The sequence below is a fragment of the Enterobacter sp. BWH52 genome (genome assembly GCF_001037565.1).
GTDB classification, from domain to species: domain Bacteria; phylum Pseudomonadota; class Gammaproteobacteria; order Enterobacterales; family Enterobacteriaceae; genus Enterobacter; species Enterobacter hormaechei_C.
This window is the reverse complement of record NZ_KQ089858.1, coordinates 1-57671: the sequence shown is the minus strand read 5'-3', so window position 1 is coordinate 57671 and position 57671 is coordinate 1. Positions and strand designations below refer to the sequence as shown.

At 56.6% G+C, this 57671-nt stretch carries 49 protein-coding genes, 2 tRNA genes and 1 rRNA gene (1 of these 52 running past the window's edge); 28 read left to right on the top strand and 24 right to left on the bottom strand.

The genetic code is table 11. The features are described from left to right. The 3 genes in view from SK47_RS22615 to xylR are tightly spaced (at most 33 nt apart) and all read left to right on the top strand, a layout consistent with a single transcriptional unit that may run on beyond the window. Nucleotides 1–1499: the 3' portion of a xylose ABC transporter ATP-binding protein gene (locus SK47_RS22615; RefSeq protein WP_015572746.1), read on the top strand. The gene continues 43 nt to the left of window position 1, outside the view; only the last 1499 of its 1542 coding nucleotides appear in the window; the start codon falls outside the window, past its left edge; the stop codon is at nucleotides 1497–1499. Further along, the gene (gene xylH, locus SK47_RS22610) at nucleotides 1477–2658 is read left to right on the top strand and encodes a xylose ABC transporter permease XylH (protein WP_003860151.1); all 1182 of its coding nucleotides are present in this window, start codon (nucleotides 1477–1479) and stop codon (nucleotides 2656–2658) included. Before SK47_RS22615 ends, xylH begins: the two co-directional genes overlap by 23 nt. A gap of 33 nt (nucleotides 2659–2691) precedes the next feature. Further along, nucleotides 2692–3870 (top strand): D-xylose utilization transcriptional activator XylR, encoded by a 1179-nt coding sequence (xylR, locus tag SK47_RS22605; RefSeq protein WP_003860152.1) that lies wholly within the window; start codon nucleotides 2692–2694, stop codon nucleotides 3868–3870. Between the two features lie 35 nt (nucleotides 3871–3905). On the opposite strand, the gene SK47_RS22600 is transcribed toward xylR, so the two are convergent. Then, nucleotides 3906–4730, bottom strand: a complete 825-nt coding sequence (locus tag SK47_RS22600; protein WP_022652025.1) for a protein bax — start codon at nucleotides 4728–4730, stop codon at nucleotides 3906–3908. Between the two features lie 314 nt (nucleotides 4731–5044). On the opposite strand from SK47_RS22600, the gene SK47_RS22595 reads away from it, so the two are divergent. Next, on the top strand, nucleotides 5045–7075 hold the full coding sequence (locus SK47_RS22595) for an alpha-amylase (RefSeq protein ID WP_048245201.1): 2031 nt from the start codon (nucleotides 5045–5047) through the stop codon (nucleotides 7073–7075). Between the two features lie 190 nt (nucleotides 7076–7265). Next, the gene (gene avtA, locus SK47_RS22590) at nucleotides 7266–8519 is read left to right on the top strand and encodes a valine--pyruvate transaminase (RefSeq protein WP_015572749.1); all 1254 of its coding nucleotides are present in this window, start codon (nucleotides 7266–7268) and stop codon (nucleotides 8517–8519) included. A gap of 7 nt (nucleotides 8520–8526) precedes the next feature. On the opposite strand, the gene SK47_RS22585 is transcribed toward avtA, so the two are convergent. Beyond that, nucleotides 8527–8982, bottom strand: coding sequence for a 4Fe-4S dicluster domain-containing protein (locus SK47_RS22585; RefSeq protein WP_048245199.1), 456 nt, complete (start codon nucleotides 8980–8982; stop codon nucleotides 8527–8529). Nucleotides 8983–8985: 3 nt separating this feature from the next. Then, nucleotides 8986–9804 (bottom strand): IclR family transcriptional regulator YiaJ, encoded by an 819-nt coding sequence (gene yiaJ, locus SK47_RS22580; RefSeq protein ID WP_015572751.1) that lies wholly within the window; start codon nucleotides 9802–9804, stop codon nucleotides 8986–8988. A 224-nt stretch (nucleotides 9805–10028) separates the two neighbouring features. Here yiaJ and yiaK point away from each other — a divergent pair, with 224 nt between their 5' ends. From yiaK to araD, 8 genes are all read left to right on the top strand, one after another. Next, nucleotides 10029–11027: a 3-dehydro-L-gulonate 2-dehydrogenase gene (gene yiaK, locus SK47_RS22575; protein ID WP_022652028.1), complete on the top strand. Its 999-nt coding sequence runs from the start codon at nucleotides 10029–10031 to the stop codon at nucleotides 11025–11027. Between the two features lie 10 nt (nucleotides 11028–11037). After that, nucleotides 11038–11505: a YhcH/YjgK/YiaL family protein gene (locus SK47_RS22570; RefSeq protein ID WP_015572753.1), complete on the top strand. Its 468-nt coding sequence runs from the start codon at nucleotides 11038–11040 to the stop codon at nucleotides 11503–11505. 26 nt (nucleotides 11506–11531) lie between these two features. Continuing rightward, entirely contained in the window at nucleotides 11532–12458 is a 927-nt protein-coding gene (locus SK47_RS22565) for a DUF4862 family protein (RefSeq protein ID WP_048245197.1), read from the top strand. 45 nt (nucleotides 12459–12503) lie between these two features. Next, nucleotides 12504–13823, top strand: coding sequence for an MFS transporter (locus SK47_RS22560; protein ID WP_022652031.1), 1320 nt, complete (start codon nucleotides 12504–12506; stop codon nucleotides 13821–13823). 92 nt (nucleotides 13824–13915) lie between these two features. Beyond that, on the top strand, nucleotides 13916–15421 hold the full coding sequence (locus tag SK47_RS22555) for an FGGY-family carbohydrate kinase (RefSeq protein ID WP_045895504.1): 1506 nt from the start codon (nucleotides 13916–13918) through the stop codon (nucleotides 15419–15421). After that, a complete protein-coding gene (ulaD, locus tag SK47_RS22550; protein ID WP_048245195.1) occupies nucleotides 15418–16071 on the top strand; it encodes a 3-keto-L-gulonate-6-phosphate decarboxylase UlaD in 654 nt (217 codons plus the stop codon). The genes SK47_RS22555 and ulaD overlap by 4 nt, the downstream gene beginning before the upstream one ends. A 2-nt stretch (nucleotides 16072–16073) precedes the next feature. Beyond that, nucleotides 16074–16934 carry an L-ribulose-5-phosphate 3-epimerase gene (locus SK47_RS22545; protein ID WP_017693794.1) on the top strand — a complete coding sequence of 287 codons (861 nt, stop codon included), beginning with the start codon at nucleotides 16074–16076 and terminating at the stop codon, nucleotides 16932–16934. Then, nucleotides 16928–17623, top strand: coding sequence for an L-ribulose-5-phosphate 4-epimerase (gene araD, locus SK47_RS22540; RefSeq protein ID WP_048245193.1), 696 nt, complete (start codon nucleotides 16928–16930; stop codon nucleotides 17621–17623). The genes SK47_RS22545 and araD overlap by 7 nt, the downstream gene beginning before the upstream one ends. On the opposite strand, the gene SK47_RS22535 is transcribed toward araD, so the two are convergent. After that, nucleotides 17624–18442: an AraC family transcriptional regulator gene (locus SK47_RS22535; RefSeq protein ID WP_022652035.1), complete on the bottom strand. Its 819-nt coding sequence runs from the start codon at nucleotides 18440–18442 to the stop codon at nucleotides 17624–17626. Between the two features lie 226 nt (nucleotides 18443–18668). On the opposite strand from SK47_RS22535, the gene SK47_RS22530 reads away from it, so the two are divergent. Together SK47_RS22530 and SK47_RS22525 are read left to right on the top strand one after the other, a co-directional pair. Next, nucleotides 18669–20069, top strand: a complete 1401-nt coding sequence (locus tag SK47_RS22530) for an MFS transporter (protein WP_045331993.1) — start codon at nucleotides 18669–18671, stop codon at nucleotides 20067–20069. 10 nt (nucleotides 20070–20079) lie between these two features. Next, nucleotides 20080–22029, top strand: a complete 1950-nt coding sequence (locus SK47_RS22525; RefSeq protein WP_048245191.1) for a glycoside hydrolase family 127 protein — start codon at nucleotides 20080–20082, stop codon at nucleotides 22027–22029. A 137-nt stretch (nucleotides 22030–22166) separates the two neighbouring features. On the opposite strand, the gene aldB is transcribed toward SK47_RS22525, so the two are convergent. After that, nucleotides 22167–23705, bottom strand: a complete 1539-nt coding sequence (aldB, locus tag SK47_RS22520) for an aldehyde dehydrogenase AldB (RefSeq protein WP_006808612.1) — start codon at nucleotides 23703–23705, stop codon at nucleotides 22167–22169. A gap of 166 nt (nucleotides 23706–23871) precedes the next feature. Between aldB and SK47_RS22515 the strand changes: the two genes are divergently transcribed. Next, nucleotides 23872–24756, top strand: coding sequence for an ROK family protein (locus SK47_RS22515; RefSeq protein ID WP_015572761.1), 885 nt, complete (start codon nucleotides 23872–23874; stop codon nucleotides 24754–24756). 3 nt (nucleotides 24757–24759) lie between these two features. On the opposite strand, the gene selB is transcribed toward SK47_RS22515, so the two are convergent. From selB to SK47_RS22500, 3 genes are all read right to left on the bottom strand, one after another. Next, nucleotides 24760–26598, bottom strand: a complete 1839-nt coding sequence (gene selB / locus SK47_RS22510; RefSeq protein ID WP_048245189.1) for a selenocysteine-specific translation elongation factor — start codon at nucleotides 26596–26598, stop codon at nucleotides 24760–24762. After that, nucleotides 26595–27980, bottom strand: a complete 1386-nt coding sequence (selA, locus tag SK47_RS22505; RefSeq protein ID WP_022652040.1) for an L-seryl-tRNA(Sec) selenium transferase — start codon at nucleotides 27978–27980, stop codon at nucleotides 26595–26597. The genes selB and selA overlap by 4 nt, the downstream gene beginning before the upstream one ends. A gap of 103 nt (nucleotides 27981–28083) precedes the next feature. Further along, nucleotides 28084–28692 carry a glutathione S-transferase gene (locus SK47_RS22500; RefSeq protein WP_048245188.1) on the bottom strand — a complete coding sequence of 203 codons (609 nt, stop codon included), beginning with the start codon at nucleotides 28690–28692 and terminating at the stop codon, nucleotides 28084–28086. Nucleotides 28693–29128: 436 nt separating this feature from the next. Here SK47_RS22500 and SK47_RS22495 point away from each other — a divergent pair, with 436 nt between their 5' ends. From SK47_RS22495 to SK47_RS22480, 4 genes are all read left to right on the top strand, one after another. Further along, nucleotides 29129–31036 carry a PTS mannitol transporter subunit IICBA gene (locus SK47_RS22495; protein ID WP_023315019.1) on the top strand — a complete coding sequence of 636 codons (1908 nt, stop codon included), beginning with the start codon at nucleotides 29129–29131 and terminating at the stop codon, nucleotides 31034–31036. Between the two features lie 100 nt (nucleotides 31037–31136). Next, on the top strand, nucleotides 31137–32285 hold the full coding sequence (gene mtlD, locus SK47_RS22490) for a mannitol-1-phosphate 5-dehydrogenase (RefSeq protein WP_048245186.1): 1149 nt from the start codon (nucleotides 31137–31139) through the stop codon (nucleotides 32283–32285). Continuing rightward, a complete protein-coding gene (mtlR, locus tag SK47_RS22485; RefSeq protein ID WP_015572766.1) occupies nucleotides 32282–32872 on the top strand; it encodes a mannitol operon repressor MtlR in 591 nt (196 codons plus the stop codon). The genes mtlD and mtlR overlap by 4 nt, the downstream gene beginning before the upstream one ends. 58 nt (nucleotides 32873–32930) lie before the next feature. Further along, nucleotides 32931–33293 carry a YibL family ribosome-associated protein gene (locus tag SK47_RS22480; protein ID WP_048245184.1) on the top strand — a complete coding sequence of 121 codons (363 nt, stop codon included), beginning with the start codon at nucleotides 32931–32933 and terminating at the stop codon, nucleotides 33291–33293. Between the two features lie 32 nt (nucleotides 33294–33325). Here the strand turns inward: SK47_RS22480 and SK47_RS22475 are convergent, their stop codons facing one another. The 4 genes from SK47_RS22475 to SK47_RS22460 are packed head-to-tail and all read right to left on the bottom strand — an operon-like array spanning nucleotide 33326 to nucleotide 38201. After that, nucleotides 33326–34420: a fimbrial protein gene (locus SK47_RS22475; RefSeq protein ID WP_048245182.1), complete on the bottom strand. Its 1095-nt coding sequence runs from the start codon at nucleotides 34418–34420 to the stop codon at nucleotides 33326–33328. Nucleotides 34421–34429: 9 nt separating this feature from the next. Beyond that, nucleotides 34430–36910: a fimbria/pilus outer membrane usher protein gene (locus tag SK47_RS22470; protein ID WP_053071096.1), complete on the bottom strand. Its 2481-nt coding sequence runs from the start codon at nucleotides 36908–36910 to the stop codon at nucleotides 34430–34432. 4 nt (nucleotides 36911–36914) lie between these two features. Beyond that, entirely contained in the window at nucleotides 36915–37589 is a 675-nt protein-coding gene (locus SK47_RS22465) for a fimbrial biogenesis chaperone (protein ID WP_022652045.1), read from the bottom strand. Nucleotides 37590–37619: 30 nt separating this feature from the next. After that, nucleotides 37620–38201 carry a fimbrial protein gene (locus tag SK47_RS22460; protein WP_003860173.1) on the bottom strand — a complete coding sequence of 194 codons (582 nt, stop codon included), beginning with the start codon at nucleotides 38199–38201 and terminating at the stop codon, nucleotides 37620–37622. A gap of 1099 nt (nucleotides 38202–39300) precedes the next feature. On the opposite strand from SK47_RS22460, the gene lldP reads away from it, so the two are divergent. From lldP to trmL, 5 genes are all read left to right on the top strand, one after another. Further along, complete coding sequence (gene lldP / locus SK47_RS22455) at nucleotides 39301–40956, top strand: L-lactate permease (RefSeq protein WP_003860175.1); 1656 nt, start codon at nucleotides 39301–39303, stop codon at nucleotides 40954–40956. After that, a complete protein-coding gene (gene lldR / locus SK47_RS22450; protein ID WP_006808630.1) occupies nucleotides 40953–41726 on the top strand; it encodes a transcriptional regulator LldR in 774 nt (257 codons plus the stop codon). The genes lldP and lldR overlap by 4 nt, the downstream gene beginning before the upstream one ends. Then, entirely contained in the window at nucleotides 41723–42910 is a 1188-nt protein-coding gene (gene lldD / locus SK47_RS22445; RefSeq protein ID WP_032665644.1) for a quinone-dependent L-lactate dehydrogenase, read from the top strand. Before lldR ends, lldD begins: the two co-directional genes overlap by 4 nt. A 180-nt stretch (nucleotides 42911–43090) precedes the next feature. Then, a complete protein-coding gene (locus tag SK47_RS22440; RefSeq protein ID WP_022652049.1) occupies nucleotides 43091–44431 on the top strand; it encodes an MFS transporter in 1341 nt (446 codons plus the stop codon). Nucleotides 44432–44476: 45 nt separating this feature from the next. Continuing rightward, complete coding sequence (gene trmL / locus SK47_RS22435; RefSeq protein WP_003860178.1) at nucleotides 44477–44950, top strand: tRNA (uridine(34)/cytosine(34)/5-carboxymethylaminomethyluridine(34)-2'-O)-methyltransferase TrmL; 474 nt, start codon at nucleotides 44477–44479, stop codon at nucleotides 44948–44950. A gap of 38 nt (nucleotides 44951–44988) precedes the next feature. On the opposite strand, the gene ilvC is transcribed toward trmL, so the two are convergent. Beyond that, complete coding sequence (ilvC, locus tag SK47_RS22430; protein ID WP_006808634.1) at nucleotides 44989–46464, bottom strand: ketol-acid reductoisomerase; 1476 nt, start codon at nucleotides 46462–46464, stop codon at nucleotides 44989–44991. Nucleotides 46465–46616: 152 nt separating this feature from the next. On the opposite strand from ilvC, the gene ilvY reads away from it, so the two are divergent. Next, complete coding sequence (ilvY, locus tag SK47_RS22425; RefSeq protein WP_048245180.1) at nucleotides 46617–47507, top strand: HTH-type transcriptional activator IlvY; 891 nt, start codon at nucleotides 46617–46619, stop codon at nucleotides 47505–47507. On the opposite strand, the gene ilvA is transcribed toward ilvY, so the two are convergent. From ilvA to ilvL, 7 genes are all read right to left on the bottom strand, one after another. Beyond that, nucleotides 47504–49048 (bottom strand): threonine ammonia-lyase, biosynthetic, encoded by a 1545-nt coding sequence (gene ilvA / locus SK47_RS22420; RefSeq protein ID WP_032660750.1) that lies wholly within the window; start codon nucleotides 49046–49048, stop codon nucleotides 47504–47506. The two genes, ilvY and ilvA, sit on opposite strands and share 4 nt — an antisense overlap. A gap of 2 nt (nucleotides 49049–49050) precedes the next feature. Beyond that, a complete protein-coding gene (gene ilvD / locus SK47_RS22415) occupies nucleotides 49051–50901 on the bottom strand; it encodes a dihydroxy-acid dehydratase (protein ID WP_048245179.1) in 1851 nt (616 codons plus the stop codon). Between the two features lie 60 nt (nucleotides 50902–50961). Beyond that, nucleotides 50962–51891, bottom strand: coding sequence for a branched-chain-amino-acid transaminase (ilvE, locus tag SK47_RS22410; protein WP_003860182.1), 930 nt, complete (start codon nucleotides 51889–51891; stop codon nucleotides 50962–50964). 18 nt (nucleotides 51892–51909) lie between these two features. Further along, on the bottom strand, nucleotides 51910–52173 hold the full coding sequence (ilvM, locus tag SK47_RS22405) for an acetolactate synthase 2 small subunit (RefSeq protein WP_003860184.1): 264 nt from the start codon (nucleotides 52171–52173) through the stop codon (nucleotides 51910–51912). Continuing rightward, nucleotides 52170–53816: an acetolactate synthase 2 catalytic subunit gene (ilvG, locus tag SK47_RS22400; protein ID WP_048245176.1), complete on the bottom strand. Its 1647-nt coding sequence runs from the start codon at nucleotides 53814–53816 to the stop codon at nucleotides 52170–52172. The genes ilvM and ilvG overlap by 4 nt, the downstream gene beginning before the upstream one ends. Before the next feature lie 2 nt (nucleotides 53817–53818). After that, entirely contained in the window at nucleotides 53819–53869 is a 51-nt protein-coding gene (gene ilvX, locus SK47_RS24235; protein ID WP_192930497.1) for a peptide IlvX, read from the bottom strand. A gap of 86 nt (nucleotides 53870–53955) precedes the next feature. Then, nucleotides 53956–54054 carry an ilv operon leader peptide gene (gene ilvL / locus SK47_RS23590; protein ID WP_001311244.1) on the bottom strand — a complete coding sequence of 33 codons (99 nt, stop codon included), beginning with the start codon at nucleotides 54052–54054 and terminating at the stop codon, nucleotides 53956–53958. 341 nt (nucleotides 54055–54395) lie between these two features. On the opposite strand from ilvL, the gene SK47_RS22395 reads away from it, so the two are divergent. Continuing rightward, on the top strand, nucleotides 54396–55916 hold the full coding sequence (locus SK47_RS22395; RefSeq protein WP_045337103.1) for a YifB family Mg chelatase-like AAA ATPase: 1521 nt from the start codon (nucleotides 54396–54398) through the stop codon (nucleotides 55914–55916). Between the two features lie 29 nt (nucleotides 55917–55945). On the opposite strand, the gene SK47_RS22390 is transcribed toward SK47_RS22395, so the two are convergent. Next, complete coding sequence (locus SK47_RS22390) at nucleotides 55946–56284, bottom strand: MaoP family protein (RefSeq protein ID WP_006808641.1); 339 nt, start codon at nucleotides 56282–56284, stop codon at nucleotides 55946–55948. 118 nt (nucleotides 56285–56402) lie between these two features. On the opposite strand from SK47_RS22390, the gene hdfR reads away from it, so the two are divergent. Next, the gene (hdfR, locus tag SK47_RS22385) at nucleotides 56403–57224 is read left to right on the top strand and encodes an HTH-type transcriptional regulator HdfR (RefSeq protein ID WP_003860190.1); all 822 of its coding nucleotides are present in this window, start codon (nucleotides 56403–56405) and stop codon (nucleotides 57222–57224) included. Between the two features lie 100 nt (nucleotides 57225–57324). Here the strand turns inward: hdfR and SK47_RS22380 are convergent. The 3 genes from SK47_RS22380 to rrf all read right to left on the bottom strand — a co-directional run. After that, a tRNA-Trp gene (locus SK47_RS22380) sits at nucleotides 57325–57400 on the bottom strand. A gap of 52 nt (nucleotides 57401–57452) precedes the next feature. Continuing rightward, nucleotides 57453–57529, bottom strand: a tRNA-Asp gene (locus tag SK47_RS22375). A gap of 55 nt (nucleotides 57530–57584) precedes the next feature. Then, nucleotides 57585–57671: ribosomal RNA gene (gene rrf / locus SK47_RS22370) — 5S ribosomal RNA — on the bottom strand; the annotation flags it as partial.

Here is a 57671-nt window from a genome sequence, read left to right as displayed (position 1 = left end):
GGGCGGTGAAAGCAGTCGATAACGTAAGCCTGCGGCTGAATCCCGGCGAAGTGATGTCGCTGTGCGGCGAAAATGGCTCGGGAAAATCCACGCTGATGAAAGTGTTGTGCGGGATCTATCCGCACGGCAGCTACGAGGGCGAAATCGTCTTTGCCGGCGAGGTGCTCCAGGCCACGCACATTCGCGATACCGAACGTAAAGGCATCGCTATTATTCACCAGGAGCTGGCGCTGGTGAAGCACCTTACCGTGCTGGAAAATATTTTTCTCGGCGCCGAACTCTCACGCCACGGCGTACTGGATTACGACACCATGACGCTGCGCTGCGAAAAACTGCTGGCCCAGGTGAGCCTGGCTATCTCACCGGATACGCGCGTGGGCGACTTAGGTTTGGGCCAGCAGCAGCTGGTGGAGATCGCCAAGGCGCTGAACAAGCAGGTACGCCTGCTGATCCTCGACGAGCCAACCGCCTCACTCACCGAACAGGAAACCGCCGTTCTGCTCAATATCATCCGCGACCTGCAAAACCACGGTATCGCCTGCATCTATATTTCGCACAAGCTCAATGAGGTGAAAGCTATTTCCGACACCATCTGCGTCATCCGCGACGGGCAGCACATTGGCACGCGTGAAGCAGAAGGCATGAGCGAAGATGACATCATCACCATGATGGTGGGTCGCGAACTCACCGCACTGTATCCCAACGAACCACACACCATAGGCGAAGAACTCCTGCGCGTGGAAAACCTGACGGCGTGGCATCCCGTTAACCGCCACATCAAGCGCGTGGATAACCTCTCCTTCTCGCTGCACCGCGGCGAAATTCTCGGTATTGCGGGTTTAGTGGGTGCCGGAAGAACCGAGGCCGTGCAGTGTCTGTTTGGCGTCTGGCCGGGGCGCTGGGAAGGCAAAATTTATATCGACGGTCAGCCGGTAAAAATCGACAACTGCCAGCAGGCCATTGCCAAAGGCATTGCTATGGTGCCCGAAGACCGCAAAAAAGACGGCATCGTGCCGGTCATGGCGGTGGGAAAAAATATCACGCTGGCGGCGCTCAGCCAGTTTTCCGGCGCGCTGAGCAGCCTGGATGATGCCGCAGAACAGCAGTGTATTCTTCAGTCACTTGCCAGGCTCAAGGTGAAAACCTCCTCGCCGGAACTGGCGATAGGTCGCCTGAGCGGCGGCAACCAGCAGAAAGCGATTCTGGCGCGCTGCCTGTTGCTTAATCCGCGCATTTTAATTCTGGACGAACCCACGCGCGGGATCGATATCGGCGCGAAGTATGAAATTTACAAGCTGATCAACCAGCTTGTGCAGCAAGGGATTGCCGTCATTGTTATCTCGTCCGAATTGCCTGAAGTGCTGGGGCTGAGCGACCGCGTGCTGGTCATGCATGAAGGGAAACTCAAAGCCAACCTGAACAACCAGAACCTGACGCAAGAGCAGGTGATGGAAGCTGCCTTAAGGAGCGAACGCCATGTCGAAAAGCAACCCGTCTGATATCAAAGTCGCTGTTCCGACGCCCGGTGCGTTCGCAGGACTTAAATCGCTGAATCTGCAAGTTTTTGTAATGATTGCCGCCATTATCGTGATCATGTTGTTCTTTACCTGGATGACCGATGGCTCCTATTTGAGCGCACGTAACGTTTCTAACCTGCTGCGTCAGACCGCCATCACCGGGATCCTGGCGGTGGGGATGGTCTTTGTGATTATCTCAGCGGAAATTGACCTGTCAGTAGGGTCGATGATGGGTCTGCTCGGCGGCGTGGCGGCAATTTTTGACGTCTGGCTCGGCTGGCCGCTGCCGCTGACGATTGCGGTCACGCTGGTACTGGGTCTGCTGCTGGGGGCGTGGAATGGCTGGTGGGTGGCCTACCGTAAGGTCCCGTCGTTTATCGTCACCTTAGCGGGGATGCTGGCCTTCCGCGGCATTCTGATTGGGATCACCAACGGCACTACCGTCTCCCCGACCAGCGCCTCGATGTCCCAGATTGGCCAAAGCTACCTCTCTGATGGCGTCGGTTTTACGATCGGCGTGGTTGGGCTGATGGCGTTTGTCGCGTGGCAATGGCGAGGACGCATGCGTCGCCAGGCGCTGGGGCTGGCCTCGCCTGCTTCAACCTCGGTTGTCGGCCGTCAGGCGCTTACTGCGGTGATTGTACTGGGCGCCATCTGGCTGTTAAACGATTATCGCGGCGTCCCAACGCCCGTTCTGCTGCTGGCGCTGTTGCTGTTAGGTGGGATGTTTATGGCCACGCGTACCGCATTCGGTCGCCGTATTTATGCCATCGGTGGCAATCTCGAAGCCGCGCGTTTGTCCGGCATTAACGTAGAACGCACCAAACTCGCCGTCTTTGCCATCAACGGCCTGATGGTGGCCATCGCGGGGCTGATCCTCAGCTCACGTTTGGGGGCGGGCTCCCCCTCTGCCGGTAATATTGCCGAGCTGGACGCCATCGCCGCCTGCGTGATTGGCGGGACCAGCCTCGCCGGGGGCATTGGCAGCGTGGCGGGGGCGGTGATGGGCGCATTTATTATGGCTTCGCTGGATAACGGGATGAGTATGATGGACGTGCCGACGTTTTGGCAGTATATCGTCAAGGGTGCCATTCTTTTGCTGGCAGTCTGGATGGACTCTGCCACCAAGCGGCGCGCCTGATAACAGTATCGTGACTAATTTGGGAAATAAGCCATGTTTGAAAAGCGTCACCGCATTACGTTGTTATTCAATGCCAACAAAGCCTATGACCGGCAGGTGGTTGAAGGGGTTGGCGAATATTTGCAGGCGTCGCAATCCGAATGGGATATTTTCATCGAAGAAGATTTCCGTACCCGTCTGGAGAACATCAAAGACTGGCTGGGCGACGGGGTCATCGCTGACTTTGACGACCCCGTGATTGAACAGTTGCTGAGTGGCGTTGACGTGCCTATCGTGGGCGTTGGCGGCTCTTATCATACACCGGAACATTATCCTCCCGTTCACTACATCGCCACGGATAACCATGCTCTGGTCGAGACTGCCTTCCTCCATTTAAAGGAGAAAGGCGTCCATCGTTTTGCGTTTTACGGATTGCCCGCCACGAGCGGAAAGCGCTGGGCGATGGAGCGTGAGTATGCCTTCTGCCAGCTGGTTGCCCAGGAGAAGTATCGCGGCGTCGTTTATCAGGGGCTGGAAACCGCGCCAGAAAACTGGCAGCACGCACAAAATCGTCTGGCTGACTGGCTGCAAACGCTGCCGCCCCAGACAGGGATTATCGCCGTGACGGACGCCCGCGCCCGCCACGTATTACAGGTGTGCGAACATCTGCATATTCCGGTGCCTGAAAAGCTGTGCGTGATTGGTATTGATAACGAAGAGCTTACGCGCTATCTGTCGCGCGTGGCGCTCTCATCCGTGGCTCAGGGTACCCGTCAGATGGGCTATCAGGCCGCAAAGCTGCTGCACAGACTGTTAGACAACGAATCCCTGCCGCTCCAGCGTCTGCTGGTTCCTCCCGTTCGCGTGGTCGAACGTCGCTCAACTGACTACCGCTCATTAAACGATCCGGCCGTGATTCAGGCGATGCACTACATTCGCAATCATGCCTGCAAAGGGATTAAGGTCGATCAGGTGCTCGATTCGGTCGGCATATCACGTTCGAATCTGGAGAAGCGGTTTAAAGAGGAAGTGGGTGAGACGATCCACGCCGTGATCCATGCGGAAAAGCTGGAGAAAGCGCGCAGTCTGCTGATCTCCACCTCGCTGTCGATCAACGAGATTTCACAGATGTGTGGCTATCCGTCGCTTCAGTATTTCTATTCGGTGTTCAGGAAAGAGTATGACACCACGCCGAAGGAGTACCGGGAACGGTACAGTGAAGTCCTGCTCTAGAAAAAAGAACGCCTTCCAGTGGAAGGCGTTTTTCATTACATATGTGCGGCAATCAGACGCTGGTTATCCTGGTACATGGAGAACAGGTAATTGTTATAACGCTGTCCCTGAGTGGAATAACCTTTCAGCTTATGGATCATCGCCGTGGCCGTCACTTCCTGATCCGCCTTACGCAGCTGAGCGCGTGACTTACGGAACGAGGAATAGGCCGGGTGGGTGTTCAGGTTCACCACGTAGGCATTCACGGAATCTTTCACCGATTCAAACTGTGAATAGCCCTTCACCTTGCCGGGCGCGTTAGTACAACGACCTTTTACGCATTTCATGCCAAACAGATTGTTGTTGTTGCGCGCCAGCTTCGAGGTGCCCCAACCGCTTTCGGCGGCGGCCATTGTCGCGACCATACTGCCTGGAATGATGTCCACACGTTCTAACAGTGAGTTCCAAGGCACGCGACGCGTGTTCCCGCTCCACTTCACTTTATAGCGTTTGGCGATATCTTTCAGGCGAGTGCGCTCAGACGGCGACCAGCGGCTGTCGTACTGTTTGGAGATCAGCCAGTTACGATCCGCAGTAATCGCGGCATTTTGGCTTTTAATGTAAGGCATTACCGTCCGGAGAAACGCTTTTTTCCTTGGTGTCCCGGAAGGGTATTTTCGCAAATCAGGAAGTGAACTACTCTTTGCACTATTGCGAGAATACTCTTGTTTACTGCTAACCTTACTGCTTGTCGTCTTTATTACGTGGGCTTTCTTACTCGTTGTATCCGTGTGCGTCTTTGCAAGCACCTCACCTGAAAATGCCATGGTGAGTAACATGAGTATCGCGGCCCCATATCGTCGAATGGGAGTCGATATCATTAGGTCTCCTGGTCGGATATAAACATTCCAACACCTTATTTTCTTCAAAAATTTGAGAGCGGAATCTCAAATCGTACCAAAAATAGTCTTCAAGAGCACGTCTATAAATAGTCCAATTCCGAAACTATGTCATCCTGAACATGCTCATTAAAGCATCAACGCTGGAAAAATGTGCGCGATATCGCAGATAACTGCCTAATTTTGCGCGGGATCACTCATCCCTTCGCGTCCTCCTTGCAGAAAGCCGTAGAGGAGGAGTTTTTCCCCTGAGCCGAATGGCACACTGGTCAAAAATGCCGCGACAGGAAAATGGAATGAAACGCACTGCATTAGCTGTTCTGATGTTACCCGCATTCGCGCATGCCGACTGGTCATCGCCGGGATTTAACGCGTTTAGCGCTGAAGGTACCGGCGTCTTTACCAGCCAGGCAACGCTTGCGAAGGGTACCCGCCCGCTGACGGTGAGTCTTGATAACGCGTGCTGGCAGCCGACAGGTGCCATTAAACTCAACGAGATGCTGTCACTCAAACCCTGCGAAGGCGCCCCACCGCAGTGGCGGTTATTCCGTGACGGCGTTTATCAGATGCGTATTGATACGCGCTCGGGAACGCCGACGCTGATGTTGACAGTACAAAGTGCGGCGCCACAGCCTGTCGCAAACGTTACCCGCCAGTGCCCGAAGTGGGACGGCAAACCGCTCACGGTCGATGTCGTTAACACCTTTCCGGAAGGCACGGTGGTGCGTGATTTTTACAGCAAACAGACCGCGACCGTTCAAAACGGCAAAGTAACTCTTCAGCCAGCCGCCAACAGCAATGGCCTGCTGCTGCTTGAGCGCGCCGAGACGGACAAACCCGCGCCGTTCAGCTGGCAAAACGCCACCGTCTATTTCGTGCTGACCGATCGCTTCGTAAATGGCGACCCCACCAACGACAACAGCTATGGCCGCCATAAAGATGGTATGCAGGAGATAGGTACTTTCCACGGCGGCGATCTGAAAGGGCTTACCAGCAAACTGGATTACCTTCAGCAACTGGGCGTGAATGCGCTCTGGATAAGCTCGCCGCTGGAACAGATCCACGGCTGGGTGGGCGGCGGCATCAAGGGGGATTTCCCTCACTACGCCTATCACGGCTATTACACTCAGGACTGGACGAAGCTCGACGCCAACATGGGCAGCGAAGATGATTTACGCCAGCTTGTCGACGACGCGCACCGGCGCGGTATCCGCGTCCTGTTTGACATTGTCATGAACCACGCGGGTTATGCGACGCTTGCAGATATGCAGGAGTATCAGTTTGGCGCGCTCTATTTACAGGGCGATGAGCTGAAAAAAACCCTCGGCGAGCGCTGGACTGACTGGAAGCCAGGCGCGGGTCAAAGCTGGCACAGCTTCAACGATTACATCAACTTCAGTGACAAAGCCGCATGGGAAAAATGGTGGGGTAAAAAATGGATCCGTACCGATATCGGTGATTATGACAACCCGGGCTTTGACGATCTGACCATGTCGCTGGCCTTCCTGCCGGATCTGAAAACGGAATCTAAGATCCCGTCAGGTTTGCCGAACTTTTATCAACACAAGCTCGACACCAACGCGAAAGTGATGACGAATTTCACGCCGCGAGATTACCTGACCCACTGGCTTAGCCAGTGGGTACGTGACTACGGCATCGACGGTTTCCGGGTCGATACCGCTAAGCACGTTGAGCCTGAAGCCTGGCAGCAACTGAAAAACCAGGCCAGCCAGGCGCTGGCCGCGTGGAAAGCCGCCAACCCGGACAAAAAACTCGACGATGCGCCGTTCTGGATGACCGGTGAATCCTGGGGCCACGGCGTGATGCAGAGCGATTATTACCGCCACGGCTTCGATGCGATGATCAATTTTGACTATCAGGAGCAGGCGGCAAAAGCGGTGGACTGCCTGGCCGATATGGATTTGACCTGGCAGCAAATGGCAGAAAAGCTGCAAAGTTTTAATGTGCTGAGCTATCTCTCCTCCCATGATACGCGTCTGTTCCGTGAAGGGGGCCAGCGCGCCGCTGAGTTACTGCTGCTGGCGCCGGGAAGCGTACAGATCTATTACGGCGATGAATCAGAGCGTCCATTCGGCCCTACGGGCTCCGATCCGCTACAGGGGACCCGTTCGGATATGAACTGGCAGGACGTCACGGGTAAACAGGCGTTAACTGTCGCCCACTGGCAGCTTCTGGGGCAGTTCCGCGCCCGTCATCCGGCGGTGGGTGAAGGCAAGCAAACAACGCTGTCAATGAAAGAAGGCTACGGCTTTGTGCGCGAGCACAAGGGCGATAAGGTGATGGTGGTTTGGGCGGGTAATCAATAGACCCCCCACCCTAACCCTCTCCCCAAAGGGGAGAGGGCCGGGGTGAGGGGTATTCACCAGAACAATTCACCACACAAATACAAACCCGCCACATAAAACAACAAATCCGACCACATTCGCCGATTTGCACCAACACGGTGCTGGCGTTATGGTTACTGCCTTTCATATTAAGCCCGACAGATCACCTGCTATGACGTTTTCACTTTTCGGCGACAAATTTACCCGCCATTCAGGCATTACCCGCCTGATGGAGGACCTCAACGACGGGCTGCGCACCCCAGGCGCTATCATGCTTGGCGGCGGAAACCCGGCTCAAATTCCGGAGATGAACACCTACTTCCAGACGCTGCTGGCAGAGATGCTGGAAAACGGTAAAGCAACCGATGCGCTATGTAATTACGACGGCCCTCAGGGTAAAACAGAACTACTGACGCTTCTGGCGGCAATGCTGCGGGAAGCGCTGGGTTGGGATATCGAACCACAGAATATTGCACTGACAAACGGCAGTCAGAGCGCGTTTTTCTACTTATTCAATCTGTTCGCCGGACGCCGCGCCGATGGCACCACGAAAAAAGTGCTGTTCCCGCTGGCACCGGAATATATTGGCTATGCCGATGCCGGCCTCGAAGAAGACCTGTTTGTTTCCGCACGTCCGAATATCGAGTTGCTGCCAGAGGGCCAGTTCAAATATCACGTCGATTTTGAACATCTGCATATCGGTGAAGAGACGGGCATGATCTGCGTATCACGTCCCACCAACCCGACGGGCAACGTGATCACCGACGACGAGCTGATGAAGCTGGATGCGCTGGCGAATCAGCACGGCATCCCGCTGGTGATCGATAACGCCTATGGCGTACCGTTCCCGGGGATCATTTTCAGCGAAGCGCGTCCGCTATGGAACCCGAATATCATCCTCTGCATGAGCCTCTCCAAGCTGGGCCTGCCGGGCAGCCGTTGCGGCATTATCATTGCTAACGAGAAAATCATCACCGCCATTACCAACATGAACGGCATTATCAGCCTTTCGCCTGGCGGCATCGGTCCGGCGATGATGTGCGAGATGATCAGGCGTAACGACCTGCTGCGCCTGTCGAATGAGGTGATTAAGCCGTTTTACTCTCAGCGTGTTCAGGAAACTATAGCCATCCTTCGCCGCTACTTACCGGAAGAACGCTGCCTGATCCATAAACCGGAAGGGGCAATTTTCCTGTGGCTGTGGTTTAAGGATCTGCCCATTACGACAGAGCTGCTTTATCAGCGTCTGAAAAAACGTGGCGTACTGATGGTGCCAGGGGATTACTTCTTCCCGGGGCTGGATAAGCCGTGGCCGCACACGCACCAGTGCATGCGTATGAACTACGTCCCGGACCCGGAAAAAATCGAAGCGGGTGTGAAAATTCTCGCCGAAGAGATTGAGAACGCCTGGCGCGAGGCCGGTTAATAAAACCTCAGGCCATATTACGCAGCCGTTCCGCGCGTAAGCTGGCGGGGTCTATGCAGCGCAGCGCGTGGGTGGGACAGGCTTCGACGCAGGCGGGACCGCCCTCGCGATGCGCGCACAAATCACATTTCAGCGCCTGAACGCGATCTTCCACGACCCGAACCTGCATTGCCCCGAACGGGCACGCCACCATACAGCTTTTGCAGCCGATACAGCGCGATTGCTTAACGAGCCAGGCTCCCGCAGCGCGGTGAATGGCCCCCGTCGGGCAGACATTCGCGCAGGGCGCATCTTCACACTGGTGGCAGCCCACTGCCGTGGTGAAGGTTTCCCCCTTAACCACGCGGATCCGTGACGTAAACGCTACTGGCGTGGCGCTGCTTTGATGCGACATCATGCACGCTCCCTCACAGGTACGGCACCCGATACATTTTTCAGGATCCGCCAGGATAAATTGGTTCATCAGTTACGCCTCGCGCACGTTAAACCCCAGTTCTTTCGAGATAGCTTCCGCCGTGTCACGCAGCGGTTTTAGCAAGTTTTTCTCACCCACCTGCTTCATGCGCGACGTCGACAGCGAAATGGAGATGGCATAGGGTACGCGCCCGTGAATATCAAAGACCGGCACGGCGATACATGACACACCCAGCTCGTTCTCTTCTTTATCCATCGCCATACTGTGATCGCGAATTTCCGCCAGCTCATCATACATCGCGCTCAGTTCGGTGATGGTGTTGCGGGTCAAAGGTTGGATCTGTTCCTGGTGGCTTTCCCAGTAGCTCGCCACGTAATCCTGATGACCAAACGCCATATAGATTTTGCCCATTGCAGAACAATAGAGCGGCATATGCTGGCCGATATATGCGCGCGTGCGCAGCATACCGGTTGTCGGCTCAAGCTTATAAATCAGGATCGCGTGATCATCTTCACGGCTGGAGAAGTTGACCGTTTCGCCGGTGGCAATGTTCAGCGCCTCGAGGTGCGGCGCCGCCACGTGAATAATATTGAGAGATGAAAGCGCCTTTTGCCCGACGGCGATAAATTTGGTGGTCAAACGATAGCTCCCTGCCGCCGGCGCTGGCGTCACGTACCCGCACGACTGCAACCCCTGCAATAACCGGTGCACGGTACTTTTATTCAGCCCCGCCAGTTCTGATAAATGCGCAAGCGGACACCCGTTCGGATAGTTACTGAGGATTTCAATCAGCATCAGGCCGCGAAACAAGCTCTGGCTACCTGCTGGCCTCTCTTTTTCTTGCGTCATTTCGCTCTCTTTTATGCTCATCAAATAGCTCCTGTTTATTGCGCCCTGATGGTAGCGCAAAGTGTGGTTTAGTTCACGATCTCAACAGAAAAAACACAACCATTTGATTTTAATCGATTTTGAAAAACGTGAATGTCGTTGATCTGACAAAATTTGATCGTTATATTTGAAATCAGATTTCGTATAGTGAAATTTAGTGATAAAAAAGCACTCGCACTTGCCCCTAAAAAAACAGGAGAACAGGGATGAAAGTGACCTTCGAAGAGTTGAAAGCGGCGTTCAATCGGGTTCTGCTCGATCGCGGTGTAAAAGCGGATACCGCTGACGCCTGCGCCGAGATGTTCGCCCGCACCACGGAGTCCGGCGTTTATTCACACGGCGTCAACCGCTTCCCGAGATTTATTCAGCAGCTTGACGCAGGCGACATCATCCCTGACGCCCAGCCGAAACGCGTAACGACATTAGGCGCCATCGAACAGTGGGATGCGCAGCGTTCCATCGGCAACCTGACGGCGAAGAAGATGATGGACCGTGCTACCGAGCTGGCGTCCGATCACGGGATCGGCCTGGTGGCGCTGCGTAACGCTAACCACTGGATGCGCGGCGGCAGCTATGGCTGGCAGGCGGCGGAGAAAGGCTATATCGGCATCTGCTGGACCAACTCTATTGCCGTGATGCCCGCGTGGGGATCAAAAGAATGCTGCATCGGCACAAACCCGCTAATCGTTGCCATTCCGTCGAATCCAATCACCATGGTCGATATGTCGATGTCGATGTTCTCCTACGGCATGCTGGAGGTGAATCGCCTGGCCGGACGCGAATTACCGGTCGACGGCGGCTTTGACGATGAAGGCAATCTGACCAGAGAGCCGGGCGTGATTGAGAAAAACCGTCGCATTCTGCCCATGGGCTACTGGAAAGGTTCCGGCTTGTCGATTGTGCTCGACATGATCGCCACCCTGCTCTCTGACGGCGCGTCCGTTGCGGAAGTGACCCAGGACAATAGCGACGAATACGGCGTATCGCAGATCTTTATCGCCGTCGAAGTGGATCGCCTGATCGACGGTCCAACCCGCGATGCCAAACTACAGCGCATCATGGACTTCATCACCACCGCAGAACGCGCTGATGAAAATGTCGCCGTCCGTCTGCCTGGCCATGAATTTACTCGCCTGCTGGAAGAAAACCGCCGGGACGGCATCACCATCGACGACAGCGTGTGGGCGAAAATCCAGTCTCTGTAAGGAGTGGGTCATGATATTCGGACATATTGCACAGCCAAATCCATGTCGCCTGCCGCTGGCGATAGAAAAGGCGCTTAATTTTCTGCGTACCACGGATTTCACCACCCTGGCGCCGGGCGTGATCGAAATTGAAGGCCGCAACATTTTTGCCCAGGTTCTCGACCTCACCACAAAGGAGCAGCACGAGAACCGCCCTGAAGTCCATCGCCGCTATCTGGATATCCAGTTTCTGGCCTGGGGTGAAGAAAAAATCGGTATTGCTATTGATACCGGGAATAACAAAATCAGCGAATCATTGCTGGAGCAACGGGATATTATTTTTTATCACGACAGTGAACACGAGTCGTTTATCGAAATGATACCTGGCAGTTACGCCATATTTTTCCCGCAGGATGTTCACCGTCCTGCCTGTATTAAAAACAAGGGATCCGCAATTCGTAAAATTGTGGTGAAAGTGGCCATCAGTGAATTAGATTAATTTTCTGATAAATACAGGAATGCGAAATGACCAACACCGGTTTTATTATTGGTGCGTATCCCTGCGCACCCTCGTTTCACCAGAAAGGGGAGCAGGAAGAATACACCTTCTGGCGGGAACTTTCCGACACGCCAAATATTCGCGGGCTGGAACAACCTTGCCTTGAAAATCTCCATCCGTTTGGTGATGAATGGCTGTTTCGTCATACGCCGGGCAACTGGCAGATCGTTGTCACAGCCGTTATGGAAACCATGCGCCGCCGCGGCAGCAACGGCGCGTTTGGCCTGGCGTCCGCGGACGAAGAACAGCGTAAAGCGTGCATTGAATATTACCGCCATCTGCATCAAAAGATTGATGCCGTTAACACCCGCTTTCCCGGGAAAGTGGTCGCTCTGGAAATGCAGGCCGCACCGCAGGCGGGTAATGAATCTGTCGAGCAAGCGACAGAAGCATTCTCCCGCTCGGTACGGGAAATCGCGAGCTGGGACTGGGGCTGCGATCTGGTGCTGGAACACTGTGATGCGATGAATGGCCCGGCGCCGCGTAAAGGGTTCTTGCCCTTAGAGCAGGTGCTGGAGGTAGTGAAAGAGACCGATATCAGCGTCTGTATCAACTGGGCACGTTCGGCTATTGAAGGTCGCAACACCGCCCTTCCGCTGGAACATGTTCAGGCGGCACTCGCTGCCGGGAAACTGGGGGCGCTGATGTTTTCGGGCACGACCCCTCACGGTGAGTATGGAGAATGGCAGGATCTGCACGCGCCGTTTTCTTCGTTCTGCGCCGACAGTCTCATGTCCACTGAACATGTAAAAACGCTGTTTACTGCGGCGAGCGCCGCAACATTGAAATTCTCCGGTATTAAATTACTAGAAATAAATGCTAATGCTGACGTCAGCCATCGCATCGCTATTTTGCGCGACGGCATTAGCGCTATGAATAAAGCATCACAATAAAAATAAAGAATACATTTTCCGGTTACCTTCACTGAGATATTAACTATGAATATTTCTTCTAATGCTCTACACGCGGACATTCCGCGTCAACGCTGGCTAAGGATCATTCCCCCTATTCTTATCGCCTGCATTATTTCCTATATGGACCGCGTAAATATAGCTTTTGCGATGCCCGGCGGTATGGATGAAGAGCTGGGCATTTCCGCCACGATGGCGGGCCTGGCGGGGGGGATCTTTTTTATCGGCTATTTGTTCCTGCAAGTTCCCGGCGGCAAAATTGCCGTGCACGGCAGCGGTAAGAAGTTTATCGGCTGGTCGCTGGTTGCCTGGGCGGTGATCTCGGTTCTGACCGGGCTTGTGACCAACCAGTATCAGCTGCTGGTGCTGCGCTTCTTACTCGGTGTGGCGGAAGGCGGGATGCTGCCCGTTGTGCTCACGATGATCAGTAACTGGTTCCCGGATGCCGAGCGCGGCCGCGCCAACGCGATTGTGATCATGTTCGTGCCCATCGCCGGGATCATCACCGCCCCGCTGTCGGGCTGGATTATTACCGCTCTCGACTGGCGCTGGCTGTTCATTATTGAAGGTCTGATGTCCGTTGTTGTGCTGGTGCTGTGGGCGTTCACCGTCTACGACCGGCCTCAGGAAGCGCGCTGGATCTCTGAGGCCGAGAAAAACTACCTGGTACAAACGCTGGCGGCAGAGCAGCAGGCCATTGCGGGTAAAGAGGTGAAAAACGCCTCGCTCAGCGCGGTGCTGTCTGACAAAACCATGTGGCAGCTGATCGCCCTCAACTTCTTCTACCAGACTGGCATATACGGTTACACCCTCTGGCTGCCCACCATTCTGAAAGAACTGACGCACACCAGCATCGGCCAGGTGGGAATGCTCGCTATTCTGCCTTACATCGGCGCCATTGCCGGTATGTTCCTGTTCTCTTCACTCTCTGACCGCACCGGCAAGCGCAAGCTGTTTGTCTCCCTGCCATTGATTGGCTTTGCGCTCTGCATGTTCCTCTCCGTGGCGCTGAAAGAGCACACCTGGCTGGCCTATGCCGCGCTGGTGGGCTGTGGCTTCTTCCTGCAATCCGCAGCGGGCGTGTTCTGGACTATCCCGGCGCGTCTGTTCAGCGCTGAGATGGCGGGTGGCGCTCGCGGCGTGATCAATGCCCTGGGCAACCTCGGCGGGTTCTGCGGTCCTTATGCGGTAGGCGTACTGATCACCCTGTACAGCAAAGACGCAGGCGTTTACTGCCTGGCGGTTTCGCTGGCGCTGGCATCGCTGCTGGCCCTGCTGTTACCGGCGAAATGCGATGCCGGAGCAGAGCCTAATCCCACGGTGACTCCACATAAACGTGCGGCCTGATGCCCTCACCCTAGCCCTCTCCCACGGGGAGAGGGAGAAAACCGAACCGTAGGCCGGGTAAGCGAAGCACCCGGCAATTAAGCGAGAAGAAGATGAGTGAAAAAGAGCCCTTCTGGCTGGGTATCGATTGTGGCGGTACTTATCTGAAAGCCGGTTTATACAACAGTCAGGGCAAAGAAGTCTGTATTGAACGCCGCTCAGTGGCCACGCTCAGCCCACGCGCCGGCTACGCCGAGCGGGATATGCACCAGCTCTGGCAGCACTGCCACATAACGGTCGCCCTGCTGCTCAAAAATTCAGGCGCTGACGGCGGTCAGATCAAAGGCGTTGGCATTTCAGCCCAGGGGAAGGGGCTGTTTTTGCTCGATAAACAGAATCGCCCCTTGGGTAACGCCATACTCTCCTCCGATCGCCGTGCGCTGGAGATCGTGCAACGCTGGCAGCAGGACGGTATACCCGAAAAGCTCTATCCGCATACTCGCCAGACGCTGTGGACGGGGCATCCGGCCTCGCTCCTGCGCTGGGTTAAAGAGAACGAGCCGCAGCGGTATCAGCAAATTGGCAGCGTGATGATGGCGCACGATTACCTGCGCTGGTGTCTGACCGGGGTCAAAGGCTGCGAAGAGAGCAACATCTCGGAATCCAATCTCTACAACATGAATACCGGGCAGTACGATCCGCAGCTCACGCGCTGGCTCGGCATCAGCGACATTGACGGTGCCCTGCCGTCCATTATCGGTTCAGCAGAAATTTGCGGGGAAATCACCGCTCAGGCAGCCGCACTGACCGGTCTCACGGCGGGTACTCCCGTCGTTGGTGGACTGTTTGATGTGGTTTCCACCGCGATCTGCGCCGGGCTGCATGACGAACATACGCTGAATGCCGTAATGGGGACCTGGGCCGTGACCAGTGGGATTGCCCACGGCATCCGCGACAACGAGCCGTTCCCCTACGTCTATGGCCGCTACGTCCATCCGCAGCAGTTCATCGTTCATGAAGCCAGCCCCACGTCGTCCGGCAACCTGGAATGGCTGACGGCCCAATGGGGCGATATGTCATTCGATGAGATTAACCACGCCGTGGCCAGCCTGCCAAAAGCTGAAAGCGATGTGTTCTTCCTGCCTTTCCTCTACGGCAGCAACGCCGGGCTGGAGATGACCAGCGGCTTCTATGGCTTGCAGGCGCTGCATACCCGCGCGCACCTCCTCCAGGCGGTTTATGAAGGGGTGGTATTCAGCCACATGACCCACCTCAACCGTATGCTCGAACGCTTTCCCCACGTGCAGGCCCTGCGCGTGACGGGCGGCCCAACCCATTCGGACGTGTGGATGCAGATGCTCGCCGACGTCAGCGGCCTGGCGATTGAACTCCCGCAGGTGGAAGAGACCGGCTGTTCCGGTGCGGCGCTGGCCGCGCTCGTCGGTACAGGCCTTTATCCCGATTTTTACGCCGCTCAGCGCGCCCTCAGGCATGACATCCGGATGATTGAACCTGACATGCGTGCCCATGCCGCCTACCAGCGCAAATATCACCGTTACCAGCTACTGATTTCAGCATTACAGGGCTATCACGCCCGTGTTAAGGAGTACGACCTATGAGCCGACCATTATTGCAGCTGGCGCTCGACCACACCTCGCTTCAGGCCGCGCAGCGCGATGTCGCGACGCTTTCCGAGCACGTCGACATCGTCGAAGCTGGCACCATTCTGTGCCTGACCGAAGGGCTAAACGCCGTTCGCGCCCTGCGTGCGCAGTGTCCGGATAAAATTATCGTGGCGGACTGGAAAGTCGCCGATGCCGGAGAAACGCTGGCTGAGCAGGCGTTTGGCGCAGGCGCAAACTGGATGACCATCATCTGTGCCGCCCCGCTGGCCACCGTTGAACGTGGCCACGAGGTCGCACTGCGCGGCGGCGGCGAGATCCAGATGGAGCTGTTTGGCAACTGGACGCTGGACGACGCGCGCGCGTGGCATCGCATCGGGGTGAAGCAGGCGATTTACCACCGCGGGCGCGACGCACAGGCCAGCGGCCAGCAGTGGGGTGAGGCGGATCTCAGCAAAATGAAGGCGCTGTCCGATATCGGTTTGCAGCTTTCTATAACTGGCGGTATCACCCCCGCTGACCTGTCGCTGTTTAAGCAGATCAACGTCAAAGCCTTCATTGCCGGGCGCGCGCTGGCAGGCGCCGATAATCCGCCGCAGGTGGCACAGGCATTCCATTCGCAAATCCGCGACATCTGGGGAGAGTAACCATGCGTCAGCATCCGTTAGGCATTTACGAAAAAGCGCTGCCAAAAGATCTCTCCTGGCCGGAGCGCCTGGTTCTGGCAAAAAGCTGCGGCTTCGATTTTGTGGAGATGTCGGTGGATGAGACCGACGAGCGTTTATCGCGCCTTGAATGGAGTACCACGCAGCGCGCCTCTCTTGTGGAAGCGATGCTGGAGACCGGCGTGGCCATCCCGTCGATGTGCTTATCTGCCCATCGTCGCTTCCCGTTTGGCAGCCGCGATGAAATCGTGCGCGAACGCGCCCGCGAGATCATGACCAAAGCCATCCGGCTGGCCCGTGATTTGGGTATTCGCACCATCCAGCTTGCGGGTTATGACGTGTACTACGAGGAGCACGACGAGGGCACGCAACAGCGCTTTGCCGAAGGGCTGGCGTGGGCCGTAGAGCAGGCTGCCGCCGCGCAGGTAATGCTGGCGGTAGAGATCATGGACACTGCGTTTATGAACTCCATCAGCAAGTGGAAAAAGTGGGACGACATGCTCGCCTCGCCGTGGTTCAGCGTTTACCCGGACGTCGGCAACCTGAGCGCGTGGGGCAACGACGTCACCGCCGAGCTGACGCTGGGCATTGACCGCATCGCCGCTATCCACCTGAAAGATACCCGGCCCGTTACCGAGCAAAGCCCCGGACAGTTCCGCGACGTGCCGTTTGGCGAGGGCTGCGTCGATTTCGTTGGCGTGTTTAACACGCTGAATCAACTTAATTATCGCGGCGCATTTCTGATTGAAATGTGGACCGAGAAAGCCAAAGAGCCGGTGCTGGAGATCATCCAGGCGCGCCGCTGGATTGAAGCCCGAATGCAGGAAGGAGGCATGACATGTTAGAACAACTCAAAGCCGAGGTGCTGGCGGCAAATCTCGCCCTGCCCGCCCACCAGCTGGTGACGTTCACCTGGGGCAACGTCAGCGCGGTTGACCGTGCCAGCGGCATGATGGTGATCAAACCATCCGGCGTGGAGTACGACGTGATGACCGCAGAAGATATGGTGGTGGTAAATATCGCCACGGGTAAAGTGGTCGAGGGGAGTAAAAAACCCTCCTCCGACGCCCCGACCCATCTCTCGCTGTATCGTCGTTACCCGGAAATTGGCGGCATTGTGCATACCCATTCCCGCCACGCCACCATCTGGTCGCAGGCGGGGCAGGATTTACCAGCGTGGGGCACAACGCACGCGGACTATTTCTACGGTGCGATCCCCTGCACGCGGCTGATGACCCCGGCTGAAATCGCGGGTGAATATGAATACCAGACGGGGGAAGTCATTATCAAAACCTTCGAGGAGCGCGACATAAGCCCGATGCAGGTCCCGGCGGTGCTGGTTCATTCTCACGGCCCGTTTGCCTGGGGCAAAGACGCTGCCGATGCGGTACACAATGCCGTGGTGCTGGAAGAGTGCGCCTATATGGGGCTTTTCTCACGCCAGCTTGCACCACAGCTTCCGGTTATGCAGCAGGAATTGCTGGATAAGCATTACCTGCGCAAGCATGGCGCAAATGCCTATTACGGCCAGTGATCATCCAGAATTAATATGCTCTTTACAGTACCGCCGTTTCCAGACGGCGGGCGTTAACCCGGTATGTTTCGAGAATATTTGCCGGAAATAACCCACGTCATTAAAACCGCACCGGGCGGCCACTTCAGTTAATGAGGCCGCATCGTTCAGCAGCAGTTTTTCAGCGGCCCTGACGCGCTGGCGGTGAATTGCCTCCGTCAGGGTTAAATGAAACGTCCGGCGAAATACTCGCCCCAGATAATCGGCGTTGCAGTGCAGCTCTTTCGCCAGCTGTGAAGTGGACAGGGGCAAATGAAAGTGCGTGCGGATAAGCTGCTTGGCCTTCCACGCCATTGCTGCGCCCGCATCATCCGCTTTATCTTCATATCCCGGCGAGAGCGATATCTGCTGCAAAATTAACAGCAAAATTATCTCCAGCGCCTGGCTACGCTGTAATTTTTCCTGCTCGCTTAAAAACTGACGGAATAACGCAATAACATATTGCGGATCCCGCACGCTACAGTGTTGCTCAATCGACAGCGGCGTCGCGCCTGGCAACACCGGCAAGCGTTCATCCACCTCAAAATGCAGCCAGTAAAATTTGAGATCGTCCGGAAAATCTTCCACGCCGACATGCCGTCGCTTCGGCCAAAGTAATAAACTCTCGCCAGCGTTTACCTCAAACAGCGTATTTTCCTCCTGGATCGTTAATGTCCCTTTTTCGACAAAAATTATCTCCCACGAAGATAATTTTCGTGCGGGATGACGGCCCACGCCCCGGGAGATAAATAACCCGCCATTTTGAACCCTGATCGGAAGTGCTATGGATAATTCAAGCATGGATATTCATTTTTCCGCTTTTATGGTGGCTAATATTGTCTTTATCCCTTGATTATTAATAAATATCAGCAGAACGGCTCGATCAAACTCACAGTTTTATCATCAGGTCGGAATTGTCACCTTTTTATACTTTTCCCTTCCCTTGTTGGTCTGCCCGTTGAATGCAGAATAAATGGGGTACCTTGCACAAATACGATAAAAAAATCGTTTATCGAGGAGTTACCCCATGACTTCCACACCGATTACAGACGCAGAAGTTGCAAAACAGGCAGCCGATGAACGGCTGTCAGTCCGCGAGAAAATTGGCTACGGCCTGGGCGACGCGGGCGGCACGGTAATTACCTGCCTGATCATGAACTTCCTGACCTTTTTCTATACCGATGTATTTGGCCTGACGCCCGCGCTGGTGGGCACGCTGTTTATTGCCCTTCGGGTATTTGACGCGATTTCCGATCCGGTGATGGGCGTGATTGCCGACCGCACGCAGAGCCGCTGGGGGCGTTTTCGTCCGTGGCAGCTGTGGGTCGCGCTTCCTATCGGGATCGTCGGCGTGCTGACCTTCACCGTCCCGGACGCCAGCATGGGCGTGAAAATTGCCTGGGCGTTCGGCACCTATCTGTTGCTTTCAGTGGGCTATACCGCCATCAACGTGCCGTATTGCGCGCTGATCAACACCATGACCACCCGCCACAACGAGGTTATATCCTGCCAGTCCTGGCGCTTCGTACTGTGCGGCGTGGCGGGCTTTCTGGTCTCCGTTGGCCTGCCGTGGCTGGTGTCAGAGCTGGGACAGGGCAATACCGCCCGGGGTTATCAGTTGGGCGTTGGCGTGCTGTGCGCCATCGCTGTGGTGATGTTCCTGTGCTGCTTCTTCTGGGTGCGCGAGCGCGTCCCGCTTGCGCTGATGGGTAAATTCACCCTGCGCGAGCACCTGGCTGGCCTGCGGAAAAACGATCAGCTGCTGCTGATGCTGGTGATGTCGTTTCTGCTGATCAACGTCTTCAACATTCGCGGCGGCGGATACATGTATTTCATCACCTACGTGCTTCAGGGCAGCACGGCGTACACCTCGCTGTTTTTCACCATGGTGACCTTTGCTGCCATTCTGGGCGCGGTGATCGTCAGCCCGCTGTCGCGGCGGATTGATACCGTCAAACTCTACTACTACACCAACCTGGTACTTGCTGCGCTTGCGGTGGGAATGTGGTTCCTGCCGGGTGGCCCGGCGCACCAGACGCTCTGGCTGATCGTGATTTTAAGTAACGGCGTGATCCTGGGCTTCACCCTGCCGCTGCACTTCTCACTGATGGCCTTTGCCGATGATTACGGCGAATGGAAAACCGGCGTGCGCTCCTCGGGGATGAACTTCGCCTTCAATCTGTTTTTCATCAAGCTCGCGTGGGCATCCAGCGCCGGGATCATCAGCCTGGTGTTTATTGCCGTGGCCTATCAGCCAGGCGCGGGTAACCAGACGCCCGCCTCATTGCAGGGCATCACCGCCATGGAGACGCTGCTCCCTGCCCTTTTCCACCTGCTGCTGGCGGTCGCTATCCGCTGGTGCAGGCTTAACAATCCCGTGATGTCGCGCATTGCCACCGATTTGCGCCAGCGTCATGTACAGTCCTGAGGAGAACGATATGACCATAATGGAAGCCGACCTGCATCAGCTGAAAATCAACGACCCGTTTCTTGGTCAGTACCAACGGCTGGTCCGCGATGTGGTGATCCCCTACCAGTGGGATGCGCTTAACGATCGCGTGGCAGAGGCCGAACCCAGCCACGCCATCGCCAACTTCCGCATCGCGGCCGGTCTGGAACAGGGGGAGTTCTACGGGATGGTCTTTCAGGACAGCGACGTGGCGAAATGGCTCGAAGCCGTGGCGTGGTCGCTGTGCCAGAAGCCGGATGCTGAACTGGAAAAAACCGCCGACGAGGTGATCGAGCTGGTCGCAGCGGCGCAGTGTGAAGATGGCTATCTCAATACCTATTTCACGGTGAAAGCACCGGCCGAGCGCTGGACCAATCTGGCCGAATGCCACGAACTGTACTGCGCCGGGCATATGATTGAAGCGGGTGTGGCGTATTTCCAGGGAACCGGAAAGCGCCGCCTGCTGGACGTGGTGTGCAGGCTGGCGGATCATATCGACAGCGTGTTTGGCCCGGGCGAAAACCAGCTGCACGGCTATCCGGGCCACCCGGAAATCGAGCTGGCGCTGATGCGGCTGTACGACGTCACGCAGGAGCCACGCTATCTCAATCTGGTGAAATACTTTATTGAGGAACGCGGCGCGCAGCCTCACTTCTACGATATCGAATACGAGAAGCGCGGCAGAACGTCATACTGGAACACCTATGGCCCGGCGTGGATGGTCAAGGACAAAGCCTACAGCCAGGCGCATCTGCCCCTTGCCGCACAACAAACGGCCATCGGCCACGCCGTGCGTTTTGTCTATCTGATGGCGGGCATGGCGCATCTGGCGCGCCTGAGCAACGACGAGGGGAAACGTCAGGATTGCCTGCGGCTGTGGAACAACATGGCACAGCGCCAGCTGTACATCACCGGCGGGATTGGCTCCCAAAGCAGCGGCGAGGCGTTCAGCAGCGATTACGATCTGCCCAACGATACGGTCTACGCCGAAAGCTGCGCCTCCATCGGCCTGATGATGTTTGCCCGCCGGATGCTGGAGATGGAGGCGGACGGCCACTACGCCGACGTGATGGAGCGCGCGCTGTACAACACGGTGCTGGGCGGCATGGCGCTGGACGGTAAGCATTTCTTTTATGTGAATCCGCTGGAAGTGCACCCGAAAACCCTGGCCTTTAACCATATCTATGACCACGTCAAACCGGTGCGCCAGCGCTGGTTCGGCTGCGCCTGTTGCCCGCCGAATATTGCGCGCGTGCTGACCTCGCTGGGGCACTACATTTATACCGTTCGCCCGGACGCGCTGTTGATCAACCTGTACGTGGGGAACGACGTCGCCATTCCGGTTGGGGATAACATCCTCCAGCTGCGGATTAGCGGGAACTATCCGTGGCATGAGCAGGTGAAAATCGAGATTACCTCACCAGTTCCGGTGACTCACACGCTGGCCCTGAGGCTGCCGGACTGGTGTGCGGAACCGGCTGTTTCGCTCAATGGTCAGGCCATTACAGGCGAGGTCTCCCGTGGATACTTATACCTCAACCGCAGCTGGCAGGAAGGCGACACGCTGACGCTGACGTTACCGATGCCGGTCCGCCGCGTGTACGGCAACCCGCAGGTGCGCCAGCAGGCGGGGAAAGTCGCATTGCAGCGTGGGCCGCTAATTTACTGCCTGGAAGAAGCCGATAACGGCGCAAATCTGCATAACCTTTCTTTGCGCCAGGACAGCGCGTTTCGGGTATTTGAAGGCAAAGGCATTTTCGCGCACAAGATGCTGATACAGGCAGAAGGGATCGGGTGTCAGGCGAAGGACACTGATGCCCTGTGGCAGTACGACCACTCACCGGTAGAACGTCAGCCCCGGACGCTGACCTTTATTCCGTGGTTCAGCTGGGCAAACCGGGGAGAAGGGGAAATGCGGATATGGGTGGATGAAAGCTGAATAACTGCGGCCTGTTGCCCTCACCCCAGCCCTCTCCCACGGGAGAGGGAGTAAAAAGTAGGCCGGGTAAGGCGAAGCCGCCACCCGGCTTTAACCCGGCTCAGGCCACCCCACTCGGGACGGCCTGAGCCCGGAGATTAAAACAACCCCAGCGGTTTATCGGAGTAGCTGACCAACAGACATTTCGTTTGCTGGTAGTGCTCCAGCATCATCTTATGGGTTTCACGCCCGATGCCCGACTGCTTGTAGCCGCCAAACGCCGCATGAGCCGGATAGGCGTGATAGCAGTTTGTCCATACGCGTCCGGCCTGGATGCCCCGGCCCATTTTATAGGCCAGATTACCGTTACGGCTCCAGACGCCCGCCCCCAGGCCATACTGCGTGTCGTTGGCGAGCTCCAGCGCCTCGTCCATGGTTTTAAACGTGGTGACGGCCAGCACCGGTCCAAAAATTTCCTCCTGGAAAACGCGCATATTGTTCTTACCGAACAGGATGGTCGGCTCAAGGTAGTAGCCCTCCTGCAAATCGCCGCCCAGCACCTTACGACGACCGCCGGTCAACACATCGGCCCCCTCTTTTTTACCGATATCAATATAGTTGAGGATGGTTTCCAGCTGGCCATGCGATACCTGCGCCCCCATCTGGGTAACGTTATCCAGCGGATTACCGCTGCGAATCGACTCCACGCGCCGGATCGCCCGCTCCATAAAGCGCTCATAAATGGATTCCTGCACCAGCGCGCGGCTCGGACAGGTGCAGACTTCGCCCTGGTTAAACGCGAACAGCGCAAACCCTTCCAGCGCTTTGTCGAAGAAGGCGTCCTCTTCGTCCATCACGTCGGCAAAGAAGATGTTCGGCGATTTGCCGCCCAGCTCGAGCGTGACCGGAATGATGTTCTGGGTCGCGTACTGCATGATCTGCTGGCCCACTTCCGTTGAGCCGGTGAACGCCACTTTGGCGATACGTTTTGAGGTAGCCAGATATTCGCCGATCTCTCCCCCGGCCCCGTTGACCACGTTAATGACCCCCGGCGGCAACAGGTCGCCAATCACCTCCATCAGCAGCAGTACCGAAAGCGGCGTTAAGCGAGCGGGTTTCAGCACAACGCAGTTACCCGCCGCCAGCGCGGGCGCCATTTTCCAGCTAGCCATCAGCAGCGGGAAGTTCCACGGAATAATTTGCCCCACCACGCCGAGCGGCTCGTGGAAGTGATACGCCACGGTATCTTTGTCAACTTCACTTATTCCCCCCTCCTGGGCACGAATGCAGGACGCAAAATAGCGGAAATGGTCAATCGCCAGCGGCACGTCCGCCGCCATGGTTTCCCGGATCGGCTTGCCGTTGTCCCACGTTTCTGCGGTCGCCAGCAGCTCCAGATTCTGCTCCATCCGATCGGCGATTTTGAACAAAATGGCCGCTCTGTCCTGAACGGACGTTTGTCCCCACTTATCTTTCGCCTTATGCGCCGCATCCAGCGCTAAATCTATATCCCGCTTGCCCGAACTGGCAATTTCACACAGCGGCTGGCCGGTAACGGGCGTCAGGTTGGAATAGTATTCACCGTCGACGGGCGCCACCCAGTCGCCGCCGATAAAGTTGTCATAGCGGGGCTTCAGCTTAAGGGGAAAACCATACTCGCCTGGCTGGATACGCGATGAGGGAGGATTGTTTGTCATGACCGTCTCCTTGCAGTAGGTGTACAACAAGGGTAGTTCCGGCTGGTGGTTTTCTCGCCAGTCGGTAACGGGTTTACGAGCCGTATCACGGATTACCGTACTTTACGTTTCGTTTCTGCCGCCAGAGCCATACTTAATAGCTCAGGGGCTCATGAGGAACGATGCAATGCAGCTATTTATCGGCTTTGACGTGGGCGGAACCCACATCAAACACGGCGTGATTAACGAAAACGGCGAAGAACTGACATCCGATGAATATGATACGCCTGACGATGAAAGCACCTTCAAACAGAAGTGGAAAGCGGTGGTGGATAAGTACCGCCAGGAGCATGAGATCGTCGGCATCGGCGTGAGTTTTCCGGGCCACATCAATCACCATACCGGCGAAGCGGCCAAGGCCGGGGCGCTGGATTACCTTGACGGTGAAAACCTGTGCGAGCTTTTCGCACAGCTGACCGATCTCCCCGTAACAACCGAAAATGACGCCAACTGCGCGGCGCTGGGCGAACGCTGGCAGGGCGCCGGCAAGGACTATGAGCATTTTGTCTGCATCACCATCGGCACCGGCATCGGCGGCGGTATCGTCATGGAGGGCGATCTCTACCGTGGGTCGCACTACCGGGCGGGTGAGTTTGGCGTGCTGCCCGTTGGCAACAACGGCGAGCCGATGCACGAAGTGGCGTCAGCCAGCGGCCTGATGAAAGCCTGCCGCCGCGCGCTGGCCGTGTCGGAAGATGAGATGCCTGATGGTGAGGAGCTGTTTAGACGCATGGACAGCGACGTGCATCTGCGTGAGGCCATAGAAGAGTGGGCGCATTTCCTCTCGCGGGGCATCTACAGCGTGATCTCCATGTTTGATCCGCAGGCGGTGCTGATTGGCGGCGGCATTAGCGAGCAGGAGAAAATCTATCTCCTGCTGGATAAATACCTACAGCGATTCGAGGAGTGGGAGGCGCTCCGGGTGCCCATCCTTCCCTGCGAGCTGGGTAACCAGGCGGGAAGGCTGGGCGCGGTCTGGCTGGCTAAGCAGAAACAGGCGCGCAGCGCTTAACGCTTACGGAAATAACTGCGCGTCGCGTAGCACATGGTCATTGCCACGACGACGCGTAAACCCGATGCGGTTGAAATACTCCAGGATCTGAATCGCCAGTTTGCGTCCCACATTCAGCCGATCGCGGAAGTCTGCGGCGCAGGTTGATCCGCGCGCCTGATCCAGCTCCCGGATCAGGTTCGCAAACGCTACGATCCGATCGTTGCGGTAATAACGATCTTTCACGATCGCCACAATCATCCCCTGCTGTGCCGCATGGCGCAGTACCTGACGCATCAGCTGCTCATCGGTATTGGTTTCACGCGCCAGATCACGCACCCACCACGGTTCATCGCCAAACAGCGTCGCCACTTTTTGCCAGACCGCGTCCTGCTCAGCGGTAAAACCGGCCTTGTGTTCCGGCAGGTGTAGCCAGCCGTGATGACTTGCAATAACGCCGCTTTCACGCATGTTTTCAATCAGCAACAGCACCAGCGCGTCGTCTTCCATGGGCAACGCCATGCGCCGCAGACGTTCACGGCCCGGGCCGGGCTCATCCTGATGCTGTTCATGGTAGGTCGCCAGCGTGCTCAGCACTTTGCGCTGCCAGCGCGCCGCCACCGGCGCGTTCAGCAGGCTGTTCCCGGCCTGAATAAAACCTGGCTCCTGCGTCAGAAGACGCAATCCTTCGCCGCTGAGCTGGCGCGCCCAGGCGAACGCCGCCAGATCCACCGCGCCACGCTCAAGGTGGATATCTAACGCAGACTTATCATCGCGGGTCTGGGCCAGCGCGGCCAGCCACTGTAAATACTCGGGCTTACGTTTGCCGCGACGGGGCGGATCCAGCATGACCACGCGCGCGCCCGCCAGCGTTTCCCGCGCCGAAATATCGCGCAGAACCAGGCGGTCGTTATCCGCCAGCCAGAGCGGGGAGTCGAACACCAGTTCGGCGAGATCGTTTTCCAGCAGCGACACGCGTCCGGTGATGTGGCTGGCCGCGTGGTGGATATGCAGCGGCTGCCACTGGGTCAGCGGCGTATGGGTCTGGAGAGAAACGATAATCCGTTCAGAGGGCTCCGGCGGCGCGTCGGCCAGCAGCCAGTCGCCGCGGTTAAGCTGGTCTTTTTCGGCATCACCGGCAATATTCAGCGCGATACGCTGCCCGGCGTGGGCCTGTTCCACCGGCTGGTTTTGCGCATGAAGCCCGCGCACGCGCATCGGTTTGTTCACGCCCGTGAGCCACAGGGTATCGCCCACGTTCACTTCCCCGCTCAGCGCGGTACCGGTCACCACCAGCCCAGCCCCTTTCACGGTAAACGCCCTGTCGATCGCCAGACGGAAGCGGTGATGGCTGGCCTGTTCACGAGACGGGATCTGCTGCAAATGGTTGCGAAGAGCATCGATACCGCGGCCTTCTGTCGCTACGGTGACAAACAGTGCGACATCCTTAAAACCGTATTCACTCAGCGCCGCCAGCACCTCTTGACGCACCTCGTCGATACGCGCCTCATCCACACGGTCCGCTTTGGTGAGGGCGACGGTCAACTGCGGGTTTCCCGTCAGCTGGAGGATCGCCAGATGCTCGCGCGTTTGCGCCATCACCCCGTCATCGCACGCGACCACCAGCAGAGCGTGATCGATCCCGCCCACGCCCGCGAGCATATTGGAAAGAAACTTCTCGTGGCCGGGCACGTCGATAAAGCCCAGCACGCGACCGTCGGGCTGCGGCCAGTAGGCGTAACCCAGGTCAATGGTCATGCCGCGCTTTTTCTCTTCCGGCAGGCGATCGGCATTCACGCCCGTAATGGCCTGCAATAACGTGGTTTTGCCGTGGTCAACGTGACCGGCGGTGGCAATAATCATTTCAACATCATCTCCAGAAACCGCACTTCATCTTCCAGACAGCGTAAATCCAGCCACATGCGCCCGTCACCGATCCGGCCAATCACCGGCGTCGGTAATGCGCGCCAGCGCGCCGACAGCGCCTCAAGCTGGCTTCCGCGTCCGTCGCGCGGGGTGAACGTCAGCGCTTCGCTCGGTAACCTGTCCACCGGCAGCGAGCCGCTGCCAATTTGCGACAGGCAAGGCTCGATACGAACTTCAAACTCAGGGTAATGAGGAGCAACCTGCGGCAGTAGCGCTTCCGCCTGCGCGCGAACAGAGGCCGCGTCACGGCTCAGCAAACGCAACGTGGGCAGGCGGTCAGCCAGTTTCTCCGGGTGGAGATAGAGCCGCAGCGTGGCTTCCAGCGCGGCCAGCGTCATTTTATCGGCACGCAGGGCGCGCTTCAGCGGATGCTGCTGTAGCTGCGCAATCAGCTCGCGCCTGCCGACGATAATACCCGCCTGCGGCCCGCCCAGCAGTTTATCGCCAGAGAAACTGACCAGGCTTACGCCCGCGGCAACCATTTCCTGCACCATTGGCTCTTTTGGCAGACCATACTGGCGCATATCCACCAGCGACCCACTGCCAAGATCGGCAATCACCGGCACGTTTAGCTCGCGCCCGATGGCGGCCAGTTCAGCCTCTTCCACCGTTTTGGTAAAACCCTCAATGTGGTAATTGCTGGTATGCACTTTCATCAGCAGGGCGGTGTTTTCATTCACCGCCGCGCGATAATCTTTTGCATGGGTACGGTTGGTTGTGCCCACTTCATGCAGCGTGCAGCCCGCCTGGCGCATGACATCCGGAATACGAAACGCCCCGCCGATCTCCACCAGCTCGCCGCGAGAGACGACAACCTCTTTTCCGCTTGCGGTGGCCGCCAGCATTAACAGCACCGCCGCCGCGTTGTTATTCACAATGCAGGCATCTTCCGCGCCGGTGATCTGGCAGAGAAGATCCGCCAGCGCGCGATCGCGATGTCCGCGCCCGGCGCCGTCCAGATCGTACTCCAGCGTCACCGGCGAGCGCATGGCCCGGGTGACGGCCTCTATTGCCTCTTCTGCCTGCTGTGCCCGGCCCAGATTGGTGTGCAGAACCGTGCCTGTCAGGTTAATAACCGGGCGCAACGCGCTTTGCGCGTGCTTGCTCAGCCTCCTTTCAACTTCCTGCGCCCATGCCTCGCACCAGCCGGGTAGCGCGTTCTCAGCCTGAATATGGCGACGCGCATCGTCCTGAAGCTGGCGTAGCATGTCGACCGTTGCAGTATGGCCAAACTGCTCCAGCACCGCAGTGATGCGCGGGTCACGAAGCAGACGATCGGTAGCGGGGATCTGGCTGTAGAGGGAATGATGAGTAGTCATGAATGCGCCTGGCGAGTAAATATCTTCCCCCCTCCCGACGGGAGAGGGAGTTAACATGTGGGGAGATTGTACCGCCTCCCGCCAGGAAGTGTTATAACCCGCATCAAGCCTTTGGTGGTTCAGTCCGGGCGAAACTTTCGCGCTGGAAGAGCGTCTCCGCCAGTTTGACCAGCAGCGGACGATCCACGCACCAGCCCGGCGAGACGCGGCGGAAATTGAGGTAGCCGATGGCGCAGGCGATGGCGATCGTCGCCAGATTCAGGCTATCGCTCTGAATTTTCCCGTCGCGGATCAGCTGTTCGCACATATCCAGGCTGCGGCTGATTTTTTCGCGCTGGCGCAGCAGCTCATTTTCTGACTGCTGGGCGGCGGGCCTTGCCTGCTCGCGTACGGACGTTAATGCCGCATCCATAATGCCATCCGCCAGGGCTTCAATTTGCTTCATCGTCAGCGCTGCTTTTGGATCCGCCGGCAGCATGGCTGGCGCAACGCCAAGCAGCTCGATGTACTCCGCAATGATCGGGGAATCAAACCAGTAGTCGCCCTCGTCCGTTACCAGCGCCGGGACTTTCCCCAGCGGGTTGTACTGCGCAACGCCGTTCTCTGCGTTGTAGGGTTGTTCATTTACGAATTCAAATTCAATCCCTTTCTCCAGCAGGAGAATCGAAATCTTACGCACGAAAGGACTTGTATAACTGCCGATGAGTTTCATTGCTTATCCTTAATGCCCACAAAGAGGTCAGTATGGATCAAGCCGTGGTAAAAGGCAGGTGTGCGTATCGCATTCCTGTCGTGAGGGGATACGGGAGAAATCTGCATAAAAATATTTTGTGAATCAAATCACAATCTGAAAACAAACAGCCAACTTAACATTGTGATATTAATCACAAAAACCCGCCCATTTTGGCGTAATTCTGAACGATGTATTTTTTTTACACACTCATTATGTGATCGCGATCACTTCATTAATGTCCTCACCCCCTACATTCATGTGATTCAGATCACACAAAATTTCGCTGTCTGGACAGTTGAACGATTCAGTGCCAGATTTCACAGCATCAGAACAGGGCCCGGCTACCTCTGCCGCCGCACATTAACGATAAACCTCGGGCCACAAGCCTAAGCGTAAACATAAGAAGGGGTGTTTTATGTCATCCGATTTCAAGATCAAAGTGCAAAGCTTTGGTCGTTTCCTCAGCAACATGGTGATGCCAAATATCGGCGCGTTTATCGCGTGGGGTATTATCACCGCATTATTTATTCCGACAGGGTGGTTGCCTAACGAAACGCTGGCGAAACTTGTTGGCCCAATGATTACGTACCTGCTGCCGCTGCTCATCGGTTATACCGGTGGTCGTCTGGTGGGCGGTGACCGTGGTGGCGTCGTGGGTGCCATCACAACCATGGGGGTGATCGTCGGTGCGGATATGCCGATGTTCCTCGGTGCGATGATTGCCGGTCCTCTGGGCGGCTGGGCGATTAAGAAATTTGACGTCTGGGTTGATGGCAAGATCAAATCCGGCTTCGAAATGCTGGTGAACAACTTCTCTGCGGGCATCATCGGGATGATCCTCGCGATTCTGGCGTTCCTCGGCATTGGCCCGGCGGTTGAAGTGCTGTCCAAGCTGCTGGCGGCGGGCGTTAACTTCATGGTGGCGCATGACATGCTGCCGCTGGCGTCTATCTTTGTTGAACCGGCGAAAATCCTGTTCCTGAACAACGCCATCAACCACGGTATCTTCTCGCCGCTGGGTATTCAGCAGTCTCACGATCTCGGCAAGTCCATCTTCTTCCTGATTGAAGCCAACCCGGGTCCGGGTATGGGCGTTCTGCTGGCATATATGTTCTTCGGTCGCGGCAGCGCGAAGCAGTCTGCTGGCGGCGCGGCAATCATTCACTTCCTGGGCGGTATTCACGAAATTTACTTCCCGTACGTGCTGATGAACCCACGCCTGATCCTGGCCGTTATCCTCGGCGGTATGACCGGCGTGTTCACCCTGAGCGTACTGGGCGGCGGTCTGGTCTCTCCGGCTTCTCCAGGCTCTATCCTGGCGGTGCTGGCGATGACCCCGAAAGGCGCCTACTTCGCGAACATCGCGGCGATCTGTGCGGCCATGGCGGTCTCCTTCGTGGCCTCCGCTATCCTGCTGAAAACCAGCAAGGTGAAAGAAGACGACGATATCGAAGCGGCAACCCGTCGTATGCATGACATGAAAGCCGAATCCAAAGGCGCAACGCCGCTGGCGGCAGGCGATGTCTCTAACGACCTGAGCCACGTTCGTAAAATCATCGTGGCCTGTGATGCCGGTATGGGCTCCAGCGCAATGGGTGCGGGCGTGCTGCGTAAGAAAGTGCAGGATGCGGGTCTGACCAACATCTCCGTCACCAACAGCGCGATTAACAGCCTGCCGCCGGACGTTGACCTGGTGATCACGCACCGCGATCTGACCGAACGCGCTATGCGTCAGGTACCGCAGGCGCAGCACATTTCCCTGACCAACTTCCTCGACAGCGGCCTGTACACGAGCCTGACCGAACGTCTGGTGGCGGCGCAGCGCCATGAAGATAACGAAGTGAAAGTACGTACCAGCCTGCAAGACAGCTTCGACGAGAGCAACGCGCATCTGTTCAAACTGGGCGCAGAAAACATCTTCCTTGGCCGCACGGCGACCAATAAAGAAGAGGCCATTCGCTTCGCCGGTGAGCAGCTGGTGAAAGGTGGCTACGTTCAGCCGGAATACGTTGAGGCGATGCTGGAGCGTGAAAAGCTGACCCCAACCTACCTGGGTGAATCCATCGCGGTTCCACACGGTACGGTGGAAGCCAAAGACCGCGTGCTGAAAACCGGCGTGGTGTTCTGTCAGTATCCTGATGGCGTGCGCTTCGGTGAAGAAGAGGACGACATCGCCCGTCTGGTGATTGGTATCGCCGCTCGCAACAACGAGCATATCCAGGTGATTACCAGCCTGACCAACGCGCTGGATGACGAAACGGTTATTGAGCGTCTGGCCAACACCACCAGCGTTGAAGAAGTTCTGGCCCTGCTTAACAAATAACGGTACTCCTCCCTCTCCCCCCGGGGAGAGGGCTAGGGTGAGGGGAAAACGTTCCTCACCCCAGCCCTCTCGGGTAAAAACATTGATGAAGGTTAACACTATGAAAGCATTACATTTTGGCGCAGGTAATATTGGTCGTGGCTTTATCGGTAAACTGCTGGCAGACGCGGGCATTACCCTGACATTCGCCGATGTGAATCAGGTGGTTCTGGATGCCCTGAATGCCCGTCATAGCTATCAGGTTCACGTGGTGGGTGAAAACGAACAGGTTGAAACGGTCTCTGGCGTCAACGCGGTAAGCAGCATTGGCGACGATGTTATCGATCTTATTGCCAGCGTTGATCTGGTCACCACCGCCGTGGGTCCGGTGGTGCTTGAGCGTATCGCCCCGGCGGTCGCGAAAGGCCTGGCGAAGCGTAAAGCACAGGGCGTTGAAAAGCCGCTGAACATCATCGCCTGTGAAAACATGGTGCGCGGCACCACGCAGCTGAAAGGCCACGTTCTTACGGCCGTCGCCGACGAAGATAAAGCCTGGGTTGAAGCGCACGTAGGTTTTGTTGATTCCGCCGTGGATCGCATCGTTCCGCCGTCAGCATCCGCCACCAACGACCCGCTGGAAGTGACCGTGGAAACCTTCAGCGAGTGGATCGTTGATAAAACCCAGTTTAAGGGCGCGCTGCTGACCATTCCGGGAATGGAATTAACCGATAACCTGATGGCATTTGTCGAACGTAAACTCTTCACGCTGAACACCGGGCATGCTATAACCGCGTACCTCGGAAAATTGGCCGGTCATCAGACCATTCGTGACGCGATCCTCGATGAGAACATCCGTGCGGTGGTCAAAGGGGCAATGGAAGAGAGCGGCGCGGTGCTGATCAAACGCTACGGTTTTGATGCTGATAAACACGCAGCATACATCCAGAAAATCCTCGGTCGTTTTGAAAACCCGTATCTGAAAGATGACGTTGAGCGCGTGGGTCGTCAGCCGCTGCGTAAACTGAGCGCGGGCGATCGCCTGATTAAACCGCTGCTGGGCACGCTGGAATACGGCCTGCCGCACGCTAACCTGGTGAAGGGAATCGCTGCCGCAATGCACTACCGCAGCGAGCAGGACCCGCAGGCAATTGAGCTGGCTCAGCTGATTGATGACAAAGGCGCGCAGGCTGCGCTGGCGCAGATCTCCGGTCTGGATGCCAACAGTGACGTAGTTGCGGAGGCGGTCAGCGCATACAACGCAACCAAATGATGCAGAGTCCGGCGCAGGTGAGCCTGCGCCCGAATAACAGATTGTCAGATATGCAGGCAATAATGGAACAAACCCAGGCCTTTGAAAATCGTGTGCTTGAGCGTCTGAATGCTGGCAAAACCGTACGAAGTTTCCTGATTGCCGCCGTCGAGCTGTTAACCGAGGCGGTAAACATTCTGGTGCTTCAGGTGTTTCGCAAAGACGACTACGCGGTAAAGTACGCTGTAGAACCGTTACTGGACGGAGACGGACCGCTGGGCGATTTATCGGTACGGCTGAAGCTGATTTACGGTCTCGGCGTGCTGAACCGTCAGGAGTATGAAGACGCCGAGCTGTTAATGGCGCTGCGCGAAGAGCTCAATCATGACGGCAATGAGTACACCTTTACCGATGATGAGATACTGGGGCCCTTCGGCGAACTGCACTGCGTATCCGCGCTCCCTCCCGCACCTCAGTTTGATAACAGCGACCCAGAGCTGTACGCGATGCAAAAGCTGCGTTATCAACAGGTTGTCCGCTCCACCATGGTGCTTTCCCTGACTGAGCTGATTTCTAAAATCAGCTTAAAAAAAGCGTTTCAGAAGTAAGCCCGCACACATTGGTGTATCCTTCCCTGTAAATTCCCCGTTTTCAGAGTTATTTGTCATGAAAGAAGTCGAAAAGAACGAAATTAAACGCCTGAGCGACCGTCTGGATATGATCCGCCATCAGATGGCCGGCCTCTCCCTTGTTGATTCCGCCGAGAAATATGCCGAGCTGGAAAAAGAGTCCGTGAAGCTGGGGGCGGAAATTGAACGCCTGCGCGAAGTGAAAGGCCAGAAGCTGAGTAAAGAAGCGCAGAAGCTGATGAACATGCCGCATCGCCGCGCGATCACCAAAAAAGAGCAGGCCGACATGGGCAAGCTGAAGAAATGCGTCCGTGGCCTGGTGGTGGTGCACCCGATGACTGAGCTTGGTCGCGAAATGGGCCTGAAAGAGATGACAGGTTTTTGTAAGACCGCGTTCTGATCGTCCTCCCCTGCCGCTGCGGCAGGGGAAACTCAGTTGTAAATCAGGTTAAACGTGGCCATCGCATCCGCTTTTCCCGCCGTCACGTTCGCTTCCGTCTGAATGTAATGCGCATCAAACCAGAAGGTTTGCGTCTGGTTATCCCCTACTTGCCCAAGCGCTGACACCTGCGGGGTGTTCCACGGTACCACCTGCCCCTGAACCGAACCGGTATTGTCACCGTAAAGCAGTTCGATCCCGACACCGCTGGCGCTATCCTCCTGCTTCGTCAACGCCAGCGCCCGATCGTTGCCCGGCGTGGTATCGCCAAAGAAACCCATCTTAACCGCCGTGTTATTTTCGCAAGTCACCGGAATGCTGAAGCGTCCGCCCCCGGCGCGGGAGCCGATGCCGTGAAATTCACGCTGGCTCACGCTCCCCATGGGAACAAGAATGCTGCGAGAGCCCACTGAACAGCTGGTACGCCTGACGGTGAAGCTGGCGAGATGAATCTGTACTGGTGTCGCCACGTTGGTGGCGCTGGCTTGATTTTCTCCCGCCTGCAATATCAGCGATCCGACATTTTGCTCCTGGGAGTTGGCGTTATCGTCAGGCATGGGGCTGGTCGTCGGGATTTTGTAAAACACCACCCAGAACTGCAATTTATACGTTGGGGCGCTGGCAAAGGCAGGATTCTGTGAGGCATCGCAGATACGCCGGGACTCGTTGCCGTCTACCGGGCTGGTGCCGTCAATATACCGTACGGCATCCGCACCACAGTACTGCTGCTCGCGGAACCCGAGCGCGTAGCCGATGCCGTCAATTTGGGTTTTGTAGACGTGCCGCGACGCACCGTCTTCCCCCACCACGGTGCCGACGGGGTTATCCAGCTCGACAAATCCGATACTACGCCAGGGGTCACTACCGCCATCACAGTTGTAGAAGTCTTGCCCGGTAGACTGTATCGGCGCGGAAACCGGCGTCCAATCCGCGGTGCCGGGAGCATATCCAATGGCGTAGGGTACCTGGACAACCCACTGATCGCGCGTGGTGCGGCAGGGCGAGGCCTGAGCGTGCGCATGAAAACTCAGCATGCCAAAAAGCGAAAGAAGGCTCAGATAGAAAAACCAGTGAATAAAGTGACGCATGATATTCCTCTAGTGGCACTCAAGAGACAGCGTAGCGATGCCGGGGGCCATATGAGCTTTCCCCAGTCTGAAAGGTGTCTGGCATTGCTGCTGCTCCCCGTTTTCATACCAGGTGACGCGCAGGGTGCCGCGCTCGGGTACTCCGCTCAGGTAGGCCTGACCGCCGTCAGCGACCATGCTTCGGTTTGCAGAATGGCGGTTCTGCTCCACCACTTCAGCCTGCGCGCCAAACGGCAACGGTTCACCGTGGTAGCGCAGGGAAAACAGAACGCGATAACCAATGTGGGTTTTGTAATTGGCCAGCACCACCGCGCCGCTGGTGGGAATGAGCGTCAGACCGCTCTGCTCAACGTCGACGTTCTCACCCAGCGTCGCCGTATCAAGGCTGACGGTATTTTTGCGATACGCCGAGAGCGTTGGCATGACCGCATAGCCGCGGCTGTCGGTATGGATCCCGTTGTAACCCTCCGGCTCAACGTTCGCCGCACCGGGCACGCGCAGCAGGGCGACGGTATCGCCCAGCGGCTCGCTAAGCGTGACGCCATACTGCGTGGCGATAACGCCTCCGGCGAGTCCGAGGCTCGCGTTGCTACCGCTTCGGCTGTGGTCATAACCGAGGCTGACGTTGCCGTAGCCACCGTTGTATTGCAGCGCCAGGCTGGTACTGTCGGCTTGTCCCTCGCTGGCCTTACTCTGCTGAACGCTGTAATTAAGGTTGCGATTCGCCAGCGCGCTGCCGTTGAGAGACATCTGCTGCGTGGTCATTCCACGATTGTTGTGGTTGATGAAGTAACTGACCGAGCTGTCCGGTAACCAGTGGCCAAGCGGAACATTGACGTTAAACGACACGGTGCGATCGGGATGCTGCTCACGCGCTGAGTCGGTGTAGTCATATCCCGCGCCCCAGGAAATGCCCCGCCAGCTGGTGTACCAGCCAATGTGGATGGTTTTATCCTGCCCGGACGTATGCCAGTAATCCTGCATCCATGCCGAGACGCTGAGGCTGCCGAACTGACCCAGCGTCTGTGAAAAGGTGACCTGCGAGCGGCTACGGCGATTATTGAGTTGCAGCTGTTGGCTGTCAGACTGATTCAGTTCACTAAATTCATAGTAATTGCGCGAGGCATAGCGATAACTCGCCAGGTTGAAGGCGGTGCCGGTAGCGCTGAAATCTTTCTGATACTGAATGCGCCACGCCTGCCCTATCGCGTTTTTGCCGTCGGGTAAATGGCTTTTTGCCAGCGTATCGTCAATGCCCAGCGAGCCAAATGCGCCAAACCCTCTGCCTATGCCAATTGCACCGGCCTGGTAGTTGCTCGCCGTACGAAAGCCGCCATACACCGTCATCCTGGAGAGCAGACCGTAGAAAAAAGCGCCTTCAACAAACTCAGGCGAACGCGCATCGCTGGAGCCGGAATGAAACCGTCCTGCATTGAGACTGTATTTCAGGCTGCCCTGGCGTCGCATAAACGGCACCGCAGAATAGGGTTGGGTAAAGACGCGCGTTGAGCCGTCACTTTCCGTGACCGTAACCTGTAGATCGCCGCTTTGTGCGCCGGGGAACAGATCGTTAATGATAAATGGCCCGGCGGCCACCCAGGTTTCATAGATCACATAGCCATTTTGCGAAACGGAGACTTTAGCGAAGCTGTGTGCAACGCCGCGGATGGTTGGTGCGAAGCCGCGCTGGCTGTCGGGTAACATGCTCTCGCTGGACGAGAGCTGAACCCCGCGAAACGCCACGCTATCGAAGACGTCGCCTGCGGTCCAGGCATCGCCGATCCGTAGCTGGCTGTTAAGACGGCGAATATCCCGGCTCAGCCAGCTACTTTGCGACTGAAAATGGTTGCCGCCCGCGTCGCTGTGGCTCCAGGCCGAAGTGTTGCGCAACCGCCACGCCCCCAGATTGATGCCGTTACGCAGGCTCAGATAGCTGGATGTCGTGACCCCGCTCTGATGACGGGCCTGACCGCCCGACAGACTGTAATCAGTAAATGCCGCCGGGATACCATCGTCCCACTGCGACTGCGGCACGTAGCCACGGCTGCGGTGTTTCATCGCCGCCTGCGGCAGGTTGAGAAAAAGGCGCTGTTGGTTGAAATCATAGGAGGTTCGCGCTGCCGGAATAAAATCCTCGAGGTGCGTGAACGTTTCTCCCTCCTGCAACCGGGAGAATGCAGGAATGGCCCCTACATTTACGCCAAGCGCTTCCAGCAGCGATACGCTAAAAACGGGTTGCAGGCTGCCTTTCTCATTGACGAAGGTGATCTCCTGATGCCGCTCCTCGCGTCCGTTAATCTCCAGCGTCACGAGCCAGGTGCCTGGCATCTGCCCGCCCTTTTCAGAGAAATAGTGCAGATCCGCCGTTTTCTGTTCAGTAGAGGAAAGCTCCAGCGCGGCGGGATCAAAGTAATCCTCGGCCATCCCCGCACGGCTGAAGCTAAGCAGCAACACTGAAAGCGGCGCGTAACGAAACAGGCGAAAAGGCATGATCTTAAAGAGGCTGGGTGTGGGTGGCGGTGATGGCACCAAAATCATTAATAGCCGACCAGCTTACGCCCCCGGAGGCGGACACAGGCCATTCACGGGTTTCCCCTGGACCGATCATGCCCGGCTGCTCAATTTTATGCCCGCCAACGGTCAGCCGATAAAAAGAGACGTAGTATGGCGTCGGGTTAGCGGCCTTAAGCCCTTTTCCCGTCCGCGAAAACGTTATTTTCTGCCAGGCAGTTGCAGCGTCCCCTTTTAGATTGTCCGGGCGGTAGAAAATTTTAAATTTCGATTTAACGTTAACTTGTAATTCGTTGCTGCTCTCTTTTGGCTTTGGCGCAATCGCTTTAATATCGAGCCAGAATACAGATTCACGATCTGTGGGCAGCGGAGCGCCGGTATATTGAATACGCAGCGTATTGGTCTGCTCCGGATCAAGTCTGAACAGAGGTGGCGTGACAATAAATGGCGCAGCGTTATTTTTACCCTGCCCATCCCCTTCAACCCACGACTGAATAAGATAGGGAACCGCACTTTCCATATTAGAAACAGAAAATGCCACCTCCTTGCTGTGTTGTGGGTATACGATCCGTGTTCCCCCCATTACAACGCCAGCGGAAACTGACGCAGAACTAACCATTAATGCAGTGAGCATAATATACGATAAACGTTTCATCATTATTATCTCTGGAGGTGGCTGACAGTGAAATCAGTTATAAACCATCAGGAAGTTAGAAACGGCGTTAACATCGCCGGCGTTGATTTCTGTGCCATCTTTGTCAAGTGCGGCATAGAAAGTTAATTCAGCATTGCCTTCATCATCCGGTGCGGTTGTTTCAGATACCGTACCCGGTTTAATCGCGGTGCTGCGATCGCTGTTATAAAGCTTCACGCCGACACCCGTCGCCATACCTTCACCTGGCGTAACCTGAAGCAGTGTGTCATTCACCGTATCTTTGGTTCCGTCAAACAGTACCGCAACCGATTCAACCGTCTCCGGGCAGTTTTCCACGTTGATTTTGAACTCGCGCGGCGTCGTTTCGTTGTGATCGTCAAAGTAGCTTTTTGCCCACGCCCCAAGGTCTACCGTTTTGTTTTTAGAGGCCGGAGTAATATCACAGGAAATAAGGGTAATCTTCCCGGTAAAATTGATCACCCCGCCCGTACTTTGCGAACCCGCACCGGTATCCAGAGAAGCATTAACGCCAGAATCACTGCTTGCCAGTACCGATTGAGAAGATAACAGCAGCCCCGCCGCGGCAATCGCCAGCGCCACATTTTTGATTTTCATTTGGAACACTTTCCCCTCTGTAAATTAAACAGATATAGACTTGTTGTACCAGGTACAATAACCGCTATAAGGATTTAAAAACGCCACCGAAAGGGTTTTAGCAGAATGGGTGACGCGACCTTATAGAATAAAGCAGGGTCCATCCCATGGTGATAATCCGTATATTTTCAGAAGGCCATACACAGATATCCTTCAACTGAGGAATGACTTCTGGCCGAAAATAACACTGAATACGTTGTGGTTAGTAATAAATTTAAAATCTTCTGTTACGTTGCTTCTGAATAAATAGTAAATCAAATGCCTTTTAACGTCTACGTATTGAAAAGTAATACGCCGCGCTTGTAAACATTCTGAAATTAACACTCAACTAACAAATTTAACCCCTTTCCATTGCCCTAATAATTATTAATCTGCTTTTAATACCGCAACTAAATTACAAGAGAGTTAACTGATCATTGTTTGATCAATTTATTTCAGAATATTATTAGCCAAAAAATGTCACTTCAGCAAAAAATTATTTCACTTTATCCTGAAAAATCACGGTTAAACAGGATATTTCCTTATCGATCAGCAATTGATCGTTTGTAATACACTGTTAAAATCTATATGTGAAATTTACCTTAATTAAAATTTTTTGCTACAGCTTCGATTTCGCATTTTTAACCAAAAAAAATTTTTATTTATAAGAAATATATCACTCTGATCACACATATACAGATTTTCAAAAACATAAATAAAACAAACAAACCTCATTTGATTCACGCAATATTATCACATACCCATTTTATTCAACCTCTTTTACGCGCCGTATCTGCTCAAAAGGCGAATGTAATGCCCTCCACCTGACTACCGCTCCCAACGCACGCGGTGAGTTGAACTTGCGGTTTTGGTCCTACCAATCATGCGTAAAGCTATCCATCGTTCACAGTTTCGATGCTCCACTTCACAAAAGCATTGCTGAATAGCAACACTTGGTTAACCATTTATTGCCATTAACCCTACATCACAATATTGGAAGGACCACTTTTACACTAAGTGTGACGCTGAGATGAGCAGAGACTCACCCGACGAACACCCGTGTGGTCCTCAGGAGACCTGCATGAGCCTCTGGCAACAAAACTACGATCCGGCCGGGAATATCTGGCTGTCGAGCCTGATCGCATCGCTACCGATCCTGTTCTTCTTCTTTGCGCTGATAAAGCTCAAGCTGAAGGGCTACCTTGCCGCAACGTACACCGTTGCCATCGCCCTGCTGGTGGCGCTGTTCTTCTATAAAATGCCGGTCGATCGCGCGCTGGCCTCCGTGGTGTATGGTTTCTTCTACGGCCTGTGGCCGATTGCGTGGATCATCATCGCCGCTGTCTTTGTCTACAAAATCTCGGTGAAAACCGGGCAGTTCGACATTATTCGCTCGTCGATTCTCTCTATTACACCGGACCAGCGTTTACAGATGCTGATTGTCGGTTTCTCCTTCGGGGCGTTCCTTGAAGGGGCGGCAGGATTTGGCGCGCCGGTGGCGATCACCGCCGCTCTGCTGGTCGGGCTGGGCTTTAATCCGCTGTATGCCGCTGGCCTGTGCCTGATTGTGAACACCGCCCCGGTGGCGTTTGGCGCGATGGGCATTCCGATTCTGGTGGCGGGTCAGGTGACCGGGCTGGACAGCTTCGAGATCGGCCAGATGGTGGGCCGCCAGCTGCCGTTCCTGACCATTATCGTGCTGTTCTGGATCATGGCGATTATGGACGGCTGGCGCGGCGTGAAGGAGACCTGGCCTGCGGTGATGGTAGCGGGCGGTTCGTTCGCCATTGCCCAGTATCTCAGCTCCAACTTCCTCGGCCCGGAACTGCCGGACATCATCTCTTCCCTGGTGTCGCTGGTCTGTCTGACGCTGTTCCTGAAACGCTGGCAGCCGGTACGTATCTTCCGCTTTGCTGACATGGGCGCATCGCACGTGGATCAGACGCTGGCGCGCACCGGCTATACCGCCGGACAGATTGTACGCGCATGGTCACCGTTCCTGTTCCTGACCGCCACCGTGACGCTGTGGAGCATTCCGCCGTTTAAAGCCCTGTTCGCCCCGGGCGGCGCGCTGTACGACATGGTGATTAATATCTCCGTGCCGTTCCTCGACAAAATGGTCGCCCGTATGCCGCCGGTGGTGCACGACGCCACGCCGTATGCGGCAGTGTTTAAGTTCGACTGGTTCTCAGCCACCGGTACGGCCATCCTGTTTGCCGCTATCCTTTCCGTTGTGTGGCTGCGCATGAAGCCTGCCGCCGCGGTACAGACCTTTGCGGCGACGATTAAAGAGCTGATGCTGCCGATTTACTCCATCGGCATGGTGCTGGCGTTCGCGTTTATTTCGAATTACTCCGGCCTGTCGTCGACGCTGGCGTTAGCGCTGGCGCATACCGGCCACGCGTTTACCTTCTTCTCGCCGTTCCTCGGCTGGCTGGGGGTGTTCCTGACCGGTTCAGATACGTCATCTAACGCCCTGTTTGCTGCCCTACAGGCCACGGCCGCGCAGCAGATTGGCGTCTCGGACGTGCTGCTGGTCGCTGCGAACACCACCGGCGGCGTGACCGGGAAGATGATCTCACCGCAGTCCATCGCCATTGCCTGTGCTGCGGTGGGGCTGGTAGGCAAAGAGTCGGATCTGTTCCGCTTTACCGTTAAACACAGCCTGATATTTACCTGCATGGTGGGCGTGATCACCACATTGCAGGCCTATGTCTTAACCTGGATGATTCCATGATAGTGATGCCCAGACGCCTGTCCGACGAGATTGCCACTCGCGTACGGGCGCTGATAGAAGAACAACAGCTGGAAGCGGGCATGAGATTGCCCGCCGAGCGTCAGCTTGCCGCTCAGCTTGGCGTGTCGCGCAACTCACTGCGCGAGGCGCTGGCGACGCTGGTTAGTGAAGGGGTGCTGCTGAGCCGTCGCGGCGGCGGCACCTTCGTGCGCTGGCAGCATGACGACTGGTCCGAACAAAACATCGTGCAGCCGCTGAAGACGCTGATGGAAAACGACCCTGACTACAGCTTCGACATCCTCGAAGCGCGTCACGCCATCGAAACCAGCACCGCGTGGCACGCGGCGATGCGGGCAACCGACGCCGACAAAGAGAAGCTCAAAGCCTGTTTTGAAGCCACGCAAAGCAGCGACCCGGACATCGCCTCCCAGGCGGACGTGCGGTTCCATCTGGCGATTGCCGAGGCCTCGCACAACGTGGTGCTGCTGCAAACCATGCGCGGGTTCTTCGACCTGCTGCAATCCTCCGTCAAGCAGAGCCGCCAGCGCATGTATCTGGTGCCGCCGGTGTTTGCCCAGCTGACCGAACAGCACGAGGCGGTGCTCAACGCCATTCTGGCCGGAGATGCCGAGGCCGCGCGCAAGGCGATGATGGCGCATCTCGGCTTCGTGCATACCACCATTAAACGATTCGATGAAGATCAGGCCCGACAGGCGCGTATTACCCGTCTGCCTGGCGAGAGTGATATTTCCAGGGAGAACAAAGCATGATTATTTCAGCAGCCAGTGACTATCGCGCCGCGGCGCAGCGCATTTTGCCCCCGTTCCTGTTCCACTATATCGACGGCGGGGCGTATGCCGAATATACCCTGCGCCGTAACGTGGAGGATCTGTCGGAAGTGGCCCTGCGCCAGCGCGTGCTGAAAAATATGTCTGACCTGAGCCTTGAGACGAAGCTGTTTAACGAGACGCTCTCCATGCCGGTAGCGCTCGCACCTGTCGGTTTATGTGGCATGTATGCCCGTCGCGGTGAAGTGCAGGCCGCCGCCGCCGCAGATGCCAAAGGCATTCCGTTTACCCTTTCCACCGTGTCCGTCTGCCCGATTGAAGAAGTCGCCCCGACCATCAAGCGCCCGATGTGGTTCCAGCTGTACGTCCTGCGCGATCGCGGTTTTATGCGCAACGCGCTGGAGCGCGCCAAAGCGGCGGGCTGCTCAACGCTGGTCTTTACCGTCGACATGCCAACCCCCGGCGCGCGCTACCGCGACGCCCACTCCGGCATGAGCGGCCCTAACGCGGCCCTGCGCCGTTACTGGCAGGCGGTGACGCACCCGCAGTGGGCGTGGGATGTCGGGTTGAACGGCCGTCCGCACGATCTGGGCAATATTTCGGCCTACCTCGGTAAACCGACCGGGCTGGAGGACTACATTGGCTGGCTGGCGAACAATTTCGATCCGTCGATCTCCTGGAAAGACCTGGAGTGGATCCGCGAATTCTGGGACGGCCCGATGGTGATCAAAGGGATCCTCGACCCGGAAGATGCCCGCGACGCGGTGCGTTTTGGCGCCGATGGGATCGTGGTCTCTAACCATGGTGGCCGCCAGCTTGATGGGGTGCTCTCCTCCGCCCGCGCCCTGCCGGCCATTGCCGATGCGGTGAAAGGCGATATTGCGATCCTGGCCGATAGCGGCATCCGTAACGGGCTGGACGTGGTGCGCATGATTGCGCTCGGCGCCGACAGCGTGCTGCTGGGCCGTGCTTACCTGTACGCGCTGGCCACCAGCGGCCAGGCGGGCGTGGCGAATCTGCTGAACCTGATCGAGAAAGAGATGAAAGTAGCGATGACCCTGACCGGGGCGAAGTCGATTAGCGAAATCAACAAAGACTCGCTGGTGCAGGAGCTCAGTAAGCTGCCTGCGGCGCTGGCCCCTCTTTCTCAGGGAAACGCGGCCTGATCTCCCCCGGTTAGCCTCCCCTTCTTCCGCGCCCGACTTTCCCCTCGGGCGCTTTTTTTGTCGAAAATAACACCTGCGTAACATTCTTGATAAGAAAATTTGACACACCCCGCCCCTCCGCAATTGTATAGACAAGCAAATACAAGAACACAAAAACAACATCACATCGGAGGGGAACGTATGACGTATTCAGGTCGGGTGGATATTCAGCAGGTGATCGATGAAAGTCCTTTTTCAGGGTTTCACTGGCTTCTTATTGTGCTGGGCTTTCTGGTGCTGGCGATCGATGGGTTTGATACCGCAGCGATGGGTTACATTGCGCCTACGCTGTCGACGGAGTGGGGAATACATAAACAGGATCTGGGGCCGGTGCTGAGTGCGGCGCTGCTGGGGCTGTCGCTGGGAGCACTGATTGCAGGTCCGGTATCGGACCGGATGGGACGCAAGCGCGTGCTGGTCTTTTCGTGTCTGTTCTTCGGCCTGGCGAGCCTGGGCACGGCCTGGGCGCAAAGTCTGAATACCCTGACGCTATGGCGATTTCTGACCGGTCTCGGGCTGGGCGCCGCGATGCCTAACGCCATCACGCTGATCTCAGAGTTTGCCCCCCAGCGCTGCCGCGCCATGGCAATTAACACCATGTACTGCGGCTTTCCGCTGGGTGCGGCGGGCGGCGGGGCGATCTCGTCCTGGCTTATCCCTCACCATGGCTGGCGAAGCGTGCTGCTGACCGGCGCGATTGCGCCGCTGATTTTAACGGTGCTGCTGGCGCTGCTGTTGCCGGAGTCGGTGAAGTTTCTGGTGCAGCGCGGGAAAGACATCGCCCAGGTTCGCCGCATCGCCAGCCGGTTCGCCCGCAGCACGCTGGATAGCGTCACGGGCTTTTTCCTGACAGAGGAAAAAGTCGCGTCGAAAAAAGGCAGCGTGTCGCAGCTGTTTTCCATGCCCTGGCTACCCGGCACCCTGATGCTGTGGGTCACCTACTTTATGGGATTGGTGATTTATTACGTCCTGCTGAGCTGGATGCCGACGCTGATGCAGGGGATGGGGTATGCGCTGGCGGAATCCGCCTGGCTCACCTCGCTGTTCACCTTCGGCGGCACCGCTGGCATTTTGCTCGCGGGCTGGATGATGGATCGCTGGGAAGCGCACAAGGTGGTCGCGTGTGGTTTCGTGCTGACGATGGGCCTGATTCTTTTACTCGGCATTGAGCATAACCATATCGCCCTGTTTGGCGGGTTAATTTTCCTGATGGGGATCGCGATGAACGGCGCGCAGTCGGGCATGCAGACCCTGGCCGCCACCTTTTACCCTACCGAGTGCCGCGCGACGGGTATCGCCTGGATGCAGGGGATCGGCCGCTTCGGCGGCGTGGCGGGCACCATGACCAGCGCCCAGCTTCTTTCCATGCAGTGGCAGGCAGACAGTATTTTAATGATCCTCAGCGTGCCTGCTCTCGTGGCCGCGGCGGCAACCGTCTACAAAATGCTGTATAGCCGCGCGCAGGAGCCGGGCGTCGCCTAGTCCCTCTCTTTTCTGCTATTCTGCCCCCGCAATTAAGGGGGCAGCATGCTTAACATCGTCTTATTCGAACCAGAAATTCCGCCGAACACCGGCAATATTATCCGCCTGTGCGCCAACACCGGTTTTCGTCTGCACATCATTGAGCCGATGGGCTTTACGTGGGACGACAAACGTCTGCGCCGCGCGGGGCTGGACTACCATGAGTTTACCGCCGTCGTTCGTCATCACGATTACGCCGCGTTTCTGGGATCCGAAAAACCACAGCGCATGTTCGCCCTGACCACCAAAGGCACGCCAGCGCACAGCGCCGTAAGCTATCAGGACGGGGATTATCTGATGTTTGGTCCGGAAACCCGCGGCCTGCCGGCCACCATTCTGGATGCCCTGCCAGCCGAGCAGAAAATTCGTATTCCGATGATGCCGGACAGCCGCAGCATGAACCTGTCGAATGCGGTGTCGGTGGTGGTGTATGAGGCGTGGCGCCAGCTGGGTTATCCCGGCGCGATACTGCGTAGCTAAAACAGTTCGGGTGGCTTGCGCCACCCGATTCATCGTGTTTAGCCTGCTACCGCGATACGTTTCATATCGGTCATGTAGCCACGCAGTTTCTGGCCCACTTTCTCGATTTCGTGGCTGCGGATCGCTTCGTTAACGTCACGAAGCTGCGCGTTATCAACCGCACCTTCCGCAATCGCCTGGCCCAGATCGCCCGCTTGCAGGGTGGTCATGAACTCTTTCAGCAGCGGTACGCAGGCGTAAGAGAACAGGTAGTTACCGTACTCGGCGGTATCGGAGATCACCACGTTCATCTCATACAGACGCTTACGGGCGATGGTGTTTGCGATCAGCGGCAGCTCGTGCAGCGATTCGTAGTACGCAGACTCTTCAATGATGCCGGAATCCACCATAGTTTCGAACGCCAGCTCAACGCCTGCTTTCACCATCGCAATCATCAGGACGCCTTTATCGAAGTACTCCTGCTCGGTGATCTTGCCGTCGTACTGTGGTGCGGTTTCGAACGCGGTTTTACCGGTCTCTTCACGCCAGGTCAGCAGTTTCTTATCGTCGTTCGCCCAGTCTGCCATCATGCCGGAGGAGAACTCGCCGGAGATGATGTCGTCCATATGTTTCTGGAACAGCGGCGCCATGATGGTTTTCAGCTGTTCAGAGAGTGCGAACGCGCGCAGTTTTGCCGGGTTGGACAGACGGTCCATCATCAGCGTAATGCCGCCCTGCTTCAGCGCTTCGGTGATGGTTTCCCAGCCGAACTGAATCAGTTTTTCCGCGTATGCCGGATCGGTGCCTTCCTCCACCAGCTTGTCGAAGCACAGCAGAGAGCCAGCCTGGAGCATGCCGCACAGGATAGTCTGCTCGCCCATCAGGTCAGATTTCACTTCCGCAACGAAGGAAGATTCCAGTACGCCCGCACGATGGCCGCCGGTGGCCGCTGCCCAGGCTTTGGCAATCGCCATGCCTTCGCCTTTCGGATCGTTTTCCGGGTGAACGGCGATCAGCGTCGGTACGCCGAAGCCACGTTTGTACTCTTCACGCACTTCCGTACCCGGGCACTTCGGCGCCACCATCACTACGGTGATGTCTTTACGGATCTGCTCGCCCACTTCAACGATGTTGAAGCCGTGGGAGTAACCCAGCGCGGCGCCGTCTTTCATCAGCGGCTGTACGGAACGCACAACGTCAGAGTGCTGCTTGTCCGGCGTCAGGTTCACCACCAGATCCGCCTGCGGGATCAGCTCTTCGTAGGTGCCCACTTTGAAGCCGTTTTCGGTCGCTTTACGCCATGAAGCGCGTTTCTCGGCAATCGCTTCTTTGCGCAGGGCGTAGGAGATATCCAGCCCGGAGTCACGCATGTTCAGGCCCTGGTTCAGACCCTGTGCGCCACAGCCGACAATGACCACTTTTTTACCCTGAAGGTAGCTCGCGCCATCAGCAAATTCATCGCGCGCCATGAAGCGGCATTTGCCCAGCTGCGCCAGCTGCTGGCGCAAGTTCAGTGTATTAAAGTAGTTAGCCATGGGTGATACCTCGTGATGTTGTGTGTCTTATTGTTCGGTTCGCGTTTCAGCGAGAATGTACCCACATTACAACAGGAAATTTATTGCGGAAATTGATATATTCACAACGTCACATTGCAATTTATGCAATGTAAAAAGAGGGAGTGGAATCGGTGGATTTACGCGATCTGAAAATGTTCCTGCACCTGGCGGAAAGCCGTCACTTTGGCCGTAGCGCCCGGGCGATGCACGTCAGCCCCTCCACGCTGTCGCGCCAGATCCAGCGCCTTGAGGAAGACCTCGGCAAGCCGCTGTTCGTGCGCGATAACCGCACCGTCACCCTCACGGAAGCCGGCGAAGAGCTGCGCATCTTTGCCCAGCAAACCTTGTTGCAGTATCAGCAGCTGCGGCACACCATCGACCAGCAGGGGCCGTCGCTTTCCGGCGAGCTGCATATTTTCTGTTCCGTGACCGCTGCCTACAGCCATCTTCCCCCCATTCTTGACCGCTTCCGCGCGGAACATCCGTCGGTTGAAATTAAGCTCACCACCGGCGATGCCGCCGACGCGATGGAAAAAGTGGTCACGGGCGAAGCGGATCTGGCGATTGCCGGAAAACCGGAAACGCTGCCGGGGGCGGTGGCGTTCTCGATGCTGGAGAATCTGGCGGTGGTGCTGATTGCCCCGGCGCTGCCCTGCCCGGTGCGTAACCAGGTCTCGGTAGAAAAACCGGACTGGTCGACGGTGCCGTTTATCATGGCCGATCAGGGGCCGGTGCGCCGCCGCATCGAGCTGTGGTTCCGCCGTCAGAAAATCAGCAACCCGTCGATTTACGCTACCGTCAGCGGCCATGAGGCGATGGTGTCGATGGTGGCGCTTGGCTGCGGCGTGGCGCTGCTGCCGGAAGTGGTGCTGGAAAACAGCCCGGAACCGGTGCGCAACCGCGTGATGATTCTGGAGCGCAGCGACGAGAAGACGCCGTTTGAGCTGGGCGTGTGCGCACAAAAAAAGCGGCTGCATGAGCCGCTTATTGATGCGTTCTGGACGATATTGCCGAACCACTAGCCAGCCAGAAAGAACCTGAAAGCCGGGTTATGGGTTTCGTCATGACATTCATAGCCCAGTTCGTTCAGGCGCGTTTCGAAATCCGGCTCGTGCTCGCCCAGTTCGAACGCCGCCAGCACGCGCCCGTAGTCGGTGCCGTGGCTGCGGTAGTGGAACAGGGAGATGTTCCAGTGCGTGCCGAGCGTGTGCAGGAACTTGAGCAGCGCGCCCGGTGATTCCGGGAACTCGAAGCTGAACAGGCGTTCCTGGAGCGGCTTGGAAGGACGGCCGCCGACCATGTAACGCACGTGCAGCTTCGCCATCTCATCGTCAGAGAGATCGACCACGCTGTAGCCGCCGTCGTGCAGCAGGCTGAGGATCTCTTTGCGCTCCTCCACGCCACGGCTCAGACGCACGCCGACAAAAATGCAGGCATCTTTCGCATCGGCAAAGCGGTAATTGAACTCTGTTACCGAACGGCCGCCCAGCAGCTGGCAGAACTTCAGGAAGCTGCCCTTCTCTTCCGGAATGGTCACCGCCAGCAGGGCTTCACGCTGCTCGCCCAGCTCACAGCGTTCGGACACGTAGCGCAGGCCGTGGAAGTTCACATTGGCGCCGGAAAGCACGTGCGCCAGACGCTCGCCGCGAATGTTGTGCTGGGCGATGTATTTCTTCATCCCCGCCAGCGCCAGCGCGCCGGAGGGTTCCGCCACCGCACGCACGTCTTCGAACAGATCTTTCATCGCCGCGCAGATAGCGTCGCTGTCGACGGTGACGATATCGTCGAGATACTCCTGGCACAGGCGGAACGTTTCGTCGCCAATGCGCTTCACCGCCACGCCCTCGGCAAACAGCCCGACGCGCGGCAGATCCACAGGATGCCCGGCATCCAGCGCCGCTTTCAGGCAGGCGGAGTCTTCCGCTTCCACGGCAATGACTTTGATCTGCGGCATGAGCTGTTTGATCAGCACCGCCACACCAGCGGCTAAGCCGCCGCCACCCACCGGGACGAAAACGCGGTCGAGATGGGCGTCCTGCTGCAACAGCTCCAGCGCCAGCGTACCCTGCCCGGCAATCACCATCGGGTGGTCGAACGGCGGCACCCAGGTGAACCCCTGCTGCTGCGCCAGCTCAATCGCTTTGGCTTTGGCTTCGTCAAAGTTAGCCCCGTGGAGCAAGACTTCTCCGCCGAAACCGCGCACCGCGTCGACCTTGATGTCTGCGGTAGCAACCGGCATCACGATCAGCGCCTTCAGCCCCAGACGCGCCGAGGAAAACGCCACGCCCTGCGCGTGGTTGCCCGCCGACGCGGTAATCACCCCGCGCGCTTTCTGCTCGTCCGTCAGCCCGGCCATCATCGCGTAGGCTCCGCGCAGCTTGAAGCTGTGCACCGGCTGCCTGTCTTCACGCTTCACCAGAATGACGTTGTCGAGGCGCGAGGAGAGTTTTTCCATTTTTTGCAGGGGCGTGACCTGCACGGCTTCATAGACCGGCGCGCGTAGCACCGCTCTCAGGTATTCCGCCCCCTCAGGGGCGGCGGATAAGGGTTGTGACTCGGCCATCGTTAGCCCCCCAGTTTAGATTTATCGCGCACCGCGCCTTTATCTGCACTGGTTGCAAGGCTCGCGTAGGCGCGCAGGGCGAAGGAGACTTCGCGCTGGCGATCTTTCGGCGTCCAGGCTTTGTCGCCGCGGGCTTCCTGCGCTTCACGACGGGCCGCAATCTCCTGGACACTCAGCTTCAGCTGAATGCCGCGGTTCGGAATGTCGATTTCGATCAGGTCGCCATCTTCGATGATCGCGATGTTGCCGCCGCTTGCCGCTTCCGGGGAGACGTGACCAATGGAGAGGCCTGACGTGCCGCCAGAGAAACGACCATCGGTGATCAGCGCGCAGGCTTTGCCGAGGCCCATCGATTTCAGGAAGGTGGTCGGGTAGAGCATCTCCTGCATGCCGGGACCGCCTTTCGGTCCTTCGTAGCGAATGACCACCACGTCGCCTTCTACCACTTTGCCACCGAGGATGGCGTCTACCGCTTCGTCCTGGCTTTCATACACTTTTGCCGGACCGGTGAATTTCAGGATGCTGTCGTCCACGCCAGCGGTTTTCACGATACAGCCATTTTCCGCAAAGTTACCGTACAGCACGGCCAGGCCGCCGTCTTTGCTGTAGGCATGTTCCAGCGAGCGAATGCAGCCTTCGGCGCGATCGTCATCAAGCGTGTCCCAACGGCAATCCTGCGAGAACGCCTGGGTGGTACGGATGCCCGCCGGACCGGCGCGATACATGTTTTTCACCGCGTCGTCTTTGGTCAGCATCACGTCGTACTGCTCCAGCGACTCCGGCAGCGTCAGGCCGAGCACGTTTTTCACGTCGCGGTTAAGCAGCCCGGCGCGATCCAGCTCGCCGAGAATACCAATCACACCACCCGCACGGTGGACATCTTCCATGTGGTACTTCTGGGTACTCGGCGCGACTTTACACAGCTGCGGCACTTTGCGGGAGAGCTTGTCGATGTCGCTCATGGTGAAGTCGATTTCAGCTTCCTGCGCGGCGGCCAGCAGGTGGAGAACGGTGTTGGTGGAGCCGCCCATGGCGATATCCAGCGTCATGGCGTTTTCGAACGCCGCTTTACTGGCGATGTTGCGCGGCAGCGCGCTGGCATCGTCCTGCTCGTAGTAGCGTTTGGTCAGCTCAACGATGCGCTTGCCCGCGTTAAGGAACAGCTGTTTACGGTCGGCGTGGGTCGCCAGCAGCGAGCCGTTGCCCGGCTGAGAAAGGCCCAGCGCTTCGGTCAGGCAGTTCATGGAGTTGGCGGTGAACATCCCGGAACAGGAGCCGCAGGTCGGGCACGCGGAGCGTTCCACCTGGTCGCTCTGCTCGTCAGAGACTTTCGGGTCCGCGCCCTGGATCATCGCATCGACCAGGTCGAGCTTGATGATTTTGTCGGAAAGCTTGGTTTTCCCCGCTTCCATCGGGCCGCCGGAAACGAAGATCACCGGAATGTTCAGACGCAGGGAGGCCATCAGCATCCCCGGGGTGATTTTGTCGCAGTTGGAGATACAGACCATCGCATCGGCGCAGTGGGCGTTAACCATATACTCCACCGAGTCGGCGATCAGCTCGCGCGACGGCAGCGAATAGAGCATCCCTCCGTGGCCCATTGCGATACCGTCATCCACCGCAATGGTGTTGAACTCTTTCGCCACGCCGCCGGAGGCTTCGATTTGCTCGGCAACCAGCTTACCGAGATCGCGCAGGTGTACGTGGCCCGGCACAAACTGGGTGAAGGAGTTCACCACGGCGATAATTGGCTTGCCGAAATCGGCGTCGGTCATTCCGGTGGCGCGCCACAGTGCGCGGGCACCCGCCATATTACGGCCGTGGGTGGTGGTGGCTGAACGATACTTAGGCATGCTTTATTTACTCCCGTCTGACTATTTAATGGGACGGTGCGTGCCGTCCCAAATTTATATTTAGTGATTAACCTGATCCAACCAGCCGTATTTATCTTCTGTCTCGCCGGTGAAGAGGCCAAAGAACGCTTGCTGAATGCGTTTGGTCACCGGGCCACAGCGGCCTTCGCCCACCTGAATGCCATCGACGCTACGCACCGGCGTAATTTCAGCCGCGGTACCGGACATAAACACTTCGTCAGCCAGGTACAGGGATTCGCGGGACAGCACCTGCTCGCGCACTTCGATACCCAGATCTTTTGCCAGCTTGATGATGGCGTCACGGGTGATGCCTGGCAGCGCGGACGAGGTAAACGGCGGGGTGAAAAGAATGCCGTCTTTTACTTCAAACAGGTTTTCGCCCGCACCTTCGGAGATGTAGCCATTCACATCCAGCGCGATACCTTCCTGGTAACCGTGACGGCGCGCTTCGCTGCCGACCAGCAGTGAGGACAGGTAGTTACCGCCCGCTTTAGCCGCAGTCGGGATAGTATTTGGCGCCACGCGGTTCCAGGAAGAAACCATTGCGTCGATCCCCTGATCCAGTGCTTCCGCGCCCAGGTAGGCGCCCCACGGGAACGCAGCAATAATCACATCGGTGTTATAGCCAGCGGGCGGGTTGACGCCCATGCCGACATCACCCACGAAGACCAACGGACGAATATAGGCGCTGGTCAGTTTGTTCTGGCGAATCACCTCGCGGCAGGCTTCCATCAGCTCATCAACGCTTTGGGAGACCGGGAAACGATAAATTTTGGCTGAGTCATGCAGACGCTGCATGTGTTCACGGTGGCGGAACACCACTGGTCCTTTGTGAGAGTCGTAGCAACGGATCCCTTCAAACACGGAGGTGCCGTAGTGCAGCGCGTGGGACATCACGTGAACTTTCGCGTCTTCCCAGCGAACCATCTCACCATTGAACCAAATGTAATCAGCTTTTTTTGTCGTCATTTTTTCGTCCTGTCACGCTTAAGCGCGGATTTGTTGTGATGTGGTTGTGCTCTGGCAGATGGCAACATGGGCAACGTCTACCAGTTTTGATAACTGACTAAACAGTAAGTCGACCGGCCGCGGGCTGGCAACGGTTAATTCGATACTGATGTTTTGCGCGTCGGTGGCCGTTTCCATATTCATAGAGCAAATCTGAAAACCACGATGACGCACCACACGCAAAACGCGTTCTAATGTTTCCGGGTTGAAGCGAGCCTGCACGGCGACCTGATGTTGCATCATGATAATTTCTCCAGCATTTGTGAGTTACTGGCACCGGGCGGTACCAACGGCCAGACGTTCTCAAGCTCATCGATTGAGACATGAAGCAGGTATGGGCCTTCGCTTGACAGCATGGTGTCGAGTGCCGCTTCAACCTGGTCTTTACGGGTGATGTGCTGGCCAGGAATGCCGAAGGCGCTGGCCAGGGTGAGGAAATCGGGGTTATCGGTCAGGGTGGTTTCACTGTAACGTTCCTGGAAGAACAGCTGTTGCCACTGGCGAACCATCCCTAAACGCTGGTTATCGAGCAACACGATCTTCAACGGTAACTGCTTGCGCTTCACGGTGCCGAGCTCCTGAACGTTCATCATGAAGGAGCCGTCACCGGAGATACAGATAACGGTATCGTTCGGGCGGGCAACCTTTGCACCAACGGCGGCTGGCAGACCGAAGCCCATCGTCCCTAACCCGCTGGACGTGATGAAGTTTTCCGGACGGGTGTAGGTCATGTGCTGGGCAGACCACATCTGATGCTGGCCGACATCGGTCGTCACCACGCTGTCGGCGGGCTTACGGTCGGACAACTGCTTCAACAGCAGCGGCGCGTAGATGGCCTCGCCGGGGTGGTCGTAACGCCAGGCGTGTTCAGCGCGCATATCGGCGGTGTGCTGACGCCATGGGTTAATATCCAGCGGCTGCTCCAGGGCCGGTAACAGCGCGTTAAGATCGCCCTGCAACGCGACATGCGCCTGACGCAGTTTGTTCATCTCCGCCGGGTCGATGTCCATATGGATCACTTTGGCGTTTGGCGCGAAGGTGTTCAGCTTGCCGGTGACGCGGTCGTCAAAACGGGCGCCGACGGCGATGAGCAGGTCACACTCCTGCACCGCCAGGTTTGCCGCTTTGGTACCATGCATCCCCAGCATGCCCAGATAGTAGGGGTAATCAGCATCTACCGCACCCAACCCTTTCAGCGTGCAGGTGGCAGGCATTTGCGTTGCCGCGATAAATTCGCGCAGGGCAGGAACCGCCTGCGCCATACCTACGCCACCACCAACGTACAGCATCGGTTGTTTGGCCTGCACCATCATCTGACGCGCCTCTTCCACCTCTGCATGCGGGAATGCATCATCGCTTTTCACGGTAGAGAAATGCGGTTCCAGATCGCCGAGTGCAACCTGGATATCTTTCGGGATATCAACCAGAACCGGGCCAGGACGGCCAGAGCTGGCAACCTCGAACGCTTCGGCCATCACCCGCGGCAGCTCTTCAAGAGACTGAACGAGGAAGCTGTGTTTGGTGCAGGCCAGCGATAAACCGAGCACATCCACTTCCTGGAAGGCATCGGTGCCGATGAACGGAGAGGCAACCTGTCCGGTGATGGCAACAACGGGAACAGAATCCAGCAGTGCATCAGCAAGACCGGTGATCAGGTTCGTTGCGCCCGGACCTGAGGTCGCCATACAGACACCGGTTTTACCGGTGGCACGGGCATAACCGATGGCGGCCATCGCTGCGCCCTGCTCGTGTCGGCACAACAGGTGCTCCACGCCGCCGTCATACAGTGCATCGTAAATCGGCATAATTGCGCCACCCGGATAACCGAATACTGTCTCGACTCCCTGCGCGCGCAACGCATGTACTACCCACTGTGCCCCATTCATAGTTAGTTCCCCGTCATAAATCGGGAGAAACAGAATTTTGTGCTACTTGTCATTCTCTGCTCCTCATTTCCGTTTTTTAGTCATAAAAAAACCCCCGGACCTTTCGGTGCGGGGGTCTTAGTTCGTTAAGGCTTGATTTCTAAGCCTTTCCTCGTCCAAGTGCAGCCCCGCACGGTGGGATAATAATCACCACCACGCTAATCACGACCAGGCTAATCACTCGTAGAAGGGCTGTCATTTTCAGTTCTTTTTGCATCTTGTTCGAAGGAATACCTAAAGAGTTACCACAGATATTTCATCTGACACAAGATTTTTTTATGACCTGTTTCTGTAGCAGGCGAACTATTTCTTTCAAAATCGTTGTTTTATATAGGGAAAAAATAGAAATGAAGATTTTTCATTTTTTTTGTCCTGTTTCATCAGGCAAGGCGCGCATGATTCCTTTTCTGCGAGGCCGATTCCACCGACATGTAATGATTACATTTAGGCGCTAAAAGGCTGGAACGAGCACCGTAATTCAGTGAATTAGCGCTAAACAGGAAAAAATGATGCTGGCATAGTCACCGCCAAGGAGGGCTTATGTCACTGTCAGTTGTTTATACACGCGCGGCCATCGGCGTGAAGGCACCGCTTATTTCTGTAGAGGTTCATTTAAGTAATGGACTGCCCGGACTGACGCTGGTCGGCTTACCAGAAACGACCGTTAAAGAGGCGAGGGATCGCGTGCGCAGCGCAATTATTAATAGCGGTTATGCTTTTCCGGCGAAGAAGATCACCATCAACCTTGCGCCCGCCGATTTGCCAAAGGAGGGAGGGCGATATGATTTACCTATTGCTATAGCGCTTCTCGCGGCTTCTGAACAGCTCAATACGCCAGGGCTAAGCTCGTGCGAGTTCGTGGGTGAATTAGCGCTTACAGGCGCGTTAAGAGGCGTTCCCGGAGCAATCTCGGGTGCGCTTGAAGCCATACGCGCGGGAAGACAAATCATTGTGGCCAATGAAAATGCCTCTGAAGTAAGCCTTATCGCCGAAAAGGGATGTCTTGTCGCGGGACATTTGCAGGAGGTTTGCGCCTGGCTGGAAGGCCGACACGAGCTTGCCGAGCCGCAGGAGAATGACGAGGTGGCGCCAGATTCGCCCGAGGATCTCAGCGATATTATGGGTCAGGAACAGGGTAAACGAGCGTTAGAGATAACGGCCGCGGGTGGGCATAACCTGTTACTGATAGGTCCGCCAGGCACGGGGAAAACGATGCTGGCGAGCAGATTGAGCGGCCTGTTGCCACCCCTCAATAATCACGAAGCGCTGGAAAGCGCCGCGATATTTAGCCTGGTCAGTTCTACGTCGCTGCATAAACAGTGGCGCCGCCGTCCCTTCCGCTCTCCACACCACAGTGCGTCTCTTACCGCGATGGTGGGCGGGGGTTCGATCCCCGGGCCGGGTGAAATCTCACTGGCGCACAACGGCATTCTGTTTCTGGATGAATTGCCAGAGTTTGAACGCCGCGTGCTGGATGCATTGCGGGAGCCGATTGAATCCGGCGAAATCCATTTGTCTCGTACACGGGCCAAAATAAGCTACCCTGCGCAGTTTCAGCTGGTCGCCGCGATGAACCCTAGCCCTACGGGTCATTATCAGGGCAATCATAACCGCTGTACGCCGGAGCAGACGCTGCGCTATCTAAGTAAGCTGTCCGGCCCCTTCCTCGACCGTTTTGATTTATCTCTCGAGATCCCCCTGCCACCGCCCGGTCTGCTGAGGCAAACCGGTATTAAGGGCGAAAGCTCAGCAACTGTGCGTGAACGGGTTATTGCGGCGCAGGCGCGGCAGTATGTTCGTCAGAACAGGCTGAATGCCCGGCTGGATAACAGCGGGATCCGACAGTTTTGTTCTCTCAACGCTGAAGATGCGGGCTGGCTGGAAGAGACACTGACGCGGTTTGGGCTATCCATTCGCGCGTGGCAGCGTTTGTTGAAAGTTGCGCGCACGGTCGCCGACGTGGAGGGCTGCCCCGGAATAGAGAGGCGGCATTTGCAGGAGGCATTAAGTTACCGTGCGATCGATCGGCTGCTGTTGCATCTGCAAAAAATGCTGGCGTAAAAAAAAAGGGGCCGTAGCCCCTTCTCTTCTTAATCGTCAGACTCGGTGTAGTCTTCTGCACCTTCCATCTGCGGCTTGCCGCCAGACAGCGTATGGAAACGCTTAGGACGCTTAATGCGAGCCATATACTTGATCCATACACGTTCTGCATCAGATTGCGGCTCACGCTCACCACGGCAAACAGAGACAAACTGTTTTTCATCTTCGGTTGCCGGTTCACGTTTACCCAGATCCAGCTCGTTAAAGGCATAACCATGGCGCTCAAGAAGTTGAGCTTCTTTGATAGTGAAATCGCCGTGACGAGAGAACCCGCGCGGATAATGTTTATTGTCGAAAAAACGATTAGTCGTCGTAAAGCTTTCCGCCATCCTACACGCTCCTAATTCTTTGGCCGAGCTATTTATGGCGCGGAGTATTAGTTACGCTTGACAGAGTGTAAAACAAAACATTTAAATCATAACGACAAATAATTTTGCGGAGAAAGATGTGGATACGGAATTGCTAAAAACTTTCCTCGAAGTGAGCAGAACGCGACACTTTGGGCGAGCAGCTGAAGCCCTCTACCTGACGCAGTCAGCAGTCAGTTTTCGTATTCGACAGCTGGAAAATCAATTGGGTGTGAACCTTTTTACCCGCCATCGCAACAATATTCGTTTAACCCCGGCCGGTGAAAAGCTATTGCCTTATGCAGAAACCCTGATGAATACCTGGCAGGCAGCGCGGAAGGAGGTTGCGCACACCTCCCGGCATAATGAATTCTCGATCGGTGCCAGCGCTTCACTATGGGAATGCATGCTCAGCCAGTGGCTTATGCGGCTATATCGCTCACACAACCATCTGCAATTTGAGGCGAGGATTGCGCAACGCCAGTCGCTGGTTAAGCAACTCCACGAGCGGCAGCTTGATCTCCTGATCACCACAGAAGCGCCCAAGATGGACGAATTTAGCAGCCAGATTGTTGGACAGTTTAGCCTGGCGCTCTATGCATCCGAGCCTGCAATGATGAAGGCCGACCTGAATTATTTACGCCTGGAATGGGGGCCTGATTTTCAGCAGCACGAGACGGGGTTAATTGCCAGCGATGATATCCCGCAACTCACGACAAGCTCTGCGGAGATCGCATGCCAGCATCTTCCCGCATTGAAAGGCTGTACATGGTTACCTGTTCGCTGGGCGGATAATAAACCCGCACTCCATGTTGTCACCGATTCGACAACTCTCTCCAGGCCGCTGTATGCCATTTGGCTGCAAAACAGCGATAAGCAGTCGCAGATAAAAGATCTGTTAAAAACCAGCATACTGGATTAACGCAAAAGCCTGCGGAAACGCAGGCTGCTTATTCTTCAGGAAGGTGTTGAGCTGTTTTGCAGGCAAAAAAAAATCCTTTGCCGAAGCAAAGGATTCTATATGGCAGGGGCGGAGAGACTCGAACTCGCGACACCCGGTTTTGGAGACCGGTGCTCTACCAACTGAGCTACGCCCCTAAAGTTTTTGCCATTAAGCCTGCCGAAAGGGCAGGCTTAATGTCTTAATAAGTGGCGGAACGGACGGGACTCGAACCCGCGACCCCCTGCGTGACAGGCAGGTATTCTAACCGACTGAACTACCGCTCCACCGAATACTTCTGTAACCACCGGATTAATGCACCGGCTTACTACTTAATTTGATGCCTGGCAGTTCCCTACTCTCACATGGGGAGACCCCACACTACCATCGGCGCTACGGCGTTTCACTTCTGAGTTCGGCATGGGGTCA

What these genes read in the sequence shown, in the direction of transcription:
- ilvG (WP_048245176.1), bottom strand. Translation starts at nt 53,816, where the DNA reads ATGAATGGGGCACAGTGGGTAGTACATGCGTTGCGCGCGCAGGGAGTC.
- SK47_RS22525 (WP_048245191.1), top strand. Translation starts at nt 20,080, where the DNA reads ATGACCATAATGGAAGCCGACCTGCATCAGCTGAAAATCAACGACCCG.
- lldD (WP_032665644.1), top strand. Translation starts at nt 41,723, where the DNA reads ATGATTATTTCAGCAGCCAGTGACTATCGCGCCGCGGCGCAGCGCATT.
- ilvL (WP_001311244.1), bottom strand. Translation starts at nt 54,054, where the DNA reads ATGACAGCCCTTCTACGAGTGATTAGCCTGGTCGTGATTAGCGTGGTG.
- SK47_RS22465 (WP_022652045.1), bottom strand. Translation starts at nt 37,589, where the DNA reads ATGATGAAACGTTTATCGTATATTATGCTCACTGCATTAATGGTTAGT.
- SK47_RS22515 (WP_015572761.1), top strand. Translation starts at nt 23,872, where the DNA reads ATGCAGCTATTTATCGGCTTTGACGTGGGCGGAACCCACATCAAACAC.
- SK47_RS22475 (WP_048245182.1), bottom strand. Translation starts at nt 34,420, where the DNA reads ATGCGTCACTTTATTCACTGGTTTTTCTATCTGAGCCTTCTTTCGCTT.
- yiaK (WP_022652028.1), top strand. Translation starts at nt 10,029, where the DNA reads ATGAAAGTGACCTTCGAAGAGTTGAAAGCGGCGTTCAATCGGGTTCTG.
- ilvC (WP_006808634.1), bottom strand. Translation starts at nt 46,464, where the DNA reads ATGGCTAACTACTTTAATACACTGAACTTGCGCCAGCAGCTGGCGCAG.
- yiaJ (WP_015572751.1), bottom strand. Translation starts at nt 9,804, where the DNA reads ATGAGCATAAAAGAGAGCGAAATGACGCAAGAAAAAGAGAGGCCAGCA.
- SK47_RS22600 (WP_022652025.1), bottom strand. Translation starts at nt 4,730, where the DNA reads ATGATATCGACTCCCATTCGACGATATGGGGCCGCGATACTCATGTTA.
- SK47_RS22555 (WP_045895504.1), top strand. Translation starts at nt 13,916, where the DNA reads ATGAGTGAAAAAGAGCCCTTCTGGCTGGGTATCGATTGTGGCGGTACT.
- aldB (WP_006808612.1), bottom strand. Translation starts at nt 23,705, where the DNA reads ATGACAAACAATCCTCCCTCATCGCGTATCCAGCCAGGCGAGTATGGT.
- araD (WP_048245193.1), top strand. Translation starts at nt 16,928, where the DNA reads ATGTTAGAACAACTCAAAGCCGAGGTGCTGGCGGCAAATCTCGCCCTG.
- ilvM (WP_003860184.1), bottom strand. Translation starts at nt 52,173, where the DNA reads ATGATGCAACATCAGGTCGCCGTGCAGGCTCGCTTCAACCCGGAAACA.
- SK47_RS22585 (WP_048245199.1), bottom strand. Translation starts at nt 8,982, where the DNA reads ATGAACCAATTTATCCTGGCGGATCCTGAAAAATGTATCGGGTGCCGT.
- SK47_RS22595 (WP_048245201.1), top strand. Translation starts at nt 5,045, where the DNA reads ATGAAACGCACTGCATTAGCTGTTCTGATGTTACCCGCATTCGCGCAT.
- SK47_RS22560 (WP_022652031.1), top strand. Translation starts at nt 12,504, where the DNA reads ATGAATATTTCTTCTAATGCTCTACACGCGGACATTCCGCGTCAACGC.
- selB (WP_048245189.1), bottom strand. Translation starts at nt 26,598, where the DNA reads ATGATTATTGCCACCGCCGGTCACGTTGACCACGGCAAAACCACGTTA.
- SK47_RS22530 (WP_045331993.1), top strand. Translation starts at nt 18,669, where the DNA reads ATGACTTCCACACCGATTACAGACGCAGAAGTTGCAAAACAGGCAGCC.
- trmL (WP_003860178.1), top strand. Translation starts at nt 44,477, where the DNA reads ATGCTTAACATCGTCTTATTCGAACCAGAAATTCCGCCGAACACCGGC.
- SK47_RS22395 (WP_045337103.1), top strand. Translation starts at nt 54,396, where the DNA reads ATGTCACTGTCAGTTGTTTATACACGCGCGGCCATCGGCGTGAAGGCA.
- xylH (WP_003860151.1), top strand. Translation starts at nt 1,477, where the DNA reads ATGTCGAAAAGCAACCCGTCTGATATCAAAGTCGCTGTTCCGACGCCC.
- SK47_RS22535 (WP_022652035.1), bottom strand. Translation starts at nt 18,442, where the DNA reads ATGCTTGAATTATCCATAGCACTTCCGATCAGGGTTCAAAATGGCGGG.
- SK47_RS22390 (WP_006808641.1), bottom strand. Translation starts at nt 56,284, where the DNA reads ATGGCGGAAAGCTTTACGACGACTAATCGTTTTTTCGACAATAAACAT.
- SK47_RS22460 (WP_003860173.1), bottom strand. Translation starts at nt 38,201, where the DNA reads ATGAAAATCAAAAATGTGGCGCTGGCGATTGCCGCGGCGGGGCTGCTG.
- SK47_RS22565 (WP_048245197.1), top strand. Translation starts at nt 11,532, where the DNA reads ATGACCAACACCGGTTTTATTATTGGTGCGTATCCCTGCGCACCCTCG.
- mtlD (WP_048245186.1), top strand. Translation starts at nt 31,137, where the DNA reads ATGAAAGCATTACATTTTGGCGCAGGTAATATTGGTCGTGGCTTTATC.
- mtlR (WP_015572766.1), top strand. Translation starts at nt 32,282, where the DNA reads ATGATGCAGAGTCCGGCGCAGGTGAGCCTGCGCCCGAATAACAGATTG.
- ilvA (WP_032660750.1), bottom strand. Translation starts at nt 49,048, where the DNA reads ATGGCCGAGTCACAACCCTTATCCGCCGCCCCTGAGGGGGCGGAATAC.
- ilvE (WP_003860182.1), bottom strand. Translation starts at nt 51,891, where the DNA reads ATGACGACAAAAAAAGCTGATTACATTTGGTTCAATGGTGAGATGGTT.
- selA (WP_022652040.1), bottom strand. Translation starts at nt 27,980, where the DNA reads ATGACTACTCATCATTCCCTCTACAGCCAGATCCCCGCTACCGATCGT.
- ilvD (WP_048245179.1), bottom strand. Translation starts at nt 50,901, where the DNA reads ATGCCTAAGTATCGTTCAGCCACCACCACCCACGGCCGTAATATGGCG.
- SK47_RS22545 (WP_017693794.1), top strand. Translation starts at nt 16,074, where the DNA reads ATGCGTCAGCATCCGTTAGGCATTTACGAAAAAGCGCTGCCAAAAGAT.
- avtA (WP_015572749.1), top strand. Translation starts at nt 7,266, where the DNA reads ATGACGTTTTCACTTTTCGGCGACAAATTTACCCGCCATTCAGGCATT.
- xylR (WP_003860152.1), top strand. Translation starts at nt 2,692, where the DNA reads ATGTTTGAAAAGCGTCACCGCATTACGTTGTTATTCAATGCCAACAAA.
- SK47_RS22440 (WP_022652049.1), top strand. Translation starts at nt 43,091, where the DNA reads ATGACGTATTCAGGTCGGGTGGATATTCAGCAGGTGATCGATGAAAGT.
- lldP (WP_003860175.1), top strand. Translation starts at nt 39,301, where the DNA reads ATGAGCCTCTGGCAACAAAACTACGATCCGGCCGGGAATATCTGGCTG.
- SK47_RS22495 (WP_023315019.1), top strand. Translation starts at nt 29,129, where the DNA reads ATGTCATCCGATTTCAAGATCAAAGTGCAAAGCTTTGGTCGTTTCCTC.
- SK47_RS22500 (WP_048245188.1), bottom strand. Translation starts at nt 28,692, where the DNA reads ATGAAACTCATCGGCAGTTATACAAGTCCTTTCGTGCGTAAGATTTCG.
- SK47_RS22470 (WP_053071096.1), bottom strand. Translation starts at nt 36,910, where the DNA reads ATGCCTTTTCGCCTGTTTCGTTACGCGCCGCTTTCAGTGTTGCTGCTT.
- SK47_RS22480 (WP_048245184.1), top strand. Translation starts at nt 32,931, where the DNA reads ATGAAAGAAGTCGAAAAGAACGAAATTAAACGCCTGAGCGACCGTCTG.
- lldR (WP_006808630.1), top strand. Translation starts at nt 40,953, where the DNA reads ATGATAGTGATGCCCAGACGCCTGTCCGACGAGATTGCCACTCGCGTA.
- SK47_RS22570 (WP_015572753.1), top strand. Translation starts at nt 11,038, where the DNA reads ATGATATTCGGACATATTGCACAGCCAAATCCATGTCGCCTGCCGCTG.
- ulaD (WP_048245195.1), top strand. Translation starts at nt 15,418, where the DNA reads ATGAGCCGACCATTATTGCAGCTGGCGCTCGACCACACCTCGCTTCAG.